Source organism: Pseudarthrobacter linnaei, assembly GCF_055412825.1.
On sequence record NZ_JBVAYX010000022.1, the window covers coordinates 1 to 57,671 of the forward strand.

A 57,671-nucleotide genomic window follows, 5' to 3' on the forward strand; every position below is an offset into this window, starting at 1 on the left:
CTCAACCTCGAGACCCCAGCCAACCGGCTGAACCAGCTGCTGCACGCAGCCTAAACCCCCGGCGTTGCTCCGACTGCTTGACTTTGCCGGCGCCGCATGGGCCGGAAGTGACCCCGCGTTGCTCTTCGGGGGAGGGGGAGGGGGACGGCTCAGGCGCCCGGGCCTGCCAGGGCCCGCCAGAGGAAGTGCTGGCTGCGGCTCTGCAGCGCGGCGGACTGCCGGTTGTCCGAAGCGCCCGCATGGCCGCCTTCCAGTGCCTCGTGGAACCAGACATTGGGGATGCCCATCGCCTGCATGCGGGCGGCCATCTTCCGCGCCTGGACCGGGCCCACGCGGTCATCCGAGGTGGCCGTCCAGATGAACGTCTCCGGGTAGTCCATCCCGTCCCTGAGCAGGTGGTACGGGGAGAACGTCTTGATGAAGTCCCACTGTTCGGGAACGTCCGGATCGCCGTATTCGGCAATCCAGGAGTGCCCGGCGGACAGCTTGGAGTAGCGGCGCATGTCCAGCAGCGGGACCCCGCAGGAGACCGCCCCGAAGAGCTCCGGGTAGCTGGTGAGCATGTTCCCCACCAGCAGGCCTCCGTTGGAACCGCCGACGCAGCCAAGCCGCTCGCGGGAGGTCACACCGCGGGAGATCAGGTCAGCGGCCACAGCGGCGAAATCCTCGTAGGCCCGGTGCCGCTTCTCCTGCAGCGCCGCGCGGTGCCACGAGGGTCCGTACTCGCCGCCGCCGCGGATGTTCGCCACGACGTAGACGCCGCCGCGGGTGTGCGGGGCATCCCCCACGTGCCCGGCGGTTTCCTGGGTGCGGCGTTCCAGCCAGGCACGGCCGACCGCGCCGCTGTAGGCGGGGGTCCGGGAGACCTCGAAGCCGCCGTAGCCGGAGAGCTGTGTCGGGTTCTGGCCGTCCAGCACAAGGTCCCTGGATGCCACCTGGAAATACGGCACGCGGGTGCCGTCCCTGGACACGGCAAAGTGCTGCTGGACCTCGTAGGCGTCTTCGTTGAAGAACGACGGCGAGGTCCGGATCACTTCGTGCCTGCTGTCCACACCGCCCCGGGCGGTGCGCGTCAGGGTGCCGCGGGTGAGGGTGCTGGGCGTGGTGAATCCGGTGGCCACGAGCCAGAAGTCGTTCCCGGCACCGGGGGCCTCCTCGTCGGTTACCGGGGCTGCGGCGTCGGTACCGTCATCGTCCGTGTCCTCGTCCGTGCCAACGGCGGTGTCCTCGTCGTCGACGGCGTAGGCGTTGACGTCGTGCAGCGGCGGGCAGGCATCCAGCACGGTGGAGGCCCAGGCGGTGTCCGTCCCGGGAACCCGCGGATCGAGGACCCGGATCTCCGAGGAGACGTCCCGGAGCAGGTTCAGCAGCAGGAAGTCCCGCGTCCAGCTCCAGGACTGCAGGGAGGTGTGCGCATCCGGGGCGAACAGCACCGACAGTTCCCGGCTGCCGGCCAGGAACTCCTCGAAGCGAGCGGCGAGCAGGGATCCTGCCGGGTGGGTCGTTGCGCCGACGGTCCAGTCCTTTTGGGGCCGGAACAGCAGCCAGTCGCGGTGCGAGCTGACGTTGACGTCCACGGGCGCGTCGAGCTGCACCCACCGGCCGTCGCGCAGCACCGAGGTGGTCTTCTCGAAGAAACTGATCCAGTCCACGGCAAAGGTCCGCTCGAACCCCGGGGTGGAGTCGTGCGCCACGAGGGCCATCATGTGGTCCGCGGGGATTTCGAACAGCCGTTCCGCCGTGGCCAGGGTTCCGCCGCGGCGCAGCCTGACGCCGGTCCGGGCGTAGGAGGACGTGGTGGCGGGCAGCCCTTCGGCGGTGGAGGAGACCAGCAGGGTGTCGGCGTCGAGCCAGGAGGCGTTGCCCTTCGCTGTCGGCAGGTCGAAGCCGCCGGCGGCCGGATCCACGAAGCGGCGGGACTCGACGTCGAACTCGCGGTAGCGGTTCGCGTCGCCGCCGTCGGGGGAGAGCGCCAGCAGCGCCAGCCGGTGCGGTTCACCCGCGGCCGGGCGCAGGAAGTTGGCGCCGTGGAAGACCCATTCCTCGCCCTCCGCCGCGGCGAGCGCGTCCACATCCAGCAGGACGTCCCACTCCGGATCCCCGCCGCGGTAGCTGTCCCAGCCGGTCCGGCGCCACAGCCCCTTCGGGTTGTCCCGGTCCTTCCAGAAGTTGTAGTACCAGTCGCCGTGCTTGCCGACCAAGGCGATCCGGTCGGTGGAGTCCAGCACCTCCAGGATGCTGCCTTCCAGCGCGGTGTACTCCGCGTCCTCCAGCAGCTCCTCGGTCCGGGCGTTCTGCTCCCGGACCCAGGCCAGCTGTTCCTCGCCGTAGATTTCCTCAAGCCAGATGTTCTCGTCAACGGGTTCGGGCGCGGTGCCCTCGGCGGTGTCCGCAGGGGCGGTCGCGGCGGGACGGTCGGACTCGGGCGGGGGAGCAGCTTCGGCGGTGGTCATTTTTCCATCCAAGCAACATCGGCGCGCCAGTGGCAAGTCAAGCCGAAGCCCCGCGGAACCTGTTCCGGGGACATCAGGCCGGTCGGGGCCGTGTGCCGGTAGCGGATACGCTGGATGCCGTGGGCATATCGCAGAGCATCCGGACGGCAGTGATTGGCGCCGGCCCCCGGGGCACGAGCGCGCTGGAGCGGCTGCTGGCCAACTGGGTGCCCGCCGGACCGGACGCCGTCTTGCACGTTGATGTCATCGACCCCTATCCCGCGGGGCCCGGACACGTCTGGCAGCCCGGCCAGTCCCGGCTGTTCCTGATGAACACGCAGGCGTTCTATCCCACCGTCATTCCCGAGGACCCCGAGCTCGCGCGGCCGCTCGCCGGCCACACGTTCGACCGCTGGCGGGAACTGCAGGAGCACCAGCCCCACCCCTCCCTCACCGCCGAGGACCGCGCCGAACTCTCCGGGCTGGGGTCCGCGGACTTCCCCAGCCGGGCCCTGTACGGGCGCTACCTGCGCTCCACCCTGGAAGAGCTGCTGTCCCGACTCCCGGCCGGCGCCACGGTGGACTTCCACAACACGACGGCGACCTCCGTCCGCCACGCTGCCGCGCCCGGGCCGGGGGACGACGGGCGAGTGCGGTTCGACGTCGGACTGGCCGACGGCGCGGTCCTCACCGTCGATTCCGTGGTCCTGGCTCTCGGCCACCTGGAATCGCGGCTCAACCCCGAACAGCGCGAACTCCAGGCGGCGGCGAAGGCGTTCGGGCTGCTGTACCTGCCTCCGGCGGCTCCGGCCGACGTCGACTGGGCGCTGGTGCCGGCGGTCAAACCGGTGCTGGTGCGCGGGATGGGCCTGAATTTCTTCGACGCGATGGGCCAGCTGACCGAAGGCCGCGGCGGACAGTTCCTGCCCGGTGAGAACGGCGGACTCAGCTACCTTCCCTCCGGCCGCGAACCGCGCATCATCGCGGCCTCCCGGCGCGGCACCCCGTACCGGGCCAAGGCGACCCTTGCCGGCTACTACCCCGGGGCGGTGACACTGAGGTACTGCACCGAAAGCGCGGTGGCGAAATTCGCGGAGGCGGGAATCCGGCCTGCCTTCGACCATGACCTCTGGCCGCTCCTGCACCGCGACGCTCTCTGGGCCTATTACTCGACGCTGGCGCGCTCGCAGCCCGGCGCCATCCTGACGGAGCCGAGGGAGTTCCTGAAGGCGCTGGAGGAGGCCCTGCATCCACGCGCGCACTCCGCCGCGAAATGGAACGACCTGGTCGACGACGTGCTGGAAATCCACGTCCGGCCCGCGCACCGGCTCAACCTGCTGGGACTCGCGGCACCGCTGGCCGGGAGGTCGTTCGCCTCCCGCGCGGAACTCGACAACGCTGTCGTCGAGTATCTGCTCGACGACGCCCGGCGTTCCGCCCTCGGCGAGGACGACCCGGTGAAGATGACCATCGGCGCCCTGCACCACGGCCGGGCCGTGCTGAAGACCGCCGTCGCGGACGGGGGGATCACCGATGAATCGTGGGTCGCAGGCCTGCGCGGCTGGTTCGAATCCTTTGTGGAAGGCCTGGCCAGCGGTCCGCCGGCGCTGCGGTCCGAACAGCTTGCCGCCCTGGTCAGGGCCGGCGTGGTCCGGTTCGTCGGCCCGGACCCGAAGTTCGGCGTTGACCGCAAGGCCGGGACCTTCACGGCGGTCTCGCCCTGGGTGGGGAACAGCGCGGACGGCGGTCAGGGGGAAATCGTGCGGGCCGTGGCCATGGTCGAGGCGCTGGCGCCGGCCAACAAGGTCCCGGTCAACGAGTCACCCCTGCTGGAGCAGCTGCTCGCCGAAGGCCTGGTCCGCCCGCGGCTCATGATGACGGTGGAAGGGGCGCCGGTGCCGACGTCCGGGCTGGACGTGGCGCCGCATCCCTACCGGCCGCTGGGCGCAAATGGCTCGGTGACTGAGGGCCTGTATGTCCTGGGACTGCAGCTGTCCGCCGTGCAGTGGGGTACCGCCATCGCGGCCGAGGCCCGGCAGAAGAGCGGACCGTTGTACCGCAGCGGCCAGCGCACCCTGCGGGACGCCGATGAAATTGCCCGGGCCATCCTCGGACGCTGACCCAGTGCCGCCCGCACGCCCGAATAATGGGCATGCCCTCCGTCCGCGTCCGCGAAACGTCGCGAAAAATGGGCATGCCCTCCGTCCAGGCTGAGCACTGGACATATGGGCTATATGTCCAGTGCCGCAGCCCGGGGGAGGGCATGCTCACTGGTGCAGGGCTACGAAGCTAGCCCCTGAGGCACTTCTGGTACTCGAGCCAGGCAAACGTGTACCTGATCCAGCCCTTGAAGTCGTACCACTTCTGCGGCTTGACCGGGGCGGTGCACGTCGGCGGGGCGGGAACGCTGGCTCCGACCAGGACGGCCGTCTTCACCACGGTTCCGGACTCGACGGCGGTGAGCACCAGGGTGCCCGTGCCGGCCGCGGCGCCGGCGGGAACCGCAACCTGAACCGTGGCGGCACCGGCGGACACCGGCACCGTGCCCAGGGCCGTGACGGTGCCGGCCGCATCCGTGAACTCGGCGCGCAGCGAGGTGTTCACCGGGCTGCCCAGCGAGGTGAGATCCAGCTTGGAGACGGCCAGAGTGATGGCCTGCCCGCTCTTGACCTCGGCGGCCGTGGTATTCACCACGGCAACGGAACGCCGGGCGAAGTCCGGCGAAACCGGGCTTTGTGCCTGCAGGTACTTGATCCACGCGTCGCGGTCCACGAGTCCGGAGTCCTTGGTGTTGGCGCCGGATTTGAAGATGCGGAAGTTGTCACCGCCCGTAGCCAGGAAGCTGAACGTTCCGATCCGGTAGGACTGCGCCGGGTCGATCCGCGCGCCGTTGACCCGGATCGAGGTGATCCGGTCACCGGCGGCGCGGGCGGCGTCGTAGGTGTAGTTGACGTTCTTGGACAGGCCGAGCTGCTGGTAGGCGCGGCTGGGAACCGTGCCGTCCGGGTTGGTCTGCCACTGCTGTTCCAGCAGCGTCTTGAACTGCTCGCCGGTCAGTGAGGTGGTCCACAGGTTGTTCACGAACGGCAAAACCGCGTTGGCCTCGGCGTACGTGATGGTCCCGTCCGGCGCGTAGTACAGCTCGTTGCGCAGCCCGCCCGGGTTGGCGACGCCGATCTCGGCGCCGCCCAGTTCCGGGGCCTTGAGCGAATCAACCAGGGAATCCGCGACCAGATTGCCCAGGGTGGACTCGCTGCCACGGTCATCGCGTGCTGCCGGAGTGGTGCCGGTGGCGGGCGTGAACGCGGTGGTGATATCCGCGCTCACCTTGCCGACCGGCTGGTTCCCGACCACTGCCGCGTCGGCCAGGGCCTTGTCAACGATGGTCTTGACGGCGGCAACCCGCGGGTAGGCGGCCACGAGGTCGGCTGCCGGCTGGTCAGCTGAGGTGGTGCGCTTGACGTTGCCGGCCTTGTAGCCGGTGACCGCCTTGGTTTTCGTGTCGATGGTGAGCTGGATCTGGCCGATGAACTCGCCGTAGTTGCCGGTCTGGACGATCGGGCGGGTCTTGCCCTCACCGCCGGGGACCGGGGCGTCCCACGCGTACTGCTTGTGGGTGTGGCCGTTGAAGATCGCGGCAACATCGGGGGTGACCTCGGTGACCATTCTGGCGAAGGGGCCGCCGGCGGCGACTTCCTGCGCCAGGGTGGAGCCTTCGGGCGCGCCGGAACCGGCGCCGTCGTGGTTCTCAACAATGATCACGTCGGCCAGGTTCTCGGCCTTGATCTTCGCAGCGACGCGGTTGATGGCGTCAACGGCGTCGCCGAACTCCAGGTCGGCGATCCCGGCAGGGGTGACCAGCGACGGCGTTTCCTGCGTGACCGTGCCGATCACGGCGACCTTGACGCCGTTCATGTCGAGCACGGTGTACTCCGGCAGGACCGGCTCGGTGGTGCCCTTCTTGTACACGTTGGCACCCAGGTAGGGGAACCTGGCGTTGCTGCCGCCGGCGATGACGCGGTCACGAAGGTCGGCCCAGCCGCCGTCGAATTCGTGGTTGCCCACGGCCGAGGTCCGCAGCTCAAGGGCGTTCAGCACGTCGATGGTCGGCTGGTCCTTGGCAACGGACGAGGCGAACAGCGAGGCGCCGATGTTGTCGCCGGCGGAGAGGAATGCCGTGGTGCCGGGGGCGGCCGCGGCCCGCAGCTTCTCGAGGGTGCCCGCAAAGAACACGGTGTTCGAATCGATCCGGCCGTGGAAATCGTTGATGCCCAGGAAGTTCAGCTCAACGCTGGCGGGCGTGGAAGGCAAGTCGAGCCCCACCACCACCGGATCGTGGTCGCTTGCCCGGAACTGGTCCGGAGCGTAGTAGTCGGTCACGTTGTTGTTGTAGCGGCTGTACTCCAGGGCTACGGACTCCACGGAGTTGATGTTCCAGATGTCGGCGCCGGTGACGACGGCGTTGGCGGCCGGTGAGGCGAGGATGTGGTCCAGGGAGCCCACCAGGCCGCCGAAGAGGTAGGAGTGCTTGGCGGAACCGTCGGCGTTCCGGGCCTTTTCGTCCTGGTTGACGTATCCCGCGGCCGTGAAGACGTTGATCGGGTCTTCCTTGGCGTAGGCGTTGAAATCGCCGATCAGGAAGACCTTGTCGGTGCCTTGGACGGTCTGCAGCTCGGTGGAGAACGCGAGGAGGGACCGGGCCTGAGCGGTGCGGGCGAGGTTGGAGGCGCCCTGGCCCTTGTCGGTGTCCTCCGGAGTCGCGGCTGAGCCCTTGGACTTGAAGTGGTTGGCGATCGCGATGAACTTCTTGTCATCGGCCGCGCCGACCGGCTTGAAGACCTGCGCCAGCGGCTTGCGGGCATTCGCGAAAGCGGCGGTGTCGTTGTGGATGATGGACTCGCCCACCGGCTCCGCAGCGGACTTCTTGAAGATGAAGGCGGTGCGGATCATGTCCTCGTCGGCCAGCGGGGGGGCGTTGGCGGGGGTGCGGACGTAGTCCCAGATCCCCGGAGTGGCGATGTTCAGGGCATCGACCAGCTTGGCCAGGGCGTCGTCACGGTTCTTGCCGAACTTCGCTGAGTTCTCGATTTCCATGAGGGACACGACGTCGGCGCCGGACTTGGTGATGGCGGCGACGATCTTGTCCTGCTGGCGCTGGAGGTTCTCAGCGTTGGCCGCGCCGCGGGCGTCGCAGCCGCCGCGGACGGTGATCGGGTTGCCGGCGCGGTCCGTGTAGTAGGTGCATCCGGTGAGCTGGTCACCCGTGGTGGGGAAGTAATTGAGCACGTTGAACGAGGCGATCTTGAGGTTGCCTCCCACGGCCGCCGGGGCCTCCGTGCGGGTGGTGGCTCCGAAGCTGGCGGGCTGGACGGCCTCCGCGTTGGCGGGGGTCAGGTGGGTCAGCGGCTGGAACTTCCAGGAGCCGTTGGCGTAGTTGAGCACCACATTGGTCTTGAAGCTCACCGGCGCGCCCACACGGACGGGGTCAGCCGTGGTCAGGTACGGGAGTTCCAGGGCCTTGGTGCCGGCGTCCTTGAGAAAGTTGGTGGTGGCGCCGTCGTCGAGCTTGATGCCGCGGGCGGCATTGGCGGCGACGGTGGCGGTGTATTCGGCGGAGCCGTAGGGCGCGACGGCGGTGGGCTGCTGCAGCGGGGTGGTGCCACCGGCCAGGCCGATTTCGCCGTACTGGTTCAGCGAGTAATTGTCAGTGACCGTAACGGGTCCCTGCGGGGTCAGCAGCATGCCTTCGAGCGCCTCGCGGAAGGCCTCCTCGGCCGGGAGGGCAAATCCGGTGGCCTTGGGCTCGGGGGCCGCCTCGGTGAGCTTCAACAGGCCGGCCGCCGCCGGAACCGTCACCTGGGTCATGCCGAAGTATTCGCTGACCGCGCCGGTCACCTCGACGTAGTCGCCGATCTGCACGGAACCGGCCGTGGCGGCCGAAAAGACGAAGATGGCGTCCGACGCCGAGTGGTTGGCCGGGGTGAGGTCCCCGCCGGTGCCGGGGGTCTGGATGTAGTAGCCGGCGAAGCCGCCGGTGGGGAAGGCCGCGGTGACCTTTCCGCGGGTGATGACCGAGGTTCCGACGAACGGGCTCGCGGCGCCGTCGCCCTGGATTTCGGCGATGGTCCTGGCTGCCGGGGGGGTGACGGGGCCGGGATCGACAGGAGGATCGACCGGGGTGGCTGCACCGTTCGGGGCCTTGGGGGTGATCGTGGCGTTGAGGCTGAAATCGGCGGAGTTGTTGTTGCTGTCCACGCCGTTGCTGCGGTTGACGCTCTTGACGTCACCGGTGCCGGAGGGCGTCTTGGCCGCCCCGGTCTCGAAGGTCAGTGAACTGCCGTAGCCGAGGAGGTCGGCCACATTGGCCGGTTCGACGACGGAGCCGGTGGCGAGATCTGTTACCGCCGTTGCCTGCTTGGCCAGCACGATTGTTCCGCCTGCGATGGCAGGGTTGAAGCCGCCGGCCGAGACGTCGGCGGCGGGCAGGTCCAGCCCGACAGTGCCGTTGCTCCCGCCCTTGAGCAGATAGTGGCCCTTGGCCGCGATGGTGCCCGTGAGGGGAACGACACTGCTCGGAACGCCGGTACCCGTCGCGTTGCGGTACTGGAGGGACCAGCCGTCCAGCGGGACCGGGGCGTCGGAGGTGTTGTACAGCTCGACGAACTTGTTCTTGAAGGCGGCTCCGGCGCTGCCGCCGCTGAGGTACGCCTCGTTGATGATCACTGGCGAGCTGCCAGCCGCGGCCGGGGTGGCCTCCACGGCGAACGCGGGCACGGCCGCCAGCGGGGCTGCGATGAGCCCCGCCGACAGCGCTGTGCCCAGCGCTGTCTTCCAAGGTATGTGTTTCATCCGCTCTAACTCTCATTAGGTGCCCGGGTAAGGGCTGGGTGGAAGGTGCCCGCATGATGCCGCGGACCGCCGGTCCCTGCTCCTGGTCAAGCAGGTCCCGGCACATCAAAACAGGGGTGAATGAACGCGGTGTGTCTTGCACGTGCATTCGGCGAGACGTCCCCCAGTGGAACGAGTCACAGCCGCCACGGGCCTCCCACGGTGCGCCCCAGCGACGGATTTGGTGAAGCTTCTGACCTGCGTCAGTTTGAGCCCGCCTGGCGCGGAGGCGGCGGGCATGGCAAGAAGAATACCGGCCAGTAATCGCCTTTGAGGCGGCTGGCCGGTATTGCCGGGGGCAGTTTTACGGAAGGATTTCCCGAAGATTTTCCTCAGTTGTTTCTGAGGCTCGCCCGGGTGCTCAGGTGCCCTGCGGCCTGGTGCCAGCACCTGACGGTGCGGTGTCCGCAATGATTTTGAACATGGCGCCGGTGGGGTCAGCCAGCGTGGCCAGTCGTCCGAACGGGCTGTCCTCTGGCCCGTCGATCACGCGGGCGCCCATGGCGACGGCCCGTTTGAGGGCGGCGTCCGCGTCCGCAACCGCGAAGTAGACCTGCCAGTTGGATGGGACCTCGGCAGGGAGGTAACCCGCGGCATCCATGATCCCGGCCTTGGCGGCATCTCCGGCGCCCAGGGTGGTGTACCGGAAATCAGGGGTGTCACTCATGACGTCCGTGTCCCAGCCGAACACGTCCTGGTAGAACTTCACCGCGGTGCCGTAGTCCTTGGTGTGCAGTTCATGCCAGGCGGGGGTGCCCGGTTCGGCCGCGAGCCCGTAACCCTTCATTCCGCCCGGCTGCCACACACCGATGGATGCCCCGGTGGCATCGGCGATCATCGCCATGCGGCCTTGGTCAGGAATGTCCATGGGCTCCAGATAGACCTGTCCGCCGTGCCGGGCCGCAGCCTGGACGGTGGCCGCCGCGTCATCCGAGCGCAGGTACGTGCTCCAGGTGTCCGGCATGCCCGCCATGGCCTCGTCCTTTTGCATCATGCCGGCAACGGGCTTGCCGTCCTTCGCCGCCATGATGTACCCGCCGTACTTCTCCTGGTCGCCCGTCTCGAAGGTCCAGCCAAAGAGCTCCCCATAGAAGACCTTGGCCTTTCCGGTGTCCGAGGTCATCAGGTCGATCCAGCATGGCGCGCCGTTGGTGTGGTCCGGTGTAGGCATAGTGGGCTCCTTCTCTGCTCTGCGGCCCCGGCGCGTGCTGGCACGCCGACGGATTCAACCGGGTGGTGAAGACACAGAGAGACTATTCCCGGGCAGCGACGGTTTCAATGGTTCCCGGTTCCTGGCCCGGGCCCGTGATCGGTGTCCGTCAGTGCCCCGTCGGTGCCTAGCGGGCAGATCAGGGCGCATTCGCTCCCCGCGTCCGCCTTGATCTGCCCACGAGCGGCGACTCGCACCCGTCCCCACCAGCTCGTCCGCCTTGATCTGCCCACGAGCGGCGACTCGCACCCGTCCCCACCAGCTCGTCCGGCTGCCAGCACCTGTCCGCACCCACGGCCACCTCCGGCGCGCCGATGCCATCCGACCGATTCCACAGCCCCGCGCGGGGCTGTGGATAACCCGACGCGGCCCGCGCCGCGTTGTGGCCTAATGGGCCCATGGCAACAGCGAAACCGCTGCCGGAGGAACTGGCGGCACGGTCCTTCACTATCAGCGAGGGCCGGCTGTGCGGCATTTCCCCGTGGCGGGCGAAGGCGAAGGACATCCATGTGCCGAGCCGCGGCATCCGTGTTCCGGTCGGACCGCAACAGTCGTTGCTGGAAAGGGTGCGGCCGTACACGGAGCTGGGGACGCCCGACACTGTCAGCTACTACTCCGCGGCCGCCGTCCACGCCTTCAAGCTCCCGGGCAGCCTGGCGGAAGGGCGTTCCACAACAAGGTCTGGCCTGCTGCACCTGACCAGGGCGGGGTCCGCCGCTCCCCGCCGGAAGGGCGTCGTCGGCCACCGCGCCATGCTGGAGCCCGCCGATATTGTCATCCTGCACGGCGTCCCGGTCACCTCCATTTCCCGGACCCTGCTGGACCTCGCGGGGACGGGTGCGCTGACGCTCGAGGACCTCGTTGTCATCGCGGACGACATCGTCTGCGAGCATGTGCGCTACCTGCACCCGCGGACCGCGCGCATGACGTTGGAGGAACTTCAGCGCTATGCCGGGAGCCGCCGCCCGGTGGCGGGTCTTCGCCTGCTGAGGAAATCGCTTGGGCTGGTCCGCGTAGGCGTCGACTCACCCCCGGAAACCAGGCTCCGCCTGCTCTTTGGCCGCTCCGGGCTGCCGGCGTTCGAGCCGAACTACGTACTGCTGGATGAACAGGGCACTCCGCTGTGGATCGACCTGGCCTGTCCTGAATTCCACCTCGCGGTGGAGTACGACGGCGGCCATCACCTTACGCCTGCGCAGCAGCTCGCCGATGCGCTGCGTAACGAACGCACCGTCGGTGCGGGCTGGCGGCAGCTGGTAATCAACAAACTCGACGTCCGGAATGGCGATGCCTGGGTGCTGACGCGGGTGCGGCAGGCACTCCGGGGTCAGGGATGGCCCGGATAGTCATGCCCAGCGGATGATTACCCATCGCTCCGGATCCTCGGCTCGGCCTCGCCGGCGCGGTCGCGCCGCGCGGGCAGATCGGGGCGCATTAGCGTCCCGCACCCGCCCTGATCTGCCCGCGGCCCAGCCAGGTGCCCCCGTCCGCGTCCCGCACCCGCCCTGATCTGCCCGCGGCCCAGCCAGGTGCCCCCGTCCGCGTCCCGCATCCGCCCTGATCTGCCCGTGGCCCGGCCAGGTGCCCCGTTAGCGTCCCGCATCCGCCCTGATCTGCCCGCGGCCCGGCCAGGTGCCCCCGTCCGCGTCCCGCATCCGCCCTGATCTGCCCGTGGCCCGCCACGCAAAAATACCCCCGGCTCCACCGTAAAAGCGGAACCAGGGGCATTATTCGCGGAAGGTAAGAGATTCGAACTCTTGGTACGGGGTTACCGCACACTGGTTTTCAAGACCAGCTCCATCGGCCGCTCGGACAACCTTCCCTAACGAGTAGTGTTTCATAGGCAGTCGGCAGCAACAAAAAACGCGTTTGCGCTCGCGGACACGGGTAACTCCTCCGCCTACTCTGGGAGAAGGCGCTGCAGATGTGCCGCAGGTGCATCCCTGCAGGGAGCTGCAGCAAGTTTAGTTAGGAATCGGGAGTTCTCCATGAAGGCCGTCTACATTTCAGAGCCGGGCGGACCCGAGGCACTGGTGGTCCGCGAGGTCCCGTCCCCGGTGCCCGGCACCGGCGAGGTGCTGATCGACGTGGTCGCCGCGGGGCTCAACCGCGCCGACGTCCAGCAGCGCAAGGGCCACTACCCACCCCCGCCCGGGGCCTCTGACATTCCCGGCCTGGAAGTCTCCGGCCGGATCGCCGGCTTCGGGCCCGGCGTCACCAAGCCGTTTTCCGTGGGGGACAAGGTCGTCGCCCTGCTGGCCGGCGGCGGCTATGCCCAGCAGGTCGCCGTTCCGGCCGGGCAAGTCCTGAGGGTCCCTGACGGCATCGACGTCGTCACCGCCGCATCCTTGCCGGAGGTGGCGGCGACGGTCTATTCCAACCTGATCATGACGGCGCAGCTGCAGCCGGGCGAGACCGTCCTCATCCACGGAGCAACCGGCGGCATCGGGACGATGGCCATCCAGCTCGCGAAGGCGTTTGGCGCCGTCGTGGCCACCACGGCAGGGACGGCGGAGAAGGTCGGCACCGCCAAGGCCTTCCTCGGCGCCGACATCGCCATCAACTATGCCGAGGAGGACTTCCCGGATAGCCTGCGTGCGCAGAATGGGGGCAAGGGAGCGGACGTCATCCTCGACGTAGTCGGGGCCAAGTACCTCACACAAAACGTGGATGCGCTCGCGGACTATGGGCGGCTGGTGGTGATCGGGCTGCAGGGCGGGGCCAAGGGTGAACTGGATCTGGGCAAGCTGCTGAGCAAGCGTGCCGCGATCATCGCCACGGCGTTGCGCCCGCGGCCCGTGGAGGAGAAGGCCGTGATCATGGACGCGGTCCGCGACGCGGTCTGGCCGCTGCTGACCGATGGCCGCATCCGGCCGCTGGTGGCAAAGACCTTCCCGCTGGAGCAGGTTGTTGCCGCGCACCGGTATTTTGACTCCGGTGACCATGTCGGAAAGATCCTGCTGGTTCTGTAAGAGGTATTCCCGTTGGGGCATATCCCGAATTGCTTCGGTGTTACGAATGACTGTAATGTAATTCCATGCGCGGTATACACGCGTCTTGGGGCGCGTGTATGCTGTCGTCCCGCTACCCTCCGGGAGCATCATGTCCATCCGTCACAGCCTCCTGGCCCTCCTGCAGGACCGGCCACGCTATGGCTACCAGCTGCGGATCGAATTCGAGGACCGCACCGGATCCACCTGGCCCCTCAATATCGGGCAGGTCTACACCACCCTTGACCGCCTGGAGCGCGACGGCCTTGTCCGCAAGGAGGGCACCGACGGCGAGGGCCACGTCGTCTACACCATCACCCCCGAGGGACGCGCCGAAGTCCGCACCTGGTTCACCTCGCCGGTTCCGCGGACCAGCCCTCCCCGGAACGAACTGGCCATCAAGCTTGCCCTCGGATTGACGCTGCCCGGCGTCGACGTTGGCGCTGCCATCCATGCCCAGCGCGCCGTGTCCATCCGGGCCCTGCAGGAGTACACCAAGGCCCGCCGCGATACGGCATCCCAGCACCGGTCCACGGACACCGCCCGGCTGCTGGTGCTGGATTCGCTCATCTTCCAGACCGAGGCCGAGGTGCGTTGGCTTGACCTCTGCGAGGCCCGGCTCATGCAGCTGGCCGGCCCGTCCGTCTGATATCCCGCCCGTACCCGGGTCCCTGCGGGTAACATGCGGCCGTGACAGCCCCGCCGATCGGCGCGTTGGCCCGACCGTTCGCCGCGTCGCCGGGACCGTCTGGCGCAAAGCCGTATCCACGGATCGCGGTCGTTGGTAGGGTGCCTTGGGGCATATCTGTCAGGTGGATTTGCCCGGTCGGGGTTTCTCAAGGAGGAGACATGGGCACAATGCCAGATGGCACGTCAAAAAACTTACTGGTCGACGACGGCATAACGCCGGATCCGGCACTGCCGCCCACAGCCGTGGACGAGTCCGTGCGCGAGGGCGAAGAACGCAAATGGACGCCGACCAAGATCGCAATCTGGGTGGCAATCTCCCTGCTGGGCGCCGTGGCATGGTTCATGCTCGCGATTGTCCGCGGTGAAACGGTCAACGCCATCTGGTTCGTGTTCGCCGCAGTGTCTACGTACCTCATCGGTTACCGCTTCTACTCCAAGGTCATCGAGCGCTTCCTGCTCAAGCCAAACGACCGCCGGGCCACCCCTGCGGAGTATAAGGCCGACGGTAAGGACTACGTCCGCACGGACCGCAACGTCCTGTTCGGCCACCACTTCGCCGCCATCGCCGGCGCCGGGCCCCTGGTGGGCCCGATCCTCGCTGCCCAGATGGGCTACCTCCCCGGCACCATCTGGATCATCATCGGCGTCGTGTTCGCCGGAGCAGTCCAGGACTACGTCGTGATGTTCTTCTCCATGCGCCGCGGCGGGCGTTCCCTGGGCCAGATGGCCCGCGAGGAACTCGGCGTCATCGGCGGCACCGCCGCGCTGATCGCCACCCTGCTGATCATGGTCATCATTGTCGCCATCCTGGCCCTCGTCGTCGTCAACGCCCTGGCCGAGAGCCCGTGGGGGGTCTTCTCCGTCGGCCTGACCATCCCGATCGCCCTCTTCATGGGCGTCTACCTGCGGTTCATCCGCCCCGGCAAGATCATGGAAGTCTCGCTGATCGGTTTCGTGCTGCTCATGGCCGCCATCATCGGCGGCGGCGTCGTCGCCGCTACCGAATGGGGCGAGGCCCTCTTCACGCTGGACAAGGTCACCCTCGCCTGGGCCCTCATCATCTACGGCTTCATCGCCGCCATCCTGCCGGTCTGGCTGCTCCTCGCACCGCGTGACTACCTCTCCACCTTCATGAAGATCGGCGTCATCGTGATGCTGGCCCTGGCCGTCATCGTGGTCCGCCCGGAAATCACCGTCCCGGCCTTCAGTGAATTCGCCAGCCGGGACAACGGCCCCGTCTTCCCGGGCGCGCTGTTCCCGTTCCTGTTCGTCACCATCGCCTGCGGTGCGCTCTCGGGATTCCACGCCCTGATCGCCTCCGGCACCACGCCGAAGCTGATCGAAAAGGAACGCCAGACCCGCTACATCGGGTACGGCGGCATGCTGATGGAGTCCTTCGTGGCCGTCATGGCCCTCGTAGCGGCGATCTCCATTGATCGCGGGCTGTACTTCGCAATGAACTCCCCGGCTGCCCTCACCGGCGGCACCGTGGAAACCGCGGCCGCCTGGGTCAACAGCCTCGGACTCTCCGGCGTCAACATCAGCCCGAACATGCTCGCCGAAACGGCCGCCAACGTCGGCGAGACCAGCATCGTCTCCCGCACCGGCGGCGCCCCGACCCTGGCCGTGGGCCTGGCCCACATCATGCAGCAGTTCATCGGTGGCACCGCCATGATGAGCTTCTGGTACCACTTCGCCATCATGTTCGAGGCGCTGTTCATCCTCACCGCTGTCGACGCCGGCACGCGCGTTGCCCGGTTCATGCTGCAGGACTCGATCGGCAACTTCATCCCCAAGTTCAAGGAGCACTCCTGGCGTCCCGGCGCCTGGCTCGCCACCGCCGTTATGGTCGGCGCCTGGGGCGCCGTGCTGCTGATGGGCGTCACCGACCCGCTGGGCGGCATCAATACGCTGTTCCCGCTGTTCGGCATCGCCAACCAGCTGCTGGCCGCCATCGCACTGTCCGTCTGCCTTGCGATCGCGGCGAAAAAGGGCTCCTTCAAGTTCATTTGGATCGTGGCGCTCCCGCTGGCCTTCGCAGCCGTCGTGACCATCACGGCCAGCTATCAGAAGATCTTCTCCTCCACTCCGGCCGTCGGCTACTTCGCGAACAACGCGGCGTTCTCCAAGGCACTCGAGGAGGGCAAGACCTCCTTCGGCACGGCCAAGACCGTTCCGGCGATGGAGGCCGTGGTCCGCAACACCGCGATCCAGGGCTGGCTCTCGGTCATCTTCGTGGTGCTCAGCATCATCGTCATCACGACGGCCCTGATCGCCACGTCCAAGGCGTTCCGCAACGCCAAGGCCGGCCTGGCCACCACCAGCAACGAGGATCCGGCGCTGCCGTCGCGTGTCTTCGCCCCGGCCGGCCCGGTCCCCACGGCATCCGAGCGGGCGCTCATGGCCCAGTGGAACCAGCTGCCGGCGGACAAACGGGCCGAGACGTCCGCCCACCACTAATGCGGAGGCACAGATGAACGCTGTAGTTGCAGGCTTCCGGGGATTCGCCCGGTACCTGGGCGGTGTCATGGGTGCGGATGCGTACACGAAGTACCTCGCGCACCACGCCGAAGCAGGCCACGGCACCCAGCCGATGACCGAGCGGGAGTTCTGGCGCGACCAGACGGACCGTCAGGACGCCAACCCGCAGGGCCGGTGCTGCTGACCGGCTTCGGCTGAGCGGCGCCGCCGCTGCAAAAGGGCGCCGCCGGGCACACTAGTGCCCGGCGGCGCCCTTTGCTGTTTGTTGCACCCGTTATTGCGCTTTTCATTGGGTCCGCGTCGGGGCCCGGCGGCTGCCCGCTCCGCGGCCCGGGCTCGTGAGAGTATGAAACCATGAGCGATCCGCACGACACTCAGCCCGGCGGNTCGTGAGAGTATGAAACCATGAGCGATCCGCACGACACTCAGCCCGGCGGCGGGACCCCCTTTGAGGGCGCCACCCTGGACCCCGGGCCGGCCGGCGACGACGGAACAGTTGCCCGGGACCAGCCGCTGGAGCCCGGACAGCCCGGGGGACTGCGGGGCCAGGGAAAACCCGTCCAGCCCGGGACGCCCGCCGCAGGACGACCCAGGACCAGCCAGCTCCAGGACCTCGTCGACGAACCCGCGAAGGTCATGCGGATCGGCACCATGATGAAGCAGCTCCTGGACGAGGTGAGGTCCGCCCCCCTCGACGACGCGGCGCGCGTCCGGCTGGCAGAAATCCATGAACGCTCCATTAAGGAACTGGAAGACGGCCTCGCGCCGGAACTGGTCGAGGAGCTGGAACGCATCACCCTCCCCTTCCCGGCGGACGGAACCCCCTCGGACGCGGAACTGCGGATCGCCCAGGCCCAGCTGGTCGGCTGGCTGGAAGGCCTCTTCCACGGCATCCAGACCGCCCTTGCGGCCCAGCATGCGGCCCGGGAACACGCCGTGGCGCAGGCACAGCTACGCCAGTTGCCGCCCGGAACGGTGATTGCACCCGGAGTCGTCATCGGCGAGAACGGCGAACCCCAACGCGCCGCGGCACCCAGGCCCGACGCGGATCACCCGCGGCCTGCCCTCCCTACCGACCGGGACCGCGGTCCCGGCCAGTACCTGTAAGGCATCCTTGGGATTCTTCAGCGCCGCCCGGCAGGGGCGGAAAGACGACGCCGAACTCGGCAAGGGCCTCTGGCGCCGCGCCCATGACCGGTTCAACCGCGGCCTCGACCGCTACCACCAGGTCCTCGCCGGGGTGGAGGACGATGCCCTCTACGACGAACTCCTGGAGATAGCCAACGAGCTCACGGCGCTCTCCGGTCGGGTCCGGCAGATCTGCGTGGCGGCCCAGCGGCGTTCCCCCAGTGAGGGACTGGACATTCCCGGGAGCCTGGCCGGAGTCCACCGCGCACTGTCCACGGCCGGCAACTCCCTGGCGACCACGGCCGAAGCGGCCGCGATGCTCCGGCTCGCCGTCGGTCCCGTCCCGGCCGGTGCGGTGTCGGTTCGGCGCCGCGCCGAATCGGTGCTCGACCAGGTCAACGACGCCGAACGCAGGCTCGCGGAGGCGGCCGCCGCCGACTGAGGGTTCCGGACAGCCCCTGGCACGGACCCGGAAATTCCCGGTTAAGCGCCTAGCTTAGCTGTGCTCTTTAAGCTGGCGGTATGCCCAGGACGTTGGCAAGATAGTTATATGACTTTTTCACCGGTACTGACTTTCAATGACGGCAACACCATTCCCCAGCTTGGCTACGGAGTGTGGCAGGTTGAAGACGATGTCGCCGAGAAGGTGGTTGTCCAGGCCTTCGAGGCCGGCTTCCGCCACATCGACACCGCCAAGATCTACGGCAATGAAGCAGGCGTGGGCCGGGCGATTGAGCGCTCAGGCCTCAAGCCCGAGGAAATCTTTATCACCACCAAGCTGTGGAACGCGGACCAGGGCTACGAGTCCACGCTGAAGGCCTTCGAGGAGTCCATGGGCCGTCTCGGCCTGGAGACCCTGGACATGTACCTGATCCACTGGATGCAGCCCAAGCAGGACAAGTACGTGGACACCTGGAAGGCTCTCATCGAGCTGCAGAAGCAGGGCCGCGTCAAGACCATAGGCGTCTCCAACTTCACCAAGGAAGGCCTGCAGCGACTTATCGACGAGACCGGCGTTGTGCCGGCCATCAACCAGATCGAACTGCACCCCTTCTTCAACCAGGCCGAGTTGCGCGAATTCAACGCTTCCAAGGGTATCCTCACCCAGGCCTGGTCCCCGCTGGGCCAGGGCGGTGAGCTGCTGGAGAGCGCGGTGATCGGCCAGATCGCGGCCAAGCATGACGCCACCCCGGCGCAGGTTGTCATCGCCTGGCACCTGGCCATCGGCAACGTTGTTATCCCGAAGTCCGTGACCGAGTCCCGCATCCGCGAGAACTACGCCGCGCTGGACGTCAGCCTGGACGAGACCGATGTGCAGGCCATCAACGGCATGGATAACTCGGCCGAGGGTGCTGGCCGCATCGGCGCCGACCCGGCAGTCTCCGACTTCGCCTAAACCACCCGCTTAGCCAAGCAGGCCAGCGGTTAGGCCGGCTGGCGGCTGAGGCGACCGGCCCCAGAGCCACAGCAGGGCCCTCACCCGCCAGGTGAGGGCCCTGCTCGTGTCCGGAGGTCGTTTCAGGGCGGGCGTAAGCAGCCTTTTGGCCCCAATGCAGCGGCACGGAGTCGATGACGGACCGGCCGTCCATCCCAGTTCTCGCTAAGGTCGGATGTTCTGATTCATCCGGAAAACGTTGTCCGGGTCCCAAGCGCGCTTGAGCCCGACCAGCCGCTCGTACTTCCCGTCGCCGTAGATCGTCCGAGAGTCCCCGCGCGATTCGGCGACGTCGTTGACGTAACGGCCCCTGGTGGCGAACGGCCCGACGTCGGCCATTCCCGCCCGGGCCCACTCGCGGCACGGCCCGTCGAGCGCCGGATCGTCCCACTGGATCTCGGCGCCCATCCAGTAGGCCGCCGTGCGGCCCGTGAACGCGGTCGCGTCCTCCGGCACTTCTGCGATCGCCCGGCCCCAAGACCAGACACCGAACTCGCCCCCGGCTCCCTCAGGAATTCCGTGGGCGTGCTGGACTGCCGCATCGACGAGCTCCGCGGGCAGGCTGCGGAGGAAGGCGCTCTTCATGTAGAAGCGGTGGCCCCACGCCGAGGACACGTCTGCGAGGCGCTGTGCTGCCAGGTGGGGTTTCGGCTCGATCGAGCCGGCAACCGGCGGTCCGAACTCACGCAACCGTGCGAGATCCCGCTCGGCCTCGCGGGGCTGCCCACAGTGCAAAACGGAGACAGCGGCTATCGGCCGGCCCCCGATGCCTGCCGGGAAGTAGTCCTCCGCCGGGAGCGCCAGACGGATGTAGAAGCCGAGCCACAGCTCGTCCGGTCCCGTCTCGGCGATCTCAGTGAAGAGCTGCGCGAGCTCGCCGGCGCGCTCGATCGGGTGGACGACGGTCCCGTGCGTGATGGGATGCTCAAGCGGGTGGAGGGCGTATTCGAACGACGTCGCGACGCCAAAGTTTGCGCCGGCTCCACGGACACCCCAGAAGAGCTCGGGGTTCTCGTCCGACGAGGCGTGGACGATCCCGCCGTCGGCCGTCACGAGGTCCACCGCACGGAGGTTGTCAATCGTCAGCCCGAACTTCCGCTGCAGGCGGCCCATCCCGCCGCCAAGCGTGAGACCGCCGATGCCGGTGTGGGAGACCACACCGACAGGGCATACGAGACCGACCGCCTGTGCCGCGTCCTCCAGCTCTGACAGCAGCGCGCCGCCGCCGCAGACCGCCGTGCGGCGTTCGGGATCGATCGTCGCGCCCCGCAGTCGGGAGAGGTCGATGACTATACCGTCGTCGCACGTAGAGAATCCGGGGATGCTGTGGCCGCCGCCGCGCACAGCGACGACGAGTTCGTGTGCGCGGGCGAACCGGAGGGCCGCCACGATGTCGGCCGTTCCGTTCGGCAGGACAACGAGGCCCGGTCTGCGGTCGACCAGACCGTTCCAGACCGCACGGGCAGCGTCGTACTTCGGTTCGCCCGGCCTGATCACCTCGCCGCCGAAGCCGTCCGCAAAGGCCCTCACCGTGCGGGTGCCCAACATGGCTCCATGGTAAGGCCGGGGTGCGGAGGTTTCCAGAGGAAAAGCCTCCGGCACGGTTGGGGGAATCAAAGGAGCAGGCGGCTGGCGGAGCGGCGTGTCCTCACACGACTTCAGCCGACCTCCCCGGGCAGTAAGCTAGGCGGCTCTGCGGCCTTCCTGCACCGGCACCGCGTCAATGATGGCCCAGCTGTGCTCGTCGGCCACCTGTCGGCTGGCGAAGCGTTCGGCGTCGGAAACGTCGTCGAAGGTCTCGGTGCGGATGCGGCCGCAGTCCGGGTCCAGGTACGTGACTTCAAAGTACTGGTTGGTTTCCATGGATTAAGTGTGGCGCCGGCCTCCGACACTATCCGGTCATCAGTGCGGTGTGTCGCCCAGCCGCAGCACCCGTTCCCGGGCAAGGTCCTCGGTGCGCCGCGCCCTGGCCGCCGCCCGCGCTGTCTGCTGCGCCCGGGCAGCTGCCAGTTCGCGCCGCTTCCTGGCAGCTTTGAGCTCCTGCTCGCGTTCGGCGAGTTGTTCCCGCAGCGTCCGCACCGCGTCGGCGAGCCCTGTGGCCCGGGCCGTGGACTCGGCCAGTTCCTCCTCTTGCTGCCGGGATTCCCGTGTGGCCGCTTCGGCTGCATTTTCGGCATCCTTGAGCAGCGCCCGGGCCCGTTCCAGCGCGGAGGGAGTGGACGGCCGAGGTGCCCGCCGGACCGCGCGCAAGCGGGGCTGATCCGTCGCTGCCGCTTTCCCGGTCCGGGCCGCGGTTCCGGCCCGGACCGCCTCCCCGGCCGAACCAGGCGCGGACAAGGGTTCGGCCTCCGCCGGAAGCACCAGGCCGGGCAGCGCCACGGTGCCAGAGAGATCCACCACGTCCACGCCGTCGGCGGACAGCCCCCGGAGCAGGCGGCCGGACTGCACGGCGGCAGCGGCCCCCGCATCTGCGGTGGCCGCGCGGAGGGTAGCTTCCACCTCCGCCGCGATCGCACCGCTGATCTTCCGTCCCTGCTGCTCGGCGATCTCCCTCGCCGCCTTGACCGCGCTGGCCAGGAGCTGACGCCGTTCTTGTCCCAGCCGTCGGAGTTCCGGGGCGTCGAGGGAGGATTGCGCGGCGCGCATCGACGTTCCCAGCCCGGCAAGTTCCCGGAGGGTCTCAGGCCGCCGGGCAGCGAGCATGTTCACCGCCCACGCCGCCACGGACGGCTTGGGCAGCGACCGCACCTCCGCGGCGAAGGTCCGCTGCTCCTGCGCGGCAGCAGCCTCTTTGGCCGCCGTTGTCCGTGCGGCGACAAAATGGTCGAACGGGAGGGCATAGAGCCGTGCCGCAACGTCCGCCAGCCCCTGCTCTCCCATGCAAGAATCATAGAAGCCCGGCCCGCGGCTACGCCGCCGCCACCGGGCGGTTCCGACGGATAGGTGCACACATGATTGAAATAGCGGGCCTCCCGGCCCACATCCTGCTCATCCACGCCGTCGTCGTCCTGGCTCCGATCGCCGGTCTGGCCGCGATAGTCTACGCCGCGGCGCCCCGCTGGCGCGGCTACCTGGCCTGGCCGCTGGGAGTGCTGGCCCTGGGCCTGGTTCCGTTGTCCCTCCTCACCGCGGAAGCCGGGGAACAGCTGGAGAAGGCCCGACCCTCGCCGGCCCTGATCCGGGAACACGCGGAACAGGGGGACGTGCTCAAGACCGTTTCCGTGGTGTTCTTCGTGGTTGTGGCGGCCGCGCTGATCGTGAGCTACGAGCCCATCGGACGGCGTTTCGCCTTTCTCGGGGCGCTGCGCACCAACAGTGCTGTCCGGATGGCCCTGCTGGTCGTCGCGGCGGCAGCCGGAGCCTTCTTCGTCTACCAGAGCGTCATCACCGGCCATTCCGGCGCGGCTTCCGTCTGGGTCCGTTGAGCGAACCATCACGCGGCGTCGGTCCCGGCGCCGCGGCCCACAGCCTGTCGATCCCGGCCTCCCGCGGCGCCGCGGGCGCCGCCGGTGCCCTCCCGTGGCATCTCCGCCGCGCCGCCGAGGCCCTGCGCACGCTCGACGTCAGCCCGGAGACCGGGCTGGACTCGGACGAGGCGGACCGGCGCCTGGCACTCTACGGCGCCAATGAACTCCGTGCCGCACCCCCGGTGCCGCTGTGGCGCAAGATCGTGCGGCAGTTCCAGGACCCGCTGGTTTACCTGCTGCTGGCGGCCATTTCGATCTCGGTCCTTGCCTGGGCGGTGGAAGGTGCCGCCGGGGTGCCGGTTGACGCCCTCGTAATCGGGGCCGTGGTCTTGTTCAACGGTGTCCTGGGTTTCGTGCAGGAAAACAAGGCCGAGAACGCCGTCGCGGCGCTAAGGCTGATGACGGCAGCGAACTCCACGGTGCTGCGGGACGGCCAATTGAAAACCGTGCCGTCGGCGGAACTGGTGCGCGGTGACATCCTGGTCCTCAACGAGGGGGACTCCGTCGGTGCCGACGCCCGGCTGATCACGGCAAGTTCCCTGGGCGTTGCCGAATCCTCGCTCACCGGCGAAAGCTCGCCCGTCTTCAAGAACCCCAGGGTCCTCAGCTATGACGTGCCCCTCGGTGACCGGCTGAACATGGTGTACAAGGCGACGGCCGTGGCGCAGGGCGTGGGCCGGGCGGTGGTGACCGGAACCGCGATGGATACCGAGGTCGGCGCGATCGCGGGAATGCTGGCCGCAGCGGAGGACGCGCCTACCCCGTTGCAGCGCGAAATCGCCGGCGTCAGCAAGCTGCTCGGCGTCACCGTGATCGCGATCGCCGTCGTCGTGATGGCCACGATCATTATCGTCAACAAGGTCTCGACGCTGAGCGGGCTCGTCACCGTCCTGCTGCTGGGGGTCTCGCTCGCGGTGGCCGCCGTGCCGGAAGGTCTGCCCGCTATCCTGTCCGTCGTGCTCGCCATCGGTGTCCAGAACCTGGCCAAACGCAACGCCGTGGTGAAGGAGCTCCACTCGGTGGAAACCCTTGGCTCCGCCTCGGTCATCGCCTCGGACAAGACCGGGACGCTGACCCGCAACGAAATGACCATCTGCAGGATCACCACAGCCTCCGGTCAGGTCGAGCTCACCGGCGTCGGGTACCGGCCGGAGGGCGGTGTGCTCCAGAAGGGCCACGAAGTCCGTGATCCGGCGCTGCTCCAGGAGGCACGCATGGTGCTGGCCGGGGGTTCCTTCGCCAATAACGCGCAGCTGCTGGAGCGCGGCGGTGAATGGGAGATCCAGGGCGACCCGACGGAAGCTGCGTTCCTCGTCGCGGCCCGGAAGATTGAAGGGGTCACGGACAGGACCGGGGAGTTCGAGCGGCAAGGTGAGATTCCGTTCACCTCCGAGCGGAAGCTGATGTCCGCGCTGGCCCACCACCGGGAGGGCGGCACCCTGTCCCTCGTCACCAAGGGCGCCCCGGACGTCCTGCTGGAACGCTGTACCGGACTTCAGCTTGGAGGGGAGGTGGTTCCGATGGACGCGGACCGCCGCGCCCGGGCGCTGGCCGACGTCGAGGAGCTCTCGTCCCAGGCCTTCCGGACACTCGGTGTGGCTTACCGCCGATATACCGACGCGGACCGTCACGAGGCGGACATCCTCGACGAGGAGGACGAGAGCACGCTGGTGTACGTCGGCGTCGTCGGAATCCTGGACCCGCCGCGGGCTGAAGCGGCCCCGGCGGTGGCCGAGGCGCGGCGGGCGGGCATCCGCGTCGTGATGATCACCGGGGACCACCCGCTCAGTGCGGCACGGATCGCCGGCGACCTCGGGATCGCCAAGCCGGGGGAGCGGGCGGTTACGGGCGCGGAGCTGGACGCACTGGACGACGCCGGGCTGCGCAGGCTTACCCGGGACACCTCGGTGTACGCGCGGGTGGCGCCGCAGAACAAACTGCAGATCATCACTGCCCTGCAGGCCCAGGGCAACGTGGTGGCGATGACCGGGGACGGTGTCAACGACGCGCCGGCGCTGAAAACCGCGGACATCGGCATCGCCATGGGCGTCACGGGCACCGAGGTCACCAAAGAGGCCTCGAACATGATCCTCGGCGACGACAACTTCGCCACGATCGTCTCCGCGGTGCGCCAGGGCCGGGTCATCTTCGAGAACATCGAAAAGTTCCTGCGGTACCTGCTCTCCTCGAACATGGGCGAGGTGTTCACGGTCTTCCTCGGCGTCGTGTTCGCCGGCGCCATGGGCCTGGCCGGAGCGAGCCCCGGCGAAATCGCGGTGCCCTTGCTGGCGACGCAGATCCTGTGGATCAACCTCGTGACCGACTCCGGCCCCGCCCTGGCGATGGGGGTTGACCCGGAAATCGACGACGTCATGGCGCGCCGGCCGCGTCAGCGCGGAGACCGGATCCTCGGCACACGGATGTGGCTGGGTATCCTGAGCATCGGCCTGGTCATGGGCGTTGCGTCGCTGCTGACCATCGACATCTTTCTGCCCGGCGGGCTGGTCCCGGGCGGCAGCGACTCACTCGACGTCGCACGCACTGCCGGCTTCACCACCCTAGTGTTCGCCCAGCTGTTCAACGCCTTCAACTCCCGTTCGGAGACGACGTCGGCCTTCCGCCGGCTCTTCGTGAACAAATGGCTCTGGGGGTCGGTGCTGCTGGCGACGGTGCTTCAGGTGGCGGTCGTCGAGCTGCCCTTCCTGCAGCGTGCCTTCGGGACGGCGTCCCTGGACCCCGGCCACTGGGCGGTCTGCGTTGCGATGGCCTCGACCGTGTTGTGGTTCGATGAGCTCCGCAAAATTGTCCTGCGGGCGGGCGAGCGGCGCCGGGAGGTGCAGGCTCGCCGATGACAGGGGCCGGTCACGGCTCTAAGGCCGCCGCAAGGGGCTGCGGGTCCTGCGGAGCGCCACAACCAGCACCACGAACGCGAGCAGTTGCAGGACCGCCACGGCCGCGATCAACAGCGGGCGGGTGCCATAGAGTGCGCCGTAAAGGACGCCGCCGGCCAGCGCGCCGGCCCCTTCGAAGGCTGCGAAGACCCCGTACGCCGTCCCTTGGCGCTCTTCGGGCACCAGATCGGCAACCAGCGCCTTCACTGTCGAGTCCTGGATACCCAGGGCGGTACCCCAGACGAGGACGCCGAAAAAAGCTACCGCGGCCCCCGGCGCGAGGGCCAGCACCGGCACAGCAGCGACCAGCAGGGGAAGGGCAAGGAGCACCCGGCCGCCGGAACGGTCATAGATGACACCGCTGGCGAGGGCGCCCAGGGCCGCCGCCGCCATCGCACCTGCGTACATCAGCGCAGCCACCGCCACCGGAACGGCCGCCGTCGTCGTGAGGTGGAACGAAATGACACCGAAGGCAACGAGCCCCGCGCTCCAGAAGAAAGCGGAGACAGCGTACAGTGCAAAGCTCCCGGAAAACAACGGCGCCGGACGGCCTGCGGCGCCCGGGGGTGCCGGTTCGCCACCTTGGGGAAGTCCACCGGCTCCGGGCGACGGCGGCTGGCGGGGGCCGGGATCCGGCACCCGGTGGCGTAACCAGAACAGCAGGAAGATGGCCGCCGCTGCCGGAACGGACAGCGCCGCTAAGGCAGCCGACAGGTTTCCGGTGGCAGCGAGTACCGCGGCGACCAGGACGGGCCCGAGCAGGGCTCCTACGAGGTCCAGCGACTTGTGGACCGCGAAGCCGTGGCCTCGGCCCACGGGCTTGGCGACCGCTGCCAGCAGCACGGTCTTAGCCGGGCTGCGGACGGCTTTGCCGACCCTGTCCCCGATGATGAGCACTGAGGCCAGGACCAGGCCGGCTTCTCCGGCCCAGGGTGCTACGGCGAGCAGGGGCACACAGACCACCGTGAGCGCATATCCCGCCAGAGTGAAGGTCCAGTATTTGCGGGTTCGGTCCGCCCACGGCCCAAACACCAGACGGAGTCCCTGCGCCGCGGCTTCGGCGCCGCCCGTCACGAGGCCGACGAGCAGGGCAGAGGCACCCAGTTGGGCGAGCAGGGGGCCCGCCAGGGGCCGCGCGCCGTCGGAGACGACGTCGGCGGCCAGGCTGACGAGCCCAAAACCGATCACCGGACCCCAGAGACTCCGGCGGTTGGCGCCGGGCAGGGCAGATCGCCTGACCCGCTCGCGGGCTGAGAAGCGTCGGTGGGGCCGGCCCATTTCCCAAGACTCGCGGACGGTCTGTGGAAGGGCAAGGGGCCCGGCAGAACGTCCGCTGCCCGTACGGGGTGCTGGGGCCCGTCTCGCCGACGTTCAGCACGAGGTGCTGGGAGCGTTGCCGTCGTCGGTGGCGAAGGACTTGACCTTGACCCCGGCGACGTGGACCTCGGGAAGGTTTCCCTTGCGCCACAGTCCGTGGCCAGGAAGTCGACCACTTGCTGGCGTGGAGGGTGGTTCCGGGGCGGCTGCAGTGGCCGGAGCGGGGGCCCCCTGGAGGCCCCGACGACTTCGCTGGGGCCGATAACTGAAGATCAGAGCTTCCTGCCAGAATCGAACTGGCGACCTTCTCATTACGAGTGAGACGCTCTACCAACTGAGCTAAGGAAGCAACCGCCTGAAATGTCCGGGCGGTGGCCCGGGCGCTTCATGCCAGAGACAACTGTAGTAGAGTCCTCCGGCCCGGGTCAAAATGAGAGCCGAGCGCCTCAGCAGACAGTGTTGTCCGCCGGGGTCTTACCGTCGACCAGGTAGTCGTCCACGGCATTGCCGACGCAGTCGTTGGAGCGACCGTAGGCCGTGTGGCCCTCGCCCTGCCACGTCAGCAGCGAGGCGTTACCGAGCTGCTTGCGCAGCTCGCTCGCCCATTCCACCGGGGTGGCCGGGTCGCCGGTGGTGCCGATCACGAGGATGTTGGTCGACCCTGTGTAGTCCACCGGTGCCGGGGTCCGGACGTTCTGGTACGGCCATTCCTTGCAGTTGGTGCCGGTGAAGGCGAAGTATTTGCCGAAGGTGGGTGAATCCAGCCGGAGCTGCTGGTCCTCCGCGCGCATCCCCGCCGTGTCCGTGACCATCGGGTAGTCCAGGCAGTTAACGGCGCTGAAGGCAAAGGTGCTGTTTGACGAATAGCTGCCGTCGGGCTCCCGTTGGGCGTTAAAGTCGGCCAGCCTCAGGAACGGCGAGGCGTCATTCTTCAGGGCGGCGCCGAGGGCCTGCGTGAGCAACGGCCAGTTGTCGTCGTTGTACAGCGGGACAATCATGCCGGTGACCAGGATGGACGCCGAGACCATCCGGCCGTCCTTGGCGCGCATCGGGTTCGCCTCCACGGCCGCGATCAGGTCCCGGATCTGCTCGATCCCATTGTCGACGCCGCCGCTCAGCGGGCAGCCAGCGGACTGGAGGCATTTTTCCACGTAGGCGCGGAGGGCTTTTTCAAAGGCTTTCGCCTGGCCGCTGGTGACTTCCTCGTAGCTGAGGGAGGGGTCCATCGCGCCGTCCAGGACCATCGCGCCGACGTTGTCAGGGAACAGCGCGGCATATGTCGAGCCGAGGAACGTCCCATAGGAGAACCCCATGTAGTTCAGCTTCGTGTCGTTCAGGGCAGCACGCAGGATGTCGAGGTCCTTGGCGGAACTCTCGGTATCGACCTGGCCCAGGACGGGCCCGGTCTGTTCCTCGCACTTGGCGGCGATCACCTGGTTGTCCGCCAGGGTTTCGGCCACGCCGGCGTCGGTGTCCAGGTCGTAGATCTTCGCGCGGGAGGCGTCGCGTTCCTGTTCCGTCAGGCAGGTGACCGGGGCGGAGCGCTTCACGCCGCGGGGGTCGAATCCCACGATGTCGAAGTTGGCGCGGAGCTTCTCCGAGAAGTGCGTGGTTCCGGCGTCCTTGACGAAGTCATAGCCGGAGCCGCCGGGTCCGCCCGGGTTGATGAGCAGGCTGCCCCTGCTGCCGCCCTTCGTGGAGAGCCTGATCGCCGCGATCTCGATGCTGTCGCCGTCGGGCTTGCTGTAGTCCAGCGGAACCTTGATCTTGGCGCATTGGAAGTCCGCCTCACAGGCCGTCCAGTCGGTCCTCTGCGTGTAGTAGCTGCGGAGTTCGGCGGGCGCGGAGGATGCGATCTCAGGATTCGGGGTGCCCGCGCTCTTGGCCCCGCCGTCGCCGACACCGAACAGGGTGCATGAGGAGAGCACCACGGCCAGGGCCACGGCGCCGGCCGCCCGCATGCCGATCGCAAGGGATCGGGATCTGGCGGGCACTGCTCGTGCAGACTTCATGCGGGTCTCCTTGGCGGATCGGAACGGAGCGGAGGGGCTGGCACTTCACACCGGACCGGTGCTGGGGGCCGGGCTGATGGTCGGTTCACCGGGGACGGTCACTCAATGATCCCTCAGATGAGGCTGGCGGCCATCGACTCGACGGCCAGCAGCGGAGCCACGTTGGAAGTCGTGATCCGTTGGCGGGCCTTGTTGATGGCGTCCATGCGGGCAAGTGTTGTTTCGGGGGAGGACTGGCGGGCGAACTCCACGAGTTCACTCCTGAGTTCAACGTTGACCAGCTCGACGGCGTTCCCCATCTGGATGATCAGTACGTCCCGGTAGAAGGACAGCAGATCAGTCAGGGTGCGGTCGAGGGAGTCTGTCACCGAACGCTTGGCGCGGCGCTTCTGGTCGTCCTCGAGCTGCTTGACCTGCCCCCGCATGGCCGGCGGCAGCGTGCCGCTCTCGGGTGCGCCGAGGGTGGCGAGCAGGGCGGCCTTTTCCGCCGCGTCGCGCTCGTCGTTGGAGCTGTTGGCTTCCGCGGTGGCGATCTTGACGAGCTTTTCCGCCATCAGCACCGCGGCGGTGACGCCCCGGAGGCCCAGCGGGAACCGCACTGTTTCGAGCCGCCGTTCGCGGGCTTCGGGGTCCCGTGCCAGCCGGCGGGCGATCCCGACATGGCTTTGCGCCGCCCGGGCCGCGCGTTCGGCGACGGCCTGGTCGACGCCGTCGCGCCTGACCAGCAGGGAAGCGACATCGGCCGCGGGTGGAAGCCGCAACGCCACCGCCCGGCACCGGGACCGGATGGTGACCAGGACGTCGGCCGGGGACGGCGCGCACAGCATCCAGATGGTGCGGGGAGTCGGTTCCTCGATCGCCTTGAGCAGCACGTTGGTGGTGCGTTCCGCCATCCGGTCCGCGTCCTCCACGACGATGATGCGCCAGCGCGCCGACGACGGCCGGTTCCCGGCCGTGGAGACCAGCTCGCGGGCCTGGGCGATGGTGATGGTGACCTTCTCGGTGCGCACAAACGCGACATCGGAGTTGGTTTCCCCCAGGATGGTCAGGCAGGCCGCACATTCACCGCAGCCGCGCCGGCTGACATCGTCCTGGTCGCAGTTCAGGGCGGCGGCGAAGGCCTTCGCCGCGTTGGACCGCCCGGAGCCCGGCGGCCCGGTGAAAAGCCACGCATGGGTCAGTCCGTCGCCTTCGGCAGCCTGGCGCAGTTGGGCCACGACGGCGGGCTGGCCCTGGAGGTCGTCCCAGACGCTCATGCGCTCACGCCCCTGCGGAGGGCCAGCAGCGGCTCCACCCGCTCGAGGATCCGCACCGCCAGCTGCTCGACCGGGAGGTGGGCGGGAAGGACGAGATACTGCCCGGGCCGGGCCGCCGCGAGTGCGAGGAACGCGGTGCGGATCCGGGCATGGAACTCGTCCGCCTCGGATTCCAGCCGGTCTTCGGCCGCATCGTCCGCGGTGCGGCGGTGCCGGCCTACCTTGGGGTCAACATCGAGCAGCACGGTGAGGTCCGGCTGCAGGCCCGAGGTGGCCCACTCGTTGATGTTGCGGACGGCGTCGGTGCCCAGGTCCCGGCCGGCGCCCTGGTAGGCGACCGAGGAATCGATGTAGCGGTCGGTGAGGACGATCGCGCCGCGTTCCAGGGCCGGGCGGATGACCTGGCTGGCGTGGGCGGCGCGGGAGGCCGCAAAAATCAGGGCTTCGGTGTGTGCATCGATGTGGCCATGGCCGTGCTCCAGGACCAGGGCACGCAGCTTTTCGCCGATCGGAGTGCCGCCCGGCTCCCTGGTCCGCAGCACCCTGAGGCCCCGCGATTCAAGGGCCGATGCCAGCTCGGCCGCCTGCGTCGACTTGCCGGCGCCGTCGCCGCCCTCGAAGGCGATAAACAGTCCGGGATTATGGGTAGTCACTGCTCTAGCGTACCGACAATCACTGACAGTAACGCGCCGGGACGTAACGCCTTGGCCGCCCTGAGGGGCGCCGAAGTACCCTGTGACCATGAGTCTTTCCGATGCACAGGCAGCCTTCCTTTCCGCAGAAACGGTTGTGGTGGCGGCGGGCCGCCCGCCGCGCGAACGCGATGAACCGGTCAACCCCCCGCTGGTGCTCTCCTCGACCTATTACGGCACGGGACCGCTGGGCGACGGCGACCGCGGCTACGGACGGTATTCCAACCCCACCTGGGACCCGTTCGAGGAAGCCCTTGGCCAGCTGGAGGGTGCCGAGCTCCCGGGCCTGCTTTATGCTTCCGGCCTCGCCGCCGTCAGTTCCGCGCTGTCCCTTGTTCCTGGCGGGGGAGTGCTCGTCATGCCGTCTCATAGCTACGCCGGATCCCTGGTGATGGCTACGGAACTTGCCGCCAAGGGGTTCCTGGAACTGCGCACGGTGGACATCGCGGACACCGATGCCGTCCTGGCGCAGCTCGCGCCGGCGGACGGGCGGCCCGCCAGCATGCTGTGGCTGGAGAGCCCCACCAACCCGATGCTGGGCGTCGCGGACATCCGCGCTCTCACGACAGCCGCGCACGCGGCGGGCGCCGTAGTCGTCACGGACAACACCTTCTCCACCCCGCTCGTGCAGCAGCCGCTGGCGCTGGGCTCCGACATCGTCCTGCACTCGGTGACGAAATACCTCTCAGGCCACTCCGACGTCGTGCTGGGCGCCCTGGTGACGTCCGACGCCGGACTGCGCGCCGCGCTGCTGCACCACCGCACCATCCACGGCGGGATCGCCGGGCCTTTTGAGGCCTGGCTGGCGCTGCGCGGGCTGCGCACCCTGGCCCTGCGGGTGGAGCGCTCGCAGGCCTCGGCGGCCGTGCTGGCCGGGCGGCTGAGCACGCACCCCAGGATCGGCAGCATCCGTTTCCCGGGACTGCCCTCGGACCCCGGCCACGAACGGGCCAGGAGTCAGATGAAGGGCTTCGGCTCGGTGCTGTGCATTGAAATGGCCCCGGTGGACGGCGGCCAGGGCAGCCGCAACGGAAGCCTCAGCGGTGCCGATGCCGCGGACCGGATGATCCGGGCCCTGAAGCTGTGGCTGCCAGCCACGTCCCTGGGCGGCGTGGAGTCGCTGATCGAACGGCGGCGACGGCACGCGGCCGAGCCCGCCAGTGTGCCTGACAATCTGGTCCGGATGAGCGTGGGAATCGAAAACGTCGAGGACCTTTGGTCCGATTTGGAGCAGGCCTTGGCCAGCTTGGACGGCTAGGCTGGGGGCATGGACGGAAGAGCGCTTATTTACTATGTCGAGACCGGGGTCTACTTTCTCCTGGCCCTCGTAGCCCTGGCCCTTGAGGTATGGGCTTTTTCCGATTGCCTGCGGCACAAGGCGAACGCCTTTGAAGCCGTGTCCAAGCGCACCAAGACATTCTGGCTGGCCGTCACCGGCGGCGCCATGGCCGTGGGCTTGCTCTCGCTGTTAGGCGGCGGAGGCGGCGGCCTCCTGGGCCCGCTGGGACTGTTCGGACTCGTCGCCGTGACGGCGGCGTCCGTTTACCTCGCCGACGTCCGCCCGGCCGTCAAGGATGCGGGCCGCGGCGGAAGCCGCAACACGGGTCCCTACGGCCCCTGGTGATCCCCGCAAACCCCTAAGCTGGCAGGCTCGCTCAGCGAATCCTCCGGCATGGCCCCTGACCGTCGCCTTCAGGGCCCGGCTTAGGGGCCCGGCGCGACGGCGTCCCAGCGGACCGTCAGTTCGCCCAGCCGCCACCGGGCCGGACCGTCCTGGACAGGCCAGCCGGCGTCGAGCAGCGAGCGGCACATCGCCGTCCAGCGCTGCCGGTTCCCGAACGACGCCAGCGGCGCGGCCTCCAGCCAGGCCTGGTCCATCGCCTGCAGGAAGGCATGGATCCTCTCGCCCGGCACGTTGCGGTGGATCAGGGCCTTCGGGAGCCGCTCGGCCACCTCGGAGGGCAGCGTAAAACTGCCGAACCTCATTGACAGGCTTAGGCTCAGCGGCCGCTCGGCGTCCAGCGCCACCCACGTGACCCGGCGGCCGATCTCGTCGCAGGTGCCGTCGATGAACAGCCCGTCCGGGGCCAGCCGGCCCTGCACCAGGCGCCAGATGGCCGCGACATCGGCCTCCTCGTACTGCCGGAGCACGTTGAAGGCCCGCACCAGGACGGGCCGGCCGTCGACCGGCAGTTCAAAGCCGCCCAGCTGGAAGCTCAGCCCGGGCCGTTCCAGTTCCCGGGCCAGCCGGACGCGCTCAGGTTCGATTTCGATGCCGACCACCCGCACATCGGGCCGGACCGCGGACAGCCGTTCGAAGAGTTCGACGGCGGTGGCCGGGGACGCGCCGTAGCCCAGATCGACGGCGAGGGGATCAGCCGCCGCGCGCAGCCGCCAGGCCTGCGGGCCGGTCAGCCAGCGGTCCAGCCGCCGCATCCGGTTTGGGTTGGTGGTGCCGCGGGTAATGTTGCCCACCGGCCTGTCCGCCCGGGGTCCGCCTTTCCCCACGCCGCGTTTGTCCATGCCGCCTTTTCCCATGACATGGGTTTGCGGGGACGCCACCCGCTCAGCCTTCTGCACCACCAGCCCACCCTATCTCCAACGCGTCCCATCCAACGCGGGGTCAGTTCCGGCCCATGCGGCGCCCCGGGACGGGCGCGTAGCGACCCCGCGTGGCGGTGTGGCGCGGGTTCTGTAACGCGCGGCGCTGCCCGGGGCCGCTCAGCTAGGATGAAAACCATGACTTATAAGCTGATTTTGCTGCGCCACGGCCACAGCGAATGGAACGCCAAGAACCTGTTCACCGGCTGGGTGGACGTTGACCTCAACGACCAGGGCCGGGCCGAGGCGATCCGCGGCGGCGAGCTTCTCGTGGAGCACAATATCCTCCCGGACGTCCTGTACACCTCGGTGCTGAAGCGGGCCATCAACACCGCCAACATGACCCTTGACAGGGCCGACCGCGGCTGGATCCCGGTCAAGCGGGACTGGCGGCTCAACGAGCGCCACTACGGCGCCCTGCAGGGCAAGGACAAGGCCCAGACCCTCGCCGAATACGGCGAGGAGCAGTTCATGACCTGGCGCCGGTCCTACGACACCCCGCCGCCGCCCCTGGACGACGACTCCGAGTTCTCCCAGGCGCACGATCCGCGCTACGCGGCCCTCGGCGGCGCACTGCCCCGCACCGAATGCCTCAAGGACGTGCTGGTCCGCCTGCTGCCCTACTGGGAATCGGACATCAAGGAAGACCTCAAGGCCGGCAAGACAGTCCTGGTCACGGCCCACGGCAACTCGCTGCGCGCCCTCGTCAAGCACCTGGACGGCATCAGCGACGAAGCGATCGCCGGACTGAACATCCCCACGGGCATCCCGCTGGTCTACGAACTGGACGAGAACTTCAAGCCGTTGAACCCGGGCGGAACCTACCTCGACCCCGAGGCCGCGGCCACGGCGATCCAGGCAGTCGCCAACCAGGGCAAGAAGTAGCGCCCCGGCGCCAACCGCGGAAACGCACGACGCCGGCCGGTCACCTCGTAAGGTGACCGGCCGGCGTCGTTGTTTCTGCTGTCCAGACGTGCTGTCCGGCGCTGCTGGCCGGCGTCCCTGTACACGGACGGCGGCGGCGGGTGCTAGCTGTGCTCGATGCCGTTCGGCTGCCAGGCACCGGTGACCAGGTAGGTGACCTTCTGCGCCACGGACACGCCGTGGTCCGCGAAGCGCTCGAAGTAGCGGCTGGCGAGGGCGACGTCGACCGTCGTGGCGGGGGATTCGTGCCAGTCGCTGCGGGCGATCGCCTGGAAGACGCTCAGGTGCAGGTCGTTGACCGCACTGTTGGCCTTCAGGATGTCCCGGGCCACTTCGAGGTCCCGGGTTTCCAGCAGCACCGTGAGCTTCCGGGCGATCAGCAGGTCATAGTCGGCGAAGCTTTTGAACGTCTCACGCAGCTGCGCGGGCACCACAGTGGCCGGGTAACGGAGACGGGCCAGCTGGGCGAGGTGGCGGGCGAGGTCGCCCATCCGCTCCAGGGAGGCGCTCATCCGGAGTGACCCCACGATCATCCTCAGGTCGCTGGCCACGGGGCCCTGCAGGGCGAGGATGTCGATGGCGCGCTCGTCCAGGCTGTTCTGCAGGAAGTCGATCCGTGCGTCGGCCGCGATGACGTCCTCGGCCAGATCGATGTCGGCGCCGGCGAAGGCAGTCGTGGCTTTGTCAATGGCTTCACTGACCAGCTTTGAGATTTCGACGAGCTGTTCCCCCACTTGGGCGAGCTCTTCCTGAAAAACCTTGCGCACGTGTGCGTCCTTTCCTTGGAAATATTGCCGGCCACCACAGCGGCGGGCCCATTTCGGTCACCTGGCGGCGCTCCAACTGTCCAGTGTTCCAGCGTCCGGTGAACTGTTACGCCCCAATAGATGAACGTTAGCTGAACCGGAGTGGGAATAGCGGGAGATTACAGTTTCCCACGCGGGGCAGAGCATAAGCTGGAGCCGTGGACCCAATGCTTATCGGCGTGATCGCCGGCCTGATCGGCCTGTCGCTTGGCGTCTTCGGCGTGCTCGCCTTCCGGGTCAGTGAGCAGCAGCGCAAGCTCGTGGACGTGGAGTTCGAGGATCCCGCACTTCCCGAAGGTGCCGCCGAGGTGCTGGCCGCCGTCGGCCGGGCGTTTGTGGTGGTGGACGCGATCGACGGCGTCGTTCGCGCCAGCCCCGCCGCGTACGCCTACGGACTGGTGCGCGGCCATACCCTGGTCCATGAGCAGTTGCTGGAGATGACCGCGAAGGTGAGGCGCGACGGCGTCATCCTCGAACGGCTCCTTGAACTGCCGCGGGGCCCGCTGGGCCAGGGAACCATCGTGGTCCAGGTGCGGGCGGCCGTGATCGCGGAGGAATACATCCTCCTGCTGGCGGACGACCGGACCGAGGTCACCCGCACCGAGGAAGTCCGCAACGACTTCGTCGCCAACGTCTCCCACGAACTCAAGACGCCGGTCGGTGCCATCTCGCTGCTGGCCGAGGCGCTCGAGTCCTCCGCCGATGACCCGGAAGCGGTCCGCCGCTTCGCCAGACGCACCCACAAGGAATCCGCCCGCCTGGCGGCCCTGGTGCAGGACATCATCGAACTGTCCCGGCTGCAGGGCTCCAACGTCGCAAAGCAGGGCCGGGCCGTGGACATCAACACTGTCGTCACCGAAGCGGTGGACCGGTCCCAGCTGCCGGCGGAAAGCAAGAACATCGATCTCGTCGTGGGCGGGCATCCGGACGCCATGGTCTACGGCGACCAGGACCAGCTCGTGACGGCGCTGCGGAACCTGATCGACAACGCCATCCGCTACTCCCCGGAAAACACCCGGGTCGGCGTCGGCATCCGGGCCAGGGACGGCCTCGTGGCCGTCTCCGTCACGGACCAGGGCGAGGGGCTCAGCCCCGAGGACCAGGAACGCGTCTTCGAGCGCTTCTACCGCGTGGACGCCGCCCGGTCACGCCATACCGGCGGCACCGGCCTGGGCCTGAGTATCGTCAAACACGTGGTCGCCAACCACGGCGGCGAGGTGACCCTCTGGTCCCAGCCCGGGCAGGGCTCCACCTTCACCATCCGTCTCCCGGAGCTGGAGGGCCAGGACCTCGACGGCGTTATTGCCGCGGGCGAGCCCTCGCACCAGGCGGCCTCGCAGGCCGCGGGCAACGGCCCGACCCAGCACCCCAGACCAACACGACGGGACGCCGCCGGCGCCCATGAGCAAGGAGTTACCGCTTGAGCAGGATTCTGATTGTCGAGGACGAGGAGTCCTTCAGCGACCCGCTGTCCTACCTGTTGGGCAAGGAAGGATTCGAAGTGGAGGTGGTGGACAACGGGCTGGACGCCATCACCGAGTTCGACCGCAACGGCGCCGACCTGGTGCTGCTGGACCTGCAGCTGCCGGGCCAGTCAGGCACCGAGGTCTGCCGGCAGCTGAGGCAGCGCTCGTCCGTCCCGGTCATCATGCTGACGGCCAAGGACGCGGAGATCGACAAGGTCGTCGGGCTGGAACTCGGCGCCGACGACTATGTCACCAAGCCCTACTCGTCCCGGGAGCTGGTGGCCCGGGTCCGGGCCGTGCTGCGCCGCCAGGGCGAGCCCGAGGAGCTGGTTCCCAGCACCGTGCACGCGGGACCGGTCCGGATGGACATCGAACGGCACGTAGTCACGGTCAGCAGCGAACAGGTTTCCCTGCCGCTGAAGGAATTCGAACTGCTGGAAATGCTGCTGCGGAACTCCGGCCGGGTCCTGACCCGCGGGCAGCTGATCGACCGGGTCTGGGGTTCGGACTACGTGGGGGACACCAAGACCCTCGACGTCCATGTCAAGCGGCTCCGCAGCAAGATTGAACCGGATCCCTCGGCGCCGCGGCACCTCATCACCGTCCGCGGCCTGGGCTACAAGTTCGAGCCCTGAGCCCTGAGCCCTGAGCCCGGAGGGCGGAGCCCGGAGCACTGAGCCCGGAGGATCATGGCACGGACCCGGCGGGACGGACAAAGCATACGGAAAAAGGAGGGACGCCCGGTGACCGGGCGCCCCTCCTTTTCCGTATGGAAGCTAGTGGTTCGCGTTGCTCGTCGGCGACGGGGTCGGCGTGGCCGAGCCGGTGGGCTCGCTGCCGGCCGGCAGATACTGTTTGTAGTCGGAGATCGTTCCGTCCAGCACCGGCACGTTGAACGTGGCCTTCTGGTTGGTGCCGTCCTCGCTGATGCTGACTTCGACGAGGGAACCCGGGATGCCGCCGGTCGTGCTCAGGATGGCCTCGTCGGTGGAGTCGTTGAGCAGCGTGTAGGAGTTCTGCTTGACAGGGACCTCGGTCTGGGAACCCCCAGCACCGGCGATGGTCAGCGTCACGTCCTCGGAGGATGAGTTGTACACAGCGCCGATCACACGGCCGGGCTTGTCCTCACCGGCGGAGATGATCATCATGTTGCGCAGCTGAAGCGCGCCAACGTTGGCCTGCGTTCCGTCGGAGGCCGCGTACTGCGCGGCGGTCGCCTGAGGGTTGATGTAGCCGCAGCCTGTTACGGACAGCAGGCCGATGCCCAGAGCAGCCGTTGCCATTGCCAGCTTGCCGCGCTGGCCCCGGTTCGTCGCAGTGAAACCCACGTCTCGCACTCCTTGAGAGTCTTGGAACATTATTCAGCCATAGCCTATCGGCAATCCCCGCCAAACGATGATTCGGGCCGTACACAATCCGGTCGCTCCGTGCCCGGCCGGGCGCCGGCGGGGGAGGTCGGGCAATCTTGGCAGAGGCGGGGCCATGCACTAATGTCCGCGTTCGTCAAGGGGTCTGACGGTGCCGTTTAAGGCCATTTTCCCCGTATTTACGCGGTTCTTGGGTGAGTTCCGTGGCAGTCGTATGCCTTAAACGTGATAAACTGGTCTGCGGGAAAGGGGAATGTCCACATGGTTTTTGAGGTCGGCGAGACAGTAGTTTACCCTCACCACGGTGCAGCCAAAATTGAAGAAATCAAGATGCGCACTGTCAAGGGCGAAGAGAAGATGTATCTCAAGCTCAAGGTGGCTCAGGGTGATCTGACCATTGAAGTTCCAGCAGAAAACGTTGACCTTGTTGGGGTCCGGGACGTAGTGGGCAAAGAAGGTCTGGAGCACGTGTTTGAAGTGCTGCGGGCCGAGTTCACCGAAGAACCCACCAACTGGTCACGTCGATACAAGGCAAACCTGGAGAAGCTTGCTTCCGGTGATGTCATCAAGGTGGCAGAGGTCGTCCGCGACCTGTGGCGCCGCGATCACGACCGGGGTCTCTCCGCAGGGGAGAAGCGCATGCTGGCCAAGGCACGCCAGATTCTGATTTCAGAACTGGCGCTGGCTGAAAAGACTGATGAAGAGAAGGCTGCAAGCGTTCTCGACGAGGTCCTGGCTTCCTAAGCAAGTCGAACAGACAAGAATCGAACCCCGGTAGCGTAACCGCTGCCGGGGTTTCTTTTGCCCTTTTTTCGACCGCCACTCGGTTTGCTCCTTCAACACCCTGGTCCTTCAGTACGCCACGGAGGCACTGGAACTGGCAGCTCACTGGGATGCACGCGGCGCCGGGACGTAGTCTTGTGCGCATGGACTCTGCACCGACCAACACGTCTCCGTCCGGCCCCGTCACCGCGGTCATCGTTGTGGCGGCCGGCTCCGGCCAGCGCCTGGGCTACGGCATGCCGAAAGCCATGGTTCCGCTCGGCGGGGACAGCATCCTCACCCACGCCCTGCGGGGTGTCGCCGCAGCCGGCGTCGCGCAGCAGATCTGCGTCGCTATTCCTCCCGGCGACCCGGAACTCCGCGCCCTCTGTGAGGCCTTCATGCAGGAGCTCAACACGGAACGCCGGCGCACGCACGCCGCCGGCGAGGGCGTGCAGCTGCCGGTCGTGACGATCGTCGACGGCGGCGCCACCCGCGCCGCATCAGTCCGCGCCGCCCTGGCCGCGCTGTTGCCCGCTACGGAAGCTGTCCTGGTCCACGACGCCGCCCGCGCCCTGGCTCCGGAGGCTGTCTTCCACCGGGTATCGCACGCACTGGCCGCCGGCGCAGTCGCCGTCATCCCGGTCATGCCCGTGGTGGACACGGTCAAGACGGTGGAACCGACCACGGGCGCCGGCGCCGCCATTTCCCCTGAAATCGTCACCGGAACCGCGGCCCGGGAGACCCTCCGGGCGGTGCAGACGCCGCAGGGCTTCGAGCTCGCCACCCTCCGGCGCGCCCACGAGGCGGCGGCCTCCTACGACGCCATGCAGGCGGCCGCCGTCACCGACGACGCCATGCTGGTGGAACTTCTTGGCGTCCCGGTCCACGCGGTGCGCGGCGCCAGCCAATCGCTGAAGATCACTACGCCGCTGGACCTGATCATCGCCGAGGCTCTCCTCGAAGGCCCGTTGGGCGCCCGCTGGGTGGAAGGCTGAGCATGTCCGGAAACCAGAATCCCGCGCTGCCCGTCATCCCGCGGACCGGAATCGGCATCGACGTCCACGCCTACGCACCCGAGGACACGCCCCAGCCGCTCTGGCTCGGTGGGCTGCTCTGGGACGGGGAGCGCGGGCTGTCCGGCCACTCCGACGGCGACCCGGTCGCCCATGCCGCCGCCGACGCCCTTTTTTCCGCGTGCGGCATCGGGGACCTCGGCACGCACTTCGGCACCGACCGCCCGGAGTACGCCGGGGCCTCCGGAGTGACCCTGCTGGCCGAGGCCGCGCGGATCGTCCGCGCGGCGGGCTTCGAGATCGGGAACATCGCCGTGCAGCTCGTGGCCAACAGGCCCAAGTTCGGCCCCCGCCGGGAGGAGTCCCAGCGGGTCCTCACCGAGGCCGCGGGCGCCCCGGTCAGTGTCTCGGCCACCACGAGTGACGGCCTGGGTTTCACCGGCCGCGGCGAAGGCATCGCAGCCACGGCGACGGCCCTGGTCTACCGCTCCGGCTCGGCGTCTCCCGAGTCCGTCGCCTAGGCTTGAGGAAGACCCCTTCCCGCCACATCAGGAGACTCCCCGTGAAAAAGCTGCTGCCCGCCGTCGTCCTGCTGGGCGGACTGCTGATGACCGGCTGCGCCGCGACGCCGAAGATGAGCATCCCGGAAAGCTGCGCTTTCCTCAACCAGGACACCTTCGTCCCCGCCGGCAACCAGCAGCAGCAGGCGGAGCAGATCTCCAAGCACTACCAGGAGGTCGCGGACAAGGTGGCGCCCGAGGTGGCCGATCCGATTCAGAAGATGGCGGACATCATGAAGCAGGTGGCCGGCACCTCACTCGGGGCCAAGAGCGACGAACAGACCAAGCAGCTCGCCGAGCAGATGAACAAGATCGGCGAGTACTGCAAGTAGGCCGCAGGAAGCGCTCCGCACGCCGGGGCCGGATCCCGATCGGCTAATCTGGAGCGGTGACCCTGCGCTTCTATGACACTGCATCCGCCGAAGTCCGCGACTTCGTCCCCCTGGTTCCGGGCAAAGTGAGCCTCTACTATTGCGGCGCCACGGTGCAGGGCATGCCGCACGTCGGGCACATCCGCTCCGCCATCGCCTTTGACCAGCTCACCCGCTGGCTGCAGTACCGCGGCTTCCGGGTCACCGTGGTCCGCAACGTCACCGACATCGACGACAAGATCCTTGCCAAGTCCGCCGCCTCCTTCGGGCCCGACTTCGAGGACGAGCCCGGCGCCGTCCGGAATGAGGAATGGTGGGCGCTGGCCTACCGCTACGAGCAGGAATTCCTCAAGGCCTACGACACCCTGGGTGTCTCCCGGCCCACGTACGAACCGCGCGCCACCGGCCACATCCCGGAAATGCACGCCCTGATCCAGCAGTTGATCGACCGCGGGCACGCCTACCCGGCCCCGGACGGTTCAGGGGATGTCTACTTCGACGTGCGCTCCTGGCACAAGTACGGCTCGCTGACCCGGCAGAAGGTCGATGACATGCAGGGGGCCCCTGACGTGGAAGCCCAGTTCAGCAGCAGGAAGAAGGATCCGCGCGACTTTGCGCTCTGGAAGGGACACAAGGACGGGGAGCCGACGACGGCGAGCTGGGCCTCGCCGTGGGGCGACGGCCGTCCGGGCTGGCACCTTGAATGCTCCGCGATGGTCACCAAGTACCTCGGCGCCGAGTTCGACATCCACGGCGGCGGACTGGACCTCAGGTTCCCGCATCATGAGAACGAGATGGCCCAGTCGCAGGCTGCCGGCCACGGGTTCGCCAACTTCTGGATGCACAACGGCATGGTCACCTACGCCGGCGAGAAGATGTCCAAGTCCATTGGCAACACCGTCAGCCCCGCCGAGATGCTGGAGCTGGCCCCGCCGCGCGTGGTCCGCTACTACCTCGGCCAGGCCCAGTACCGCTCCGTGCTGGACTACCAGCCGTCCTCGCTGCAGGAGGCCGCCGCCGCGGTGGAACGGATCGACGGCTTCATCAGCCGCGCCATCCGGACCCTGGCCGGCGCCGACGGCGGCACCCCGACAAGCTACGGCTTGGCCAGCTACGGCCTTGTCCCCGACGCCTTCGGGGCCGCGATGGACGATGACCTCAACGTCCCGCAGGCCCTGGCGGTGCTCCACGACACCGTCCGCGCCGGCAACACCGCCCTCACCGCCGGGGAACTCGAGGCCGCCCGGCAGGCACTGCTCAGCGTCACCGACATGCTCCGTGTCCTTGGTCTCAGCGACACCGCGGGGCCCGCCGCGGACGAACAAGGCGCCACCGCCCTCGGCGTCCTCGTCGAAGCGCAGCTCGCGGCCCGGGCCAGGGCCCGCGCCAGCAAGGACTGGGCCGCCTCGGACGCCATCCGCGACACCCTCGCCGCCGCCGGCGTCGTTGTCGAGGACGGCCCGGACGGCGCAAACTGGAGCCTCAAGCGCGGCTGATCCGGCCCGGTTCCCGGCGCTGCGCCGGGGCCCGGCAGTGCCACGCGGTCGAGGATTTAACTCGAGTCAGTAGACTGGAGTTCAGACTTATCAACGAATCGCGTATTTAAAAGGGTGGAACTCATGGCCAACAACGGTCGCCGGTCGGTCAAACTGAAGAAGGGCCCCTCCGTCGGAACCGGCGGTCACGGCCGCAAGGCACTTGAGGGCAAGGGGCCGACGCCCAAGGCGGAGGACCGCCCGTACCACAAGGCCCACAAGAACAAACAGCTCGCGGAACGCTCCGCGGCCAAGCGCCCGGGCGCCGCGCGCAACCCCGGCGCCCGTTCCGGCCCCAAGGGCCGCGCCACCGAGGAAGTCGTGACCGGACGCAACTCCGTCGTGGAGGCACTGCGCGCCGGCATCCCGGCCAAGGCCCTGCACGTGGCCATCCGCATCGAGATGGATGACCGCGTCAAGGAGTCCCTCAAGCTGGCGGCCGAGCGCGGCATCCCGCTGCTCGAAACCGGCAAGCCCGAGCTGGACCGGATGACTGACGACGCCATCCACCAGGGCCTCGTATTGCAGATCCCGCCGTACGAATACCAGGATGCCTACGAGCTGGCCGAGGAGACCCTCGCGAGCTGGAAGAAGGGCCACGTCGCCAACGCGCCGCTCTTCGTCGCGCTGGACGGCATCACTGATCCGCGCAACCTCGGCGCGATCATCCGCTCGGTCTCGGCCTTCAGCGGCCACGGCGTCATCGTCCCGGAGCGCCGCTCCGTCGGCGTCACCGCCTCGGCCTGGAAGACCAGCGCGGGAGCCGCCGTCCGCGTCCCCGTGGCACGTGCGGCCAACCTGAACAACACGCTGAAGGCTTTCAAGAACATGGGCATCTATGTTCTCGGGCTCGACGGCGACGGTGACGTTTCGCTGCCCGACCTCGCCCTGGCCACCGAGCCGGTCTGCATCGTTGTCGGTTCCGAGGGCAAGGGCCTCAGCCGCCTGGTCCGCGAAAACTGCGACCAGATCGTCTCCATCCCGATCGACTCTGCGATGGAGTCGCTGAACGCCTCCATGGCCGTGGGCATCTCCCTCTACGAGATCTCCCGCCAGCGCGCCGTCAAGTAGTCCGCTGCCAAGCAACGCGGGGTCACTTCGCGCCCATCCGGGGCCCCAACATGGGCGCGAAGTGACCCCGCGTTGTTAGAATTTGTGGCGGTTGGCGAGGACCGGGAGTTTGGCCCGGGCTTCTTTGACGGTGGCGGGGTCCAGGTTTGCGAACAGCAGGCCCGGGGCGCCGCCGAGCTCTTCCAGGACTTCACCCAGCGGGGAGACGACGACGGAGTGCCCGACGCCGGTGGGCGCCGCCCCCTTCGGCTCGATTCCCTGGCTGGCCGGGTCGCCCTGGCCGCAGGCGAGGACCACAGTGGTCGAATCCAGGGCGCGGGCGCGGGCCAAAAGCTTCCATTGTTCGGCCTTGCCGGGACCGGATCCCCAGGAAGCACAGACAATGTTCACCTCGGCCCCGCGGTCCGCATTCTCGGTGAAGAGACCCGGGAACCGGATGTCGTAGCAGGTCGTCAGGCCGAACGTCACGCCGTTGACTTCGAAGGTGACGGGCTCGGCGCCGGCGTCGACGGTGTCCGATTCGGCGAAGCCGAAGGCATCGAAGAGGTGGATCTTGTCGTAGCTGGCCTCGACCCCGCGGCCGGTGGCCAGGAGGGTGTTGCGCACCTTGCCGCCGTCGTCCGCTGTCCCAGGGGTGAACATCCCGGCGACGATCACGATCCCGTGTTCCGCCGCGATGCTGCGCAGCCGCGATGCCCACGGGCCGTCCAGCGGCTCGGCGATGTCCAGCAGCGAGTTCCCGAAGGCGCGCATGGTGGCCTCGGGGAACACCACGAGCTCCGCCCCGCCTGCTCGGGCGCGGGCCGCGTAGTCCGCCACGAGGGACAGATTTCCGGCCGGATCGCGTCCGGCGATGATTTGAGCGAGTGCAATCCGCACTATTACCTCCAGTTTCGGCGCTTGTCCAAGTATGCAACGCCGCTTTTCCGTAAACTTCACTTCGTCAGGAAATCAGAAACCGGGTCTATTTGTTCGGCCCGCTAAACTCTAAGCAATGGTTATGACCTACGTAGACACAGCCTCCACCGTAGACGCCTCACGGGCGTTTCCGCTGGGAATCAGCGTTCCGAGCACCGGTTCGCCGGCATTGGACGATCCTCGGAGTGCCTTCGCGAACGTGGCTGTCTACGCGCCCGGCGTGGCCACCCTGGAAATTGCCTACCAGGCACCCGGGGGCACCTGGCAGCTCAAGACACTGCCGAACGTGACCGACGGCGTGCACCACGGCATCGTCGAAGGCATCCCGGCCGGTTCGCGCTACGGATTCCGGGCCACCCCCGACCACGAGGCGCTCCCGTTGTCCATGCCCGCGACGGATTTCGACAGCAGCGGCGAGCAGCCGCTGCTGCTGGACCCCTACGGCCGGGCCGTGGACGAGCGTGAGGATTTCATCACGAGCGTCCGGATGGACAGCGATTTCGACTGGGGCAATGACCGCGGTCCCAGGACTCCGTGGCGCAACACCATCATCTACGAGGCGCACGTCCGCGGCCAGACCAAGCTGCACCCCGACGTGCCGGAGGACCTCCAGGGCACTTACGCCGGGCTGGCGCACCCGGCCATGATCGAGCACCTGATCGCGCTGGGAATCACGGCCGTGCAGCTCCTTCCGGTCCACTTCCACGTGGACGAACCGCACCTGCAGAATCTCGGCATGACAAACTACTGGGGCTACAACACTGCCGCGTTCTTCGCCCCGCACCCCGGCTATGCCACCCAGGCCGCGCAGGCAGCGGGCCCGAAGGCCGTCCAGGACGAGTTCAAGGGCATGGTTAAGCTGCTGCACGACGCCGGCCTCGAGGTCATCCTCGACGTCGTCTACAACCACACGGCCGAGGGCGGCAGGGACGGCCGGACCCTCAGCTTCCGGGGTCTGGGTGAAATGGCCTACTACCGCAATGACGGCCACGGCAGGTACGTGGACACCACCGGATGCGGCAACTCCCTGGACTTCGGCGAGCCCCGTGTGGTGCAGCTGGTGCTCGATTCGCTGCGGTACTGGGTGACCGAGTTCCACATCGACGGCTTCCGCTTTGACCTTGCCGTGACGCTGGCCCGCAACGCCGCCAACGAGTTCGATCCCCGGCACCCGTTCCTGGTGGCAATCGGGGCCGACCCGGTGCTGTCGGCCTCCAAGCTCATCGCCGAGCCCTGGGACATCGGCTATGGCGGCTGGCAGACCGGCCGTTTCCCGCCCGGCTGGGTGGACTGGAACGACCACTTCCGCGACGCCGTCCGCAGCTTCTGGCTCGCTGACCGCGCCGCAATCGACGGCGGCGGGCAGGGCGGCTCGGTGGCCCGGCTCGCGGACGCGCTCTCCGGCTCCGCGAGCCTGTTTGAACCGTCCGGCCGGTCCCGGCTCGCTTCGGTCAACCTCGTCACCGCCCATGACGGCTTCACCCTGGCCGACCTTGTGTCCTACGACCGCAAACACAACGAGGCCAACGGGGAACAGAACCGGGACGGGCACGGGGACAACCGCAGCTACAACCACGGCTTCGAGGGCCCCACGGAGGACGAGGATATCCTCGCCCGGCGTGCGCAGTCCAGCCGCAACCTGATGGCGTCGCTGATGATCTCCCAGGGCGTGCCCATGATCACTGCCGGCGACGAGATCGCCCGCACCCAGCAGGGCAACAACAACGCCTACTGCCAGGACAACCCCCTCGCCTGGATCGACTGGACCAGCACGCCCGAATCCCACTCGATGCTGCGCACCACCAAGCGGGTGATCCGGCTCCGCAAGGAGTTCCTGGCCGGGCAGCCGCATGACTACCCGACCCGCGAAAAACAGTCATACTTCCACTGGTTCGACGAGTGCGGCGAGCCGATGGCCGGGGAGCGCTGGCAGGACCCGGGGCACCGGGTGGTGCAGCTGCTGCTCGGGTCCGACGACGGCCATGTGGACGGGCTCGTGGTGGTCAACGGCGGCGCCAAGGACATCAAGGTCACGCTGCCGCTGCTCAGCAATGAGGTGGGGACCGGCAGCCGGCTCTTCGAGCTGCGCCTGACCACCTCGGGGCTCCACGACCGGCGCCAGGGCGTCCGGGTCGCGTCCGGTGAACGGGACGTCGTGCAGGCCAATTCCATCAACATCTACCGCACCTAGCCCGGCCCTCCCTCCAGGCAGAAGGAACACTGCGAATGAAGGTCCAGCGGCTGACTGCCCTGCTTGCCCTGATGTTCGGACTGGCGGTGCTGGCATTCGTGCTGGCAGGGGTCCCGGGGGCCGGAACGACGCCGTCCGACGCCGGCACGCCGGGCGCCGGCCCGGCGGCGTCCGGTACCGCCCGGCCCAGTACCGTCCAGCCGCGCACTGCTGAGCCCGGGGCTTCCGCACCGGCTGCCCCGCCTGCACCCGCCAACCCGTCCGGGCTGCCGGAGGTGAAGGCCTCGGAGCTTCCCGCCGAAGCGCGCCAGACCCTCGCGCTCATCGCCAGGGGAGGGCCGTATCCCTACAGCAGGGACGACGTCACGTTCGGCAACTTCGAGCGCATTCTTCCGCGGAAGCCATCCGGCTATTACAGGGAATACACGGTCAGGACCCCGGGTGAATCCGACCGTGGAGCCCGACGGATCGTGGCCGGGCAAGCCGGCGGGAAATACTACACACCGGACCATTACAACTCGTTCAAATTCATCATCGAAGGCCAGTAAGGAACCCATGAAGATCTACTCCGCAGACACCTGGACCATCGAGGAACTGCAGGCCCTGGTGGCGGACGCCGGACGGCGCGCCGTGCTGATTCCCGCCGCCGACACCAAACGGACGGTCCTCGAGACGTTCGCGGAGACCCTGGACTTCCCGGCGGACTATGGCGTGAACCTGGACGCGCTCAACGACTCCCTGCACGACTTCGCCGATGCCGTCGCCGACGACGGCCAGTCCCCGATCACCTTCATCTGGGAGGTGCCGGCTGCGTTCCGCTCGGACCGGGCGTTCGGTGTCATCTGCGAAATCCTGCAGGACGCCGAACGCTACGCCGGCAGGAGCCTGGCCGTCATTGCCGTTTGCCTCTGAGCCCGGATAGACACCAGCGCCGCATCCCGGGCTTCCGGCGTGCGGCGCTGGTGTTGATCGTCCCGGCGTCCCGGCGTGCCGGCAGCCGGCCAGCGGCTCAGGCGTTGACGATCAGGCCCAGCTCCGCCTTGGACGCAAGGGCCTCATGCTTCGGGAGCACACGGACCGTGTAGCCAAAGGAACCGGACCGGTCGATCACCAGGGTTCCGCTGAAGAGGTGCCGGCCCCTGCCGAGGTCTTCCACCGCTTTGAGCTCGGCCACGGTGACGTCGGCCAGTTCGTCGCTGTCCTCCGCCTTGCCGTAGGCAACCTCGACGGAGACATCATCCGGGGTGACGTCGTGCAGGGCCACGTAAGCGTTGACCTGGAGGATATCGCCGATCTGCGGGTCCTCCGAGACGCCTACCGAGTCCACATGCTCCACCTGAATCTGCGGCCAGGATGCCCGGACCCGGGAAATCCAGGCCGCGAGAGCCTTGGCCTCGGCAAAATTGTCCGCTCCGGCCCGGCGGCCAGCGACGGCGGCCGGCCGGTACAGGACGTTGACGTAGTCCTTGAGCATCCGGTCCGCGGAGACCGCCGGGCCCAGATGGGACATGGTGTGCTTGATCATCGAAACCCAATGCGTGGGCACCGTCTGCCGGCCCGGCTGGGAAGGCCCGGCGGCACCGGCGCCGTCCGACACCGTCAGCCCGTAGAAGCGGGGGGCCACCTGCGTCTCCAGCAACTCGTACAGCGCAGCCGCCTCGATGTCATCGCGTTCCTCGGGGGAGGCGTCGTTGTTCGCGGTCGGAATCGCCCAGCCGTTCTCGCCGTCGAACATCTCATCCCACCAGCCGTCCAGGACCGAGAGGTTGAGCGAGCCGTTCAGGGCGGCCTTCATGCCGGAGGTGCCGCACGCCTCGAGCGGGCGCAGCGGATTGTTCAGCCACACGTCGCACCCCGGGAACAGGGTCCGGGCCATGGCGATGTCGTAGTTGGGCAGGAACACGATCCGGTGCCGGACCGCCGGGTCGTCGGTGAACCGGACGAGGTCCTGGATCATCTTCTTGCCCGCGTCATCGGCCGGGTGCGACTTGCCCGCAATGACCAGCTGGATCGGGTGGGTCTTGTGCAGCAGCAGGGCTTTAAGCCGCTCGGGTTCGCGCAGCATCAGGGTGAGCCGCTTGTAGGTCGGCACACGCCGGGCGAAGCCGATGGTCAGGACGTCCGGATCCAGCACGGCATCCGTCCACGCGAGCTCAGCGTCGGCTGCGCCGCGCTTCTTCCAGGCGGCCCGGAGCCGTCGCCGGACGTCCTCCACGAGGGACACCCGCATCTCCCGGCGCAGGGCCCAGAGGTCCTCGTCGCTGACGTTGTAGGCGAGGTCCCAGCGGCCCTGCTCTTCCGCGTCGGCGCCGAACCGCTCACGCGCCAGTGCCGTGACGCGCGGGTCCACCCAGGTGGGCACGTGCACACCGTTGGTGACCGAGGTGATAGGCACCTCCGAGTGGTCGAACCCGGGCCACAGCGCCGAGAACATTCCGCGGGACACCACACCGTGCAGCTTGGCCACGCCGTTGGCACGCTGGGCCAGCCGCAGGCCCATCACGGCCATGTTGAACACGAACGGGTTGCCATCCGTGTAGTCCTCGCGGCCCAGGTTCAGGATCTTTGCCACCGGCACGTCCGGGGCCAGCCCGGCGTCGAAGAAGTGCTGGATCTGCGAGACCTCGAAGCGGTCAATGCCGGCCGGGACGGGGGTGTGGGTCGTGAACACGGTGGAGGCGCGGCCGGCGGCCAGCGCCTCTTGCCAGCTCAGCGGCTCTTCGGCGGACATCATTTCCTGGATCCGCTCCACGCCGAGGAATCCTGCGTGGCCTTCGTTGGTGTGGAAGACTTCCGGCGCGGGGCTGCCGGTGAGTTTCTGGAAGACACGCAGTGCCTTCACCCCGCCCATGCCGAGCAGGAGTTCCTGCTGGAGCCGGTGGTCGCCGCCGCCGCCGTACAGGCGGTCCGTGATCCCGCGTGCAGCCTCGTCGTTGCCCGGAACGTTGGAGTCCAGCAGCAGCAGCGGGACACGCCCGACGTCGGCGCGCCAGACGTGCGCCAGCAGCCGCCGGCCGTTGGGCAGCGGCAGCGAAATCTGGATGGGCTTGCCGTTGCCGTCAGCAGAGGACTCGCGCAGGAGCGTCAGCGGCAGCCCGTCCGGATCCAGGACCGGATAGGTTTCCTGCTGCCAGGCGTCACGGGACAGCGACTGCTTGAAATAGCCCGCCTGGTACAGCAGGCCGACGCCGATCAGCGGCACGCCCAGGTCCGAGGCTGCCTTCAGGTGGTCGCCGGCGAGGATGCCGAGGCCGCCGGAGTACTGCGGCAACACTTCGGTGATGCCGAACTCGGGGGAGAAGTAGGCGATGCACGCCGGTGCGCCGTCGCCGAGGCTCTGGTACCACCGGGGCGCCTCGAGATACCGGTCGAGGTCCTCGGCAGCCGCGTGGACCCGTCGCACCACGTCCAGGTCCGCGGCGAGGCGCTGCAGCTCCTCCCGGCTCACCAGGCCGAGGAAGGTCACGGGATCGTGGTCGCTCTGCGCCCAGATCTTCGGGTTCAGGCCCTCGAAAAGCTCCCGGGTGGGCCGGTGCCAGGACCACCGGAGGTTGGTGGCCAGCCTGGCCAGCGGCCGGATCGACTCGGGAAGTACGGTTCGGACGGTAAATCTGCGGATTGCCTTCACCTGCGAAACACTAACCGACAAGTTGGAGGCTCGGAACCGGTTTAAGTTTCTTTCGCATAAATGACGTTCCGGCCCCCGGGAAACCCCGGAAAAAGTGAGCAGGCTTAGCAATCTGGCCGATTTGTCGATAACGTCGTGGCTGTGACGACTAACCCGCGAACCAGTGCCGTGTCCAAGCAAAAGCCTAAGGCCCTGATGACGGAGGGCCTTCGCTTTGGCCGTTTCCCGATCACCGCCGTGCAGCCTGCCGTTGAAGGCGGCAAATTCCCCGCCAAAGCCTCGGTGGGGGAAACCCTGGTGGTAGGCGCCACCGCCTTCCGTGAGGGCCACGACCGGCTCGGTGTCAGCGCCGTCCTGCTCGACCCCCGGGGAAAGGAACGCCAGCGCGTCCGCCTCTCCACGCCCCGGGGCCCGCGCGGCATGGGAACCGACCGCTGGGAAGGGCTCCTGACCCCCTCCGGCACCGGCGACTGGTCCTTTGTGATCGAGGCCTGGCACGACAGCTATGGCACGTGGCACCACAACGCCGAGGTGAAGGTGGAAGCCGGGATCGACGTCGAGCTGATGCTCGCAGAGGGCGCCGCGCTGCTCGCCGCGGCCTCCGAGGACTCCTCCCGCCCGTCCGGGGACCGGCGGACCCTGCGGATGGCCGTCGTCGGGCTCAACGACACCAGCAAGACCGCTGAGGAACGCCTCGCCGCAGGATTCAGCGCTGAGGTCGCCGCCGTCATCGAACGCCAGCCGATCCGCGAGCAGATCACCGTTTCCGAGAAGTACCCCCTGCTGGTGGAGCGGGAGCTCGCCGCCAGGGGCGCCTGGTACGAGTTCTTCCCCCGGTCCGAGGGCGCCGTCCGCAACCACGAAACGGGTGAGTGGACCTCCGGAACCTTCCGCACCGCCGCCCAGCGCCTCGACGCCGTCGCGGCCATGGGCTTCGATATCATCTACATGCCGCCGATCCACCCGATCGGCAGCCAGCACCGCAAGGGCCCGAACAACACCCTGCTCGCCGGACCGCACGATCCCGGCTCCCCCTGGGCCATCGGGGCCAGGGAGGGCGGCCACGACGCCATCCACCCGGATTTGGGCACCTTCGAGGACTTCGATGCCTTCGTGGCGCGGGCCGGAGAGCTGGGCCTGGAAGTGGCCCTGGACTTTGCCCTGCAGGCCGCGCCGGACCACCCCTGGGTCGAAAGCCACCCCGAGTGGTTCACCACCCGCGTCGACGGCAGCATTGCCTACGCGGAGAACCCGCCGAAAAAATACCAGGACATCTTCCCGCTCAACTTCGACAACGATCCCGCGGGCCTGTCCAATGAGATCCTGCGCATTGTCTTCCTCTGGGTGAGCCACGGCGTCAAGATCTTCCGCGTCGACAACCCGCACACCAAGCCGGTGTGGTTCTGGGAATGGCTGATCGCCAAGGTCAACAAGAAGCACCCCGACGTCGTCTTCCTCGCCGAGGCCTTCACCCGCCCGGCCATGATGCACGCACTGGGCCGTGCCGGCTTCCAGCAGTCCTACACCTACTTCACCTGGCGGAACACCAAGGAGGAGCTGGAGGAATACTTCCAGGAGGTCAGCCACGAGTCCCCTGCCTACTTCCGGCCTAACTTCTTCGTCAACACCCCGGACATCCTGACCGAATTCCTGCAGTACGGCGGTCCGCCCGCGTTCAAGATCCGGGCGGCGCTCGCTGCCACCGCGAGTCCCAGCTGGGGCGTCTACGCCGGCTTCGAACTCTTTGAGCACGTGGCCCGGCCCGGTGCCGAGGAGTACATCGACAACGAGAAGTTCGAGTACAAGGCCCGCGACTGGGACGCGGCGGCCGAATCCGGCCGGACGCTGGCCCCGTACCTGACCCGGCTGAACACGATCCGGCGCGCCCACCCCGCCCTGGGGGACCTGCAGAACCTGACGGTGCACGAGAGCACGGACAACGCCACCGTCGTCTATTCGAAGCACAAGACCCTCCCCGACGGCACCAAGGACACCCTGATCATCGTCGTCAACGTGGATCCGCACGGCATCCGCGAAAGCACGGTCACGCTGGATCTGGCGGCGCTGGAGCTCGACGCGGACGACCTGACGCACAATGGCCGGTTCATGGTGGATGATCTGGTGACCGGCGAGAGCTGGGAATGGGGAGAATACAACTACGTCCGGCTGGACGCCCATGTCGAGCCAGCGCACATTCTTAGCATCCGGAGGCACCACCAGTGAGTTTCAGCCCGTCAAATCCCAACCAGCACTACAGCTCGAAGGGATCCTATGAGTTGAACGCGCCCGGCCTCCAACACGATCCGCACTGGTACCGCAAGGCGGTCTTCTACGAGGTGCTGGTCCGCGGCTTTGCCGACGGAAACGGCGACGGCTCCGGCGACTTCCACGGGCTGATCGAGAAGCTGGACTACCTTCAGTGGCTCGGCGTCGATTGCCTGTGGCTCCCGCCGTTCTTCCAGTCCCCGCTCCGTGACGGCGGCTACGACATCTCGGATTACAACTCCGTGCTCGACGAGTTCGGCACCATCAGCGATTTCAAGCGCCTCGTCGCGGAAGCCCACGCCCGCGGCGTCCGCGTGATCATTGACCTTCCGCTGAACCACACCTCCGACCAGCACCCCTGGTTCCAGGAGTCCCGCAAGGATCCCGACGGACCGTTCGGCGATTTCTACGTCTGGAGCGATACGGACGAGAAATACGAAGATGCCCGCATCATCTTCGTGGACACCGAGGAATCCAACTGGACCTTCGACCCGATCCGGCGCCAATTCTTCTGGCACCGCTTCTTCAGCCACCAGCCGGACCTCAACTTCGAGAACCCCAAAGTCATCGATGCCCTCTTCGACGTCGTGCGCTTCTGGCTGGACCAGGGCATCGACGGCTTCCGCGCTGACGCCATCCCGTACCTCTTCGAGGAGGAAGGCACCAACTGCGAGAACCTGCCGCAGACCCACGAGTTCCTCCGCAAGCTGCGCAAGATGGTCGATGAAAGTTACCCGGGCCGCGTAATCATCGCCGAGGCCAACCAGCCGCCGGCCGAAGTGGTTGAGTACTTCGGGACCGAAGCGGAACCGGAATGCCACATGGCCTTCCACTTCCCGATCATGCCGCGCCTGTACTACGCGCTGCGGGACCAGAAGGCCGCCCCCATCATCGAGACGATGAAGGACACCCCGGCGATTCCCGAAGGCGCCCAGTGGGGCACTTTCCTGCGGAACCACGACGAGCTGACGCTGGAAATGGTGACCGCCGACGAGCGCGCGGCCATGCTTGGCTGGTACGCACCGGACCCGCGCATGCGCGCCAACATCGGGATCCGCCGCCGGCTCGCGCCGCTGCTGGACAATTCCCGCTCGGAGATCGAGCTCATCAACGCCCTGCTGCTGTCCCTGCCCGGCAGCCCGTTCCTCTACTACGGGGACGAGATCGGCATGGGGGACAACATCTGGCTCGAGGACCGCGACGCCGTGCGCACCCCGATGCAATGGAACCCGGATCGCAACGCCGGGTTCTCCAGCGCGGACCCCGGCAAGCTGTACCTGCCGGTGATCCAGTCGCTGGTCTACAACTACAGCATGGCCAACGTCGAGGCCGAGGCCGCCCACTCGGGCTCGCTGCTGCGTTGGACGCGCCAGATCCTCAGCGTCCGGAAGAACCACCCCGCCTTCGGGCTGGGCGGCTTTGAGCATGTCGAGGCGGACCACGACGTCGTCCTTGCCTACCTGCGCGAACTGCCGGAAGGCAACTCGGCCGGCGAGGACGGCGAAACTATCCTGTGCGCCTTCAACCTGTCCCAGCATCCGGTGGCCACCACGCTGCGGGTGCCGCGGTTCGCGGGACGCGGCCTCCGGGACGTGTTCGGCGGCCAGGCATTCCCGGGGATCTCCGACGACGGAACCCTGACGCTGACCCTGGGCAGCCACGACTTCTTCTGGCTGCGGATCCGTTCTGCTGCCTCCAACCCGACATCGCCCCACACCCAGGCCATGCCGATCCTTTCCATCGAAGGCTGACATGTCTCGACCCACCCTTACCCCGGCCCTGAGCGGACTGCTCGGCGGCTGGCTTCCGCGCCAGCGCTGGTTCCCCGTCAAGAGCGCTGCGTTCAGTTTCGAGCAGGCCGGGGGACTGCGCCTGGCCGGCGGTCCGGGCGGCGCTTCAGCCGTCGCGGACCTTGAGGTGCTGCTGCTGGCCGTTAGCTACCCGACGCCGGACGGCTCGCGGACCGACGTCGTGCAGGTCCCGCTCAGCATCCGCCGCGCGCCCCTGCCAGGGGCGGAATCGGCGCTGATCGGGCAGCTTTCCGACGCCGTCCCCGCCGGCGCTGAGGGCCAGGAAGCCGGAGCTCCCGGCGCCCTGTGGATTTACGACGGCGTCCACGACGCCGGGTTCATCGCGGCGTGGCTGGAACTCATGCGCCACGGCGGGACCACCCCGGCCGGAAACGCCACCGGCCACCTCGTGGAGTCCGGCTACGTCCTGCCCCGCGCCACCGGCGTCGTCAAGGTCCTCTCCGGGGAGCAGTCGAACACTTCCGTGATCGTCGACGACGGCGAGTCAGCCGCGATCCTGAAGTTCTTCCGGGTGCTCTCCGAGGGCCAGAACCCGGAGGTGGAAATCGGCGCCGCCCTGACCGCAGAGCGCACCGTTGAAGTGCCGGCCACCCTCGGCTGGGTGACCGGGGAGTGGGCAGAGGCACCCGCCGGGGCGCCGAACGCCCGCCCCGCGCGCTGCGAACTGGCCGTGGCGCACGAGTTCCTCGCCGGCGGCCTGGACGCCTGGGCATTGGCCGTCGACGCGGCGAGTAAAGGCCGGGATTTCACCGTCGAAGCCCGCGACCTGGGCGCCGCGACCGCCACGGTGCACCGCCGGCTGGCCCAGGCACTGGGCATCGCTTCCGAATCGGTGCCGGGCGGCGACATTGCGCCCGGCGTAGCACAGCGGGTGCGGCAGTCCTGGGCGCAGGCCGGGCCCGCTGTCGGCCCTTATGGTGCGGCGCTGGACCGGCTCCTGGAGCGCCTCCAGGGCAGCGGCGCCGGACCCCTGCAGCGGATCCACGGTGACCTCCACCTTGGCCAGATCCTGCAGGTTCCGGGCGGCGCCGGGAAGGCGCCGCGCTGGGCCATCCTCGACTTCGAGGGGGAACCCCTCCGGCCCATCTCAGAACGCAATTTCCCCGACGTACCGCTGCGTGACGTCGTCGGAATGCTGCGGTCTTTTGACTACGCAGCCGGAGCGGCCGTCCGCGAGCAGCCGGAGGCGGACGTCCCGGCGGCCTGGGTGGACGACTGTGCCGAAGCCTTCCTGGCCGGCTACGCCGAAGTCATCCCCGGCGGCATCGACCGCGATTCCCCGCTCTTCGTTGCGCTGTGGCTCGACAAGGCCCTGTACGAAGTCATCTACGAACTACGGAACAGGCCGGACTGGCTCTCCATTCCGGTCCACGCATCACGTCGTCTCCTCGGCAGTACAGGCTCCGGCGTTCCTGCCGAAGCCGCAGCGGAAGGTATTGAAATGACAGGTTCAGCACGTATCGATCGTCCCGGAAGTCCCCTGCCAGTGGATGCGGACACCCTGGCGAGGGTCGCCGCCGGCGAACACCACGCGCCGCACTCGGTCCTGGGCGCGCACCTCGATGACCACGGCCACGTCACTATCCGCACGGTCAAGCACCTCGCCGAAGCCGTCTCCGTTGTGACGGCGGCCGGCACTTTCCCGATGATGCACGAGTCCGGCGGGGTGTGGGTTGCCGTGCTGGAGCCGCTGGAGACGGGCCACGTGCCCGACTACCGGCTGGAAGTCAGCTACGAGGGCAAGGCGCCGGAGCCCGCGGACGACCCGTACCGGTACCTGCCCACCATTGGCGAGCTCGACCTTCACCTGATCGGCGAAGGCCGCCACGAGCGCCTCTGGGATGTGCTCGGCGCGCACGTCCAGCACTACAAGTCCGCCCTGGGCGACGTCGACGGCGTGTCCTTCGCCGTGTGGGCGCCGAACGCCCAGGCAGTCCGCGTCAAGGGCGATTTCAACGGCTGGGACGGCCGTCAGCACTCGATGCGGTCCCTCGGCTCCTCCGGAGTCTGGGAAGTCTTTATCCCCGGCGTTTTGGCAGGGGCGTGCTACAAATTCGAGATCCGGACCAGCCACGGCTTCTGGGTCGAGAAGGCGGATCCGCTGGCCTTTGGCACGGAGGTTCCGCCGCTGACGGCATCGCGTGTCGTGGAGCCCGCCTATGCCTTCCGGGATGCGGAGTGGATGGAAGCCCGCGCCGCACGGGATCCGCACAACTCGCCGATGAGCGTCTATGAAGTGCACCTCGGCTCCTGGCGGGTCGGGCTCAGCTACCGGGAACTGGCCAAGGAACTGGTCGAATACGTCAAGTGGCTTGGCTTCTCGCATGTGGAGTTCATGCCGGTCGCGGAGCACCCGTTCGGCGGGTCCTGGGGCTATCAGGTCACGTCCTACTTCGCCCCGACGTCGCGCTTCGGCCACCCCGACGAATTCCGGTACCTCGTGGATGAACTCCACCAGGCCGGCATCGGTGTGCTGCTGGACTGGGTGCCGGCGCACTTCCCCAAGGATGAGTGGGCACTGGCCCGGTTCGACGGCGAAGCGCTGTATGAGCACTCCGACCCCAACCTGGGCGAGCACCCGGACTGGGGAACGCTCATCTTTGACTACGGCCGCAGTGAGGTGCGCAACTTCCTGGTCGCGAACGCGCTCTACTGGCTCGACGAATTCCACATCGACGGCCTGCGCGTGGATGCAGTGGCGTCGATGCTCTATCTCGACTACTCCCGCGAGGAGGGGCAGTGGCAGCCGAACCGCTTCGGCGGGCGGGAAAACCTCGAGGCCATCTCCTTCCTGCAGGAGGTCAACGCCACGGTCTACAAAACGCACCCCGGTGCGGTCATGATCGCCGAGGAATCCACCGCCTTCCCCGGTGTCACGGCGCCCACAAGCCAGGGCGGCCTGGGTTTCGGGATCAAGTGGAACATGGGCTGGATGCATGACTCGCTCAAATATATGGCCGAGGATCCCTTCAACCGCCGGTGGCACCACGGGACCGTCACCTTCTCCCTGGTCTACGCCTTCACGGAGAACTTCCTGCTGCCGATCAGCCATGACGAGGTCGTGCACGGCAAGGGTTCGATGCTGCGGAAGATGCCGGGGGACCGCTGGCAGCAGCTGGCGAACCTGCGTGCCTTCCTGGGCTACCAGTGGGCCCACCCGGGCAAGCAGCTGATCTTCATGGGCACCGAATTCGGCCAGGAAGCTGAATGGTCCGAGCAGCACGGCCTGGACTGGTGGCTGGCGGAGAATCCGGCGCACCGCGGGATACAGCTCCTGACCAAGGACCTCAATGAGCTCTACACCGCCACCCCGGCGCTCTACGAGCAGGATAACGATCCCGCCGGCTTCCAGTGGATCAACGGCGGGGACTCCAACCGCAACGTCCTGACCTTCATCCGCCGGGATACCGCGGGCAACCCGCTGGTGTGTGCGTTCAACTTCTCGGGGGCCCCCCATGCGGACTTCCGGTTGGGGGTCCCCTCGGCGGGG

Annotated in this window: 43 protein-coding genes and 2 tRNA genes (1 of these 45 running past the window's edge); 28 read left to right on the forward strand and 17 right to left on the reverse strand. The window is 67.9% G+C overall.

The genetic code is table 11. The features are described 5' to 3' along the window. Positions 1–149 precede the first annotated feature (149 nt). Complete coding sequence (locus ACZYZ3_RS15755; protein WP_463964755.1) at positions 150–2,453, reverse strand: prolyl oligopeptidase family serine peptidase; 2,304 nt, start codon at positions 2,451–2,453, stop codon at positions 150–152. 119 nt (positions 2,454–2,572) lie between these two features. Between ACZYZ3_RS15755 and ACZYZ3_RS15760 the strand changes: the two genes are divergently transcribed. Then, positions 2,573–4,552, forward strand: coding sequence for an FAD/NAD(P)-binding protein (locus ACZYZ3_RS15760; RefSeq protein ID WP_463964756.1), 1,980 nt, complete (start codon positions 2,573–2,575; stop codon positions 4,550–4,552). A gap of 169 nt (positions 4,553–4,721) precedes the next feature. Here ACZYZ3_RS15760 and ACZYZ3_RS15765 read toward each other — a convergent pair whose 3' ends face one another. Together ACZYZ3_RS15765 and ACZYZ3_RS15770 are read right to left on the reverse strand one after the other, a co-directional pair. Next, on the reverse strand, positions 4,722–9,281 hold the full coding sequence (locus tag ACZYZ3_RS15765; RefSeq protein WP_463964757.1) for an ExeM/NucH family extracellular endonuclease: 4,560 nt from the start codon (positions 9,279–9,281) through the stop codon (positions 4,722–4,724). A 400-nt stretch (positions 9,282–9,681) separates the two neighbouring features. Then, complete coding sequence (locus tag ACZYZ3_RS15770) at positions 9,682–10,491, reverse strand: VOC family protein (protein ID WP_463964758.1); 810 nt, start codon at positions 10,489–10,491, stop codon at positions 9,682–9,684. Between the two features lie 437 nt (positions 10,492–10,928). Here ACZYZ3_RS15770 and ACZYZ3_RS15775 point away from each other — a divergent pair, with 437 nt between their 5' ends. Beyond that, entirely contained in the window at positions 10,929–11,876 is a 948-nt protein-coding gene (locus tag ACZYZ3_RS15775; RefSeq protein ID WP_463964759.1) for an endonuclease domain-containing protein, read from the forward strand. Positions 11,877–12,264: 388 nt separating this feature from the next. On the opposite strand, the gene ACZYZ3_RS15780 is transcribed toward ACZYZ3_RS15775, so the two are convergent. Beyond that, positions 12,265–12,352: transfer RNA gene (locus tag ACZYZ3_RS15780), tRNA-Ser, on the reverse strand. 166 nt (positions 12,353–12,518) lie between these two features. Here ACZYZ3_RS15780 and ACZYZ3_RS15785 point away from each other — a divergent pair. From ACZYZ3_RS15785 to ACZYZ3_RS15815, 7 genes are all read left to right on the forward strand, one after another. Beyond that, a complete protein-coding gene (locus ACZYZ3_RS15785) occupies positions 12,519–13,502 on the forward strand; it encodes an NAD(P)H-quinone oxidoreductase (protein WP_463964760.1) in 984 nt (327 codons plus the stop codon). A gap of 130 nt (positions 13,503–13,632) precedes the next feature. Beyond that, positions 13,633–14,169: a PadR family transcriptional regulator gene (locus tag ACZYZ3_RS15790; RefSeq protein WP_463964761.1), complete on the forward strand. Its 537-nt coding sequence runs from the start codon at positions 13,633–13,635 to the stop codon at positions 14,167–14,169. Between the two features lie 200 nt (positions 14,170–14,369). Next, a complete protein-coding gene (locus ACZYZ3_RS15795) occupies positions 14,370–16,670 on the forward strand; it encodes a carbon starvation CstA family protein (RefSeq protein WP_463964762.1) in 2,301 nt (766 codons plus the stop codon). A gap of 13 nt (positions 16,671–16,683) precedes the next feature. Continuing rightward, a complete protein-coding gene (locus ACZYZ3_RS15800) occupies positions 16,684–16,875 on the forward strand; it encodes a YbdD/YjiX family protein (protein ID WP_463964763.1) in 192 nt (63 codons plus the stop codon). Positions 16,876–17,096: 221 nt separating this feature from the next. Further along, a complete protein-coding gene (locus ACZYZ3_RS15805; protein WP_463964764.1) occupies positions 17,097–17,798 on the forward strand; it encodes a bacterial proteasome activator family protein in 702 nt (233 codons plus the stop codon). A 7-nt stretch (positions 17,799–17,805) separates the two neighbouring features. Further along, on the forward strand, positions 17,806–18,261 hold the full coding sequence (locus ACZYZ3_RS15810; RefSeq protein ID WP_463964765.1) for a hypothetical protein: 456 nt from the start codon (positions 17,806–17,808) through the stop codon (positions 18,259–18,261). A 108-nt stretch (positions 18,262–18,369) separates the two neighbouring features. Next, on the forward strand, positions 18,370–19,215 hold the full coding sequence (locus ACZYZ3_RS15815; protein ID WP_463964766.1) for an aldo/keto reductase: 846 nt from the start codon (positions 18,370–18,372) through the stop codon (positions 19,213–19,215). A 204-nt stretch (positions 19,216–19,419) separates the two neighbouring features. On the opposite strand, the gene ACZYZ3_RS15820 is transcribed toward ACZYZ3_RS15815, so the two are convergent. The 3 genes from ACZYZ3_RS15820 to ACZYZ3_RS15830 form a co-directional block, all read right to left on the reverse strand. Then, entirely contained in the window at positions 19,420–20,802 is a 1,383-nt protein-coding gene (locus tag ACZYZ3_RS15820) for an FAD-binding oxidoreductase (RefSeq protein ID WP_463964767.1), read from the reverse strand. Positions 20,803–20,937: 135 nt separating this feature from the next. Then, positions 20,938–21,117 (reverse strand): hypothetical protein, encoded by a 180-nt coding sequence (locus tag ACZYZ3_RS15825; RefSeq protein WP_463964768.1) that lies wholly within the window; start codon positions 21,115–21,117, stop codon positions 20,938–20,940. Between the two features lie 39 nt (positions 21,118–21,156). Then, the gene (locus tag ACZYZ3_RS15830) at positions 21,157–22,134 is read right to left on the reverse strand and encodes a coiled-coil domain-containing protein (RefSeq protein ID WP_463964769.1); all 978 of its coding nucleotides are present in this window, start codon (positions 22,132–22,134) and stop codon (positions 21,157–21,159) included. Between the two features lie 71 nt (positions 22,135–22,205). Here ACZYZ3_RS15830 and ACZYZ3_RS15835 point away from each other — a divergent pair, with 71 nt between their 5' ends. Together ACZYZ3_RS15835 and ACZYZ3_RS15840 are read left to right on the forward strand one after the other, a co-directional pair. After that, positions 22,206–22,679 carry a hypothetical protein gene (locus ACZYZ3_RS15835; RefSeq protein ID WP_463964770.1) on the forward strand — a complete coding sequence of 158 codons (474 nt, stop codon included), beginning with the start codon at positions 22,206–22,208 and terminating at the stop codon, positions 22,677–22,679. Beyond that, positions 22,676–25,573: a cation-translocating P-type ATPase gene (locus tag ACZYZ3_RS15840; RefSeq protein WP_463964771.1), complete on the forward strand. Its 2,898-nt coding sequence runs from the start codon at positions 22,676–22,678 to the stop codon at positions 25,571–25,573. The genes ACZYZ3_RS15835 and ACZYZ3_RS15840 overlap by 4 nt, the downstream gene beginning before the upstream one ends. Before the next feature lie 18 nt (positions 25,574–25,591). Here the strand turns inward: ACZYZ3_RS15840 and ACZYZ3_RS15845 are convergent, their stop codons facing one another. The 5 genes from ACZYZ3_RS15845 to tmk form a co-directional block, all read right to left on the reverse strand. Further along, complete coding sequence (locus tag ACZYZ3_RS15845; RefSeq protein WP_463964772.1) at positions 25,592–26,890, reverse strand: MFS transporter; 1,299 nt, start codon at positions 26,888–26,890, stop codon at positions 25,592–25,594. Positions 26,891–27,205: 315 nt separating this feature from the next. Next, a tRNA-Thr gene (locus tag ACZYZ3_RS15850) sits at positions 27,206–27,278 on the reverse strand. A gap of 97 nt (positions 27,279–27,375) precedes the next feature. Beyond that, positions 27,376–28,941: an alpha/beta hydrolase gene (locus ACZYZ3_RS15855; protein WP_463964773.1), complete on the reverse strand. Its 1,566-nt coding sequence runs from the start codon at positions 28,939–28,941 to the stop codon at positions 27,376–27,378. Between the two features lie 113 nt (positions 28,942–29,054). Next, complete coding sequence (locus ACZYZ3_RS15860) at positions 29,055–30,197, reverse strand: DNA polymerase III subunit delta' (protein ID WP_463964774.1); 1,143 nt, start codon at positions 30,195–30,197, stop codon at positions 29,055–29,057. Next, complete coding sequence (gene tmk, locus ACZYZ3_RS15865) at positions 30,194–30,850, reverse strand: dTMP kinase (RefSeq protein WP_463964775.1); 657 nt, start codon at positions 30,848–30,850, stop codon at positions 30,194–30,196. The genes ACZYZ3_RS15860 and tmk overlap by 4 nt, the downstream gene beginning before the upstream one ends. Before the next feature lie 88 nt (positions 30,851–30,938). Between tmk and ACZYZ3_RS15870 the strand changes: the two genes are divergently transcribed. Both ACZYZ3_RS15870 and ACZYZ3_RS15875 read left to right on the forward strand, forming a co-directional pair. Then, on the forward strand, positions 30,939–32,147 hold the full coding sequence (locus ACZYZ3_RS15870) for a trans-sulfuration enzyme family protein (protein WP_463964776.1): 1,209 nt from the start codon (positions 30,939–30,941) through the stop codon (positions 32,145–32,147). A gap of 9 nt (positions 32,148–32,156) precedes the next feature. Then, complete coding sequence (locus ACZYZ3_RS15875; RefSeq protein WP_463964777.1) at positions 32,157–32,513, forward strand: DUF2516 family protein; 357 nt, start codon at positions 32,157–32,159, stop codon at positions 32,511–32,513. A gap of 80 nt (positions 32,514–32,593) precedes the next feature. Here the strand turns inward: ACZYZ3_RS15875 and ACZYZ3_RS15880 are convergent, their stop codons facing one another. Next, positions 32,594–33,412: a class I SAM-dependent methyltransferase gene (locus tag ACZYZ3_RS15880; protein WP_463964794.1), complete on the reverse strand. Its 819-nt coding sequence runs from the start codon at positions 33,410–33,412 to the stop codon at positions 32,594–32,596. A 216-nt stretch (positions 33,413–33,628) separates the two neighbouring features. Here ACZYZ3_RS15880 and ACZYZ3_RS15885 point away from each other — a divergent pair, with 216 nt between their 5' ends. After that, the gene (locus ACZYZ3_RS15885; RefSeq protein ID WP_463964778.1) at positions 33,629–34,375 is read left to right on the forward strand and encodes a phosphoglyceromutase; all 747 of its coding nucleotides are present in this window, start codon (positions 33,629–33,631) and stop codon (positions 34,373–34,375) included. Between the two features lie 143 nt (positions 34,376–34,518). On the opposite strand, the gene phoU is transcribed toward ACZYZ3_RS15885, so the two are convergent. Further along, on the reverse strand, positions 34,519–35,181 hold the full coding sequence (gene phoU / locus ACZYZ3_RS15890) for a phosphate signaling complex protein PhoU (RefSeq protein ID WP_463964779.1): 663 nt from the start codon (positions 35,179–35,181) through the stop codon (positions 34,519–34,521). 206 nt (positions 35,182–35,387) lie between these two features. On the opposite strand from phoU, the gene ACZYZ3_RS15895 reads away from it, so the two are divergent. Both ACZYZ3_RS15895 and ACZYZ3_RS15900 read left to right on the forward strand, forming a co-directional pair. Next, positions 35,388–36,644 (forward strand): sensor histidine kinase, encoded by a 1,257-nt coding sequence (locus ACZYZ3_RS15895; protein ID WP_463964795.1) that lies wholly within the window; start codon positions 35,388–35,390, stop codon positions 36,642–36,644. Next, entirely contained in the window at positions 36,641–37,321 is a 681-nt protein-coding gene (locus ACZYZ3_RS15900; RefSeq protein WP_463964780.1) for a response regulator, read from the forward strand. The genes ACZYZ3_RS15895 and ACZYZ3_RS15900 overlap by 4 nt, the downstream gene beginning before the upstream one ends. A gap of 141 nt (positions 37,322–37,462) precedes the next feature. Here the strand turns inward: ACZYZ3_RS15900 and ACZYZ3_RS15905 are convergent, their stop codons facing one another. Beyond that, positions 37,463–38,014, reverse strand: coding sequence for a hypothetical protein (locus tag ACZYZ3_RS15905; RefSeq protein WP_463964781.1), 552 nt, complete (start codon positions 38,012–38,014; stop codon positions 37,463–37,465). 300 nt (positions 38,015–38,314) lie between these two features. Here ACZYZ3_RS15905 and ACZYZ3_RS15910 point away from each other — a divergent pair, with 300 nt between their 5' ends. From ACZYZ3_RS15910 to rlmB, 6 genes are all read left to right on the forward strand, one after another. Further along, positions 38,315–38,797: a CarD family transcriptional regulator gene (locus ACZYZ3_RS15910; RefSeq protein WP_024367191.1), complete on the forward strand. Its 483-nt coding sequence runs from the start codon at positions 38,315–38,317 to the stop codon at positions 38,795–38,797. A 182-nt stretch (positions 38,798–38,979) separates the two neighbouring features. Next, a complete protein-coding gene (ispD, locus tag ACZYZ3_RS15915) occupies positions 38,980–39,813 on the forward strand; it encodes a 2-C-methyl-D-erythritol 4-phosphate cytidylyltransferase (protein WP_463964782.1) in 834 nt (277 codons plus the stop codon). Positions 39,814–39,815: 2 nt separating this feature from the next. Beyond that, positions 39,816–40,352 carry a 2-C-methyl-D-erythritol 2,4-cyclodiphosphate synthase gene (gene ispF / locus ACZYZ3_RS15920; RefSeq protein ID WP_463964783.1) on the forward strand — a complete coding sequence of 179 codons (537 nt, stop codon included), beginning with the start codon at positions 39,816–39,818 and terminating at the stop codon, positions 40,350–40,352. A gap of 41 nt (positions 40,353–40,393) precedes the next feature. Further along, complete coding sequence (locus ACZYZ3_RS15925) at positions 40,394–40,723, forward strand: hypothetical protein (RefSeq protein ID WP_463964784.1); 330 nt, start codon at positions 40,394–40,396, stop codon at positions 40,721–40,723. Positions 40,724–40,779: 56 nt separating this feature from the next. Next, the gene (gene cysS, locus ACZYZ3_RS15930) at positions 40,780–42,258 is read left to right on the forward strand and encodes a cysteine--tRNA ligase (protein WP_463964785.1); all 1,479 of its coding nucleotides are present in this window, start codon (positions 40,780–40,782) and stop codon (positions 42,256–42,258) included. 123 nt (positions 42,259–42,381) lie between these two features. Further along, entirely contained in the window at positions 42,382–43,368 is a 987-nt protein-coding gene (gene rlmB / locus ACZYZ3_RS15935; protein WP_463964786.1) for a 23S rRNA (guanosine(2251)-2'-O)-methyltransferase RlmB, read from the forward strand. A gap of 75 nt (positions 43,369–43,443) precedes the next feature. Here the strand turns inward: rlmB and ACZYZ3_RS15940 are convergent, their stop codons facing one another. Next, positions 43,444–44,247, reverse strand: coding sequence for a carbon-nitrogen hydrolase family protein (locus ACZYZ3_RS15940; RefSeq protein ID WP_463964787.1), 804 nt, complete (start codon positions 44,245–44,247; stop codon positions 43,444–43,446). Positions 44,248–44,362: 115 nt separating this feature from the next. Here ACZYZ3_RS15940 and glgX point away from each other — a divergent pair, with 115 nt between their 5' ends. Genes glgX through ACZYZ3_RS15955 form a run of 3 tightly spaced genes read left to right on the forward strand, consistent with a single transcriptional unit; the run spans position 44,363 to position 47,389 of the window. Continuing rightward, positions 44,363–46,477 (forward strand): glycogen debranching protein GlgX, encoded by a 2,115-nt coding sequence (gene glgX, locus ACZYZ3_RS15945; protein ID WP_463964788.1) that lies wholly within the window; start codon positions 44,363–44,365, stop codon positions 46,475–46,477. Positions 46,478–46,512: 35 nt separating this feature from the next. Next, the gene (locus ACZYZ3_RS15950; protein ID WP_463964789.1) at positions 46,513–47,025 is read left to right on the forward strand and encodes a guanyl-specific ribonuclease; all 513 of its coding nucleotides are present in this window, start codon (positions 46,513–46,515) and stop codon (positions 47,023–47,025) included. A gap of 7 nt (positions 47,026–47,032) precedes the next feature. After that, complete coding sequence (locus tag ACZYZ3_RS15955) at positions 47,033–47,389, forward strand: barstar family protein (RefSeq protein WP_463964790.1); 357 nt, start codon at positions 47,033–47,035, stop codon at positions 47,387–47,389. Between the two features lie 97 nt (positions 47,390–47,486). Here the strand turns inward: ACZYZ3_RS15955 and glgP are convergent, their stop codons facing one another. Beyond that, on the reverse strand, positions 47,487–50,105 hold the full coding sequence (gene glgP / locus ACZYZ3_RS15960) for an alpha-glucan family phosphorylase (protein WP_463964791.1): 2,619 nt from the start codon (positions 50,103–50,105) through the stop codon (positions 47,487–47,489). A 195-nt stretch (positions 50,106–50,300) separates the two neighbouring features. On the opposite strand from glgP, the gene ACZYZ3_RS15965 reads away from it, so the two are divergent. The 3 genes in view from ACZYZ3_RS15965 to ACZYZ3_RS15975 are tightly spaced (at most 1 nt apart) and all read left to right on the forward strand, a layout consistent with a single transcriptional unit that may run on beyond the window. Then, positions 50,301–52,328 (forward strand): alpha-1,4-glucan--maltose-1-phosphate maltosyltransferase, encoded by a 2,028-nt coding sequence (locus ACZYZ3_RS15965; RefSeq protein ID WP_463964796.1) that lies wholly within the window; start codon positions 50,301–50,303, stop codon positions 52,326–52,328. Beyond that, complete coding sequence (gene treS / locus ACZYZ3_RS15970) at positions 52,325–54,121, forward strand: maltose alpha-D-glucosyltransferase (RefSeq protein ID WP_463964792.1); 1,797 nt, start codon at positions 52,325–52,327, stop codon at positions 54,119–54,121. The genes ACZYZ3_RS15965 and treS overlap by 4 nt, the downstream gene beginning before the upstream one ends. Position 54,122: 1 nt before the next feature. After that, on the forward strand, positions 54,123–57,671 hold the 5' portion of the coding sequence (locus ACZYZ3_RS15975) for a 1,4-alpha-glucan branching enzyme (RefSeq protein WP_463964793.1). It continues 165 nt past the right edge of the window; only the first 3,549 of its 3,714 coding nucleotides appear in the window; the start codon lies at positions 54,123–54,125; its stop codon lies beyond the right edge, outside the window.

Excerpts from the sequence above, each read along its gene's own strand:
- ACZYZ3_RS15785 (WP_463964760.1), top strand. The coding sequence starts at position 12,519 with ATGAAGGCCGTCTACATTTCAGAGCCGGGCGGACCCGAGGCACTGGTG.
- ACZYZ3_RS15765 (WP_463964757.1), bottom strand. The coding sequence starts at position 9,281 with ATGAAACACATACCTTGGAAGACAGCGCTGGGCACAGCGCTGTCGGCG.
- ACZYZ3_RS15800 (WP_463964763.1), top strand. The coding sequence starts at position 16,684 with ATGAACGCTGTAGTTGCAGGCTTCCGGGGATTCGCCCGGTACCTGGGC.
- glgX (WP_463964788.1), top strand. The coding sequence starts at position 44,363 with ATGGTTATGACCTACGTAGACACAGCCTCCACCGTAGACGCCTCACGG.
- ACZYZ3_RS15885 (WP_463964778.1), top strand. The coding sequence starts at position 33,629 with ATGACTTATAAGCTGATTTTGCTGCGCCACGGCCACAGCGAATGGAAC.
- ACZYZ3_RS15790 (WP_463964761.1), top strand. The coding sequence starts at position 13,633 with ATGTCCATCCGTCACAGCCTCCTGGCCCTCCTGCAGGACCGGCCACGC.
- ACZYZ3_RS15825 (WP_463964768.1), bottom strand. The coding sequence starts at position 21,117 with ATGGAAACCAACCAGTACTTTGAAGTCACGTACCTGGACCCGGACTGC.
- ACZYZ3_RS15875 (WP_463964777.1), top strand. The coding sequence starts at position 32,157 with ATGGACGGAAGAGCGCTTATTTACTATGTCGAGACCGGGGTCTACTTT.
- ACZYZ3_RS15755 (WP_463964755.1), bottom strand. The coding sequence starts at position 2,453 with ATGACCACCGCCGAAGCTGCTCCCCCGCCCGAGTCCGACCGTCCCGCC.
- ACZYZ3_RS15950 (WP_463964789.1), top strand. The coding sequence starts at position 46,513 with ATGAAGGTCCAGCGGCTGACTGCCCTGCTTGCCCTGATGTTCGGACTG.
- ACZYZ3_RS15830 (WP_463964769.1), bottom strand. The coding sequence starts at position 22,134 with ATGGGAGAGCAGGGGCTGGCGGACGTTGCGGCACGGCTCTATGCCCTC.
- ACZYZ3_RS15895 (WP_463964795.1), top strand. The coding sequence starts at position 35,388 with ATGCTTATCGGCGTGATCGCCGGCCTGATCGGCCTGTCGCTTGGCGTC.
- ACZYZ3_RS15805 (WP_463964764.1), top strand. The coding sequence starts at position 17,097 with ATGAGCGATCCGCACGACACTCAGCCCGGCGGCGGGACCCCCTTTGAG.
- ACZYZ3_RS15845 (WP_463964772.1), bottom strand. The coding sequence starts at position 26,890 with ATGGGCCGGCCCCACCGACGCTTCTCAGCCCGCGAGCGGGTCAGGCGA.
- rlmB (WP_463964786.1), top strand. The coding sequence starts at position 42,382 with ATGGCCAACAACGGTCGCCGGTCGGTCAAACTGAAGAAGGGCCCCTCC.
- ispD (WP_463964782.1), top strand. The coding sequence starts at position 38,980 with ATGGACTCTGCACCGACCAACACGTCTCCGTCCGGCCCCGTCACCGCG.
- ACZYZ3_RS15775 (WP_463964759.1), top strand. The coding sequence starts at position 10,929 with ATGGCAACAGCGAAACCGCTGCCGGAGGAACTGGCGGCACGGTCCTTC.
- ispF (WP_463964783.1), top strand. The coding sequence starts at position 39,816 with ATGTCCGGAAACCAGAATCCCGCGCTGCCCGTCATCCCGCGGACCGGA.
- ACZYZ3_RS15795 (WP_463964762.1), top strand. The coding sequence starts at position 14,370 with ATGGGCACAATGCCAGATGGCACGTCAAAAAACTTACTGGTCGACGAC.
- ACZYZ3_RS15835 (WP_463964770.1), top strand. The coding sequence starts at position 22,206 with ATGATTGAAATAGCGGGCCTCCCGGCCCACATCCTGCTCATCCACGCC.
- ACZYZ3_RS15855 (WP_463964773.1), bottom strand. The coding sequence starts at position 28,941 with ATGAAGTCTGCACGAGCAGTGCCCGCCAGATCCCGATCCCTTGCGATC.
- ACZYZ3_RS15910 (WP_024367191.1), top strand. The coding sequence starts at position 38,315 with ATGGTTTTTGAGGTCGGCGAGACAGTAGTTTACCCTCACCACGGTGCA.
- ACZYZ3_RS15820 (WP_463964767.1), bottom strand. The coding sequence starts at position 20,802 with ATGTTGGGCACCCGCACGGTGAGGGCCTTTGCGGACGGCTTCGGCGGC.
- ACZYZ3_RS15870 (WP_463964776.1), top strand. The coding sequence starts at position 30,939 with ATGAGTCTTTCCGATGCACAGGCAGCCTTCCTTTCCGCAGAAACGGTT.
- ACZYZ3_RS15880 (WP_463964794.1), bottom strand. The coding sequence starts at position 33,412 with ATGGACAAACGCGGCGTGGGGAAAGGCGGACCCCGGGCGGACAGGCCG.
- ACZYZ3_RS15955 (WP_463964790.1), top strand. The coding sequence starts at position 47,033 with ATGAAGATCTACTCCGCAGACACCTGGACCATCGAGGAACTGCAGGCC.
- ACZYZ3_RS15965 (WP_463964796.1), top strand. The coding sequence starts at position 50,301 with ATGACGGAGGGCCTTCGCTTTGGCCGTTTCCCGATCACCGCCGTGCAG.
- ACZYZ3_RS15815 (WP_463964766.1), top strand. The coding sequence starts at position 18,370 with ATGACTTTTTCACCGGTACTGACTTTCAATGACGGCAACACCATTCCC.
- ACZYZ3_RS15770 (WP_463964758.1), bottom strand. The coding sequence starts at position 10,491 with ATGCCTACACCGGACCACACCAACGGCGCGCCATGCTGGATCGACCTG.
- ACZYZ3_RS15860 (WP_463964774.1), bottom strand. The coding sequence starts at position 30,197 with ATGAGCGTCTGGGACGACCTCCAGGGCCAGCCCGCCGTCGTGGCCCAA.